This is a genomic window from Rhodococcus sp. KRD162 (genome assembly GCF_017168335.1).
Lineage (GTDB): Bacteria > Actinomycetota > Actinomycetes > Mycobacteriales > Mycobacteriaceae > Rhodococcoides.
In genome coordinates this window covers 402,812-459,455 of sequence record NZ_JABFAU010000005.1, presented here as the reverse complement: position 1 = coordinate 459,455, position 56,644 = coordinate 402,812, and the positions used below count along the sequence as shown (strand labels likewise).

The window sequence follows — 56,644 nt, the reverse complement described above, 5'->3', positions numbered from 1 at the left end:
CCGTACATCTGAGGGACAGTCAGGTCCCCAAGCACGAACAATTGCGCGCAATTCTGTTGCACCGCTGCACCAAGGAGCTCCAACCCGGCGACCTGATGCCGAGTGAGCGCAAATTGATGGAGGATTACGGCGTCAGCCGGATCACCGTCCGGGAAGCCATCGGACAGCTCGTCAACGACGGGCATCTGGTCCGCGTCCGCGGAAAAGGTACCTTCGTCGCCAGCCGTACCGTGCAATCGCGTCTGCATCTGGCGTCGTTCTCGGAGGAGATGCGCGCACAAGGATTGACACCTACGACGGTGGTGCTGTTCGCGCAGCTCGAGAAACCATCGGCGGCGACCAGCCGAGCTCTCGGCCTGGCCGACGGCGAGCAGACCTACCACATCAAGCGTCTGAGGCTGGCGGACGCAGAGCCGGTGAGCGTCGACGACGGTTGGTTTCGTGCGACCCTGCTCCCCGGTCTGATAGACCACGATCTGAGCAGCTCCGTGTACGAGGCAGTGCACACCCATTACGGCTTGACCATCGACCGGGCCGAGCAGACCGTCAAAGCTACTGCGGCCGACAGTGATACCGCGACGTTGCTGGGCACCAAGCGCGGCGCACCGGTGCTCTACTTCGACCGGGTGTCCTTCAGCGGCGACGAGCCGCTCGAGCACACCGAGAGCTGGTATCGATGCGATCGGTACCAGCTCTCGATGGAAGTGCAGGGCGAGCGACGCACCAGTCAGCGCCGCTAGCTCAGGGCAACTCGAACAGTGAATCACCCTGTTCCACAGCGGTTCCGACGGCGTCGGTCGTGATGGAGCCGGGCTTCGAATCCATCAGGACGACGGGTACGACGTCCGAGTACCCGGCCTCGGCTATCGCAGCGGGATCGTAGGTGACCACCGGGTCACCGGGCCGGACGCGATCTCCTTCGCTTGCTACGAGCGTGAAGCCCTCGCCCTTCATCTTCACGGTGTCGATGCCGATGTGTACCAGCACGCCCGCCTTGTCTTCGGTGAGAACGACGAACGCGTGTGGGTGCAGTTTGACAATGGTGCCTGCGATCGGTGAACGAACCTCGACCGATCCTGCACTCGGAGCCGGACGCAGTGCTACCCCGGAGCCGACCATCTGCGCCGAGAACACGGGATCGGGCACGTCGTCGAGCGAGAGTACTTGGCCGGCAACGGGACTGAGGACGACCCGGCTTCCGTTCACAGGATGTCGCCGATGTCTTCTGCCAGCGTGTCCGCCTCGGGACCGACGATGACCTGAACGGCCGTGCCCTTGTGGAACACCCCGTGCGCACCTGCCGCCTTGAGTGCCGACTCGTCGACCAACGAGCCGTCCTTCACTTCGGTGCGAAGCCGAGTGATGCATGCTTCGATCTCGACGATGTTGTCGGCACCGCCGAGGCCCTTCACGATCGCATCCGCCTTGGACATGGATTCTTCCTACTCTCTCTGCTGCCTCGATTGCTGTCGGCTGGGTCACATATCTGGGTTGACATGAGGTCGCCACCTGGTCAAACTACAACTGGTAATGACCGGACAGTACCCCTGATGCCACCCGGTCACAACAACGGAATCCATCCTCGAAGGACCAGAGTCGAAGAGAAGGTCGCCATGACCCCGAAGAAGACGGACTCGGCCGAAGCCGAACCGAAGAAAGAATCCAGATCTCTGGCCGGATTGCAGCGCTTCGGTCGCAGTCTCATGCTGCCGATCGCCGTGCTGCCGGCCGCCGGCATTCTGCTGCGGCTCGGTCAGGACGATCTGCTCGGCCGATTCAGTGCTCTGGGGACCGCCGCCTCGGTCATCTCGGCCGCGGGCCAAGCGGTGTTCACCTGGCTTCCCCTCATCTTCGCAGTCGGAATCGCCATCGGCTGGGCCAAGAAGGCCGACGGTTCGACGGCACTGGCCGCAGTCGTCGGTTACATGGTGATGAACGGTGTTTTCACGGCGATGTCGCCGGTGGTGCTCGAGGGCGAGGTCGACGCCAACGGTGACCCCGCCGTGATCGATTACGGCGTGCTGGCCGGCATCGTGATCGGTCTGCTCTCGGCCATTCTCTGGCAGCGGTTCTATCGGCAGAAGTTGCCCGATTACCTGGGCTTCTTCAGCGGCCGTCGACTCGTTCCGATTCTGACGGCAATCACTGGTCTCGTTGTCGCGGTGCTCATGTCGTTCGTGTACCCGTTGTTCTACAGCGCCCTCAACTGGGTCGGAAACACCGTCGCCGACCACAGTGTGGTCGGTAGCGGCATCTACGGTTTCGCCAACCGCATGCTGATTCCGACGGGGCTGCACCACATTCTGAATTCGGTGGTCTGGTTCCTCGTCGGCGACTACCAGGATGCCGGCGGGCAGCTGGTGCGCGGCGACCTCAACCGGTTCTTCGCAGGCGACCCGTCCGCCGGAGTGTTCATGACCGGATTCTTCCCGATCATGATGTTCGCGCTTCCCGCTGCGGCATTCGCGATCTACCGCAATGCCAAGCCGTCGCAGAAGAAGCTCGTCGGCGGAATCATGTTGTCCACCGGCCTGACTGCGTTCGTCACCGGCATCACCGAGCCGCTCGAATACTCGTTCATGTTCGTCGCCTGGCCGCTCTACATCATCCATGCAGTGCTGACCGGAACCTCGATGGCGCTGTGCAACGCGCTCGGAATCCACGACGGGTTCTTCTTCTCCGCCGGTGGCATCGACTACCTGCTGAACTACGGAATCGCCACCAAGGCATGGTTGCTCATACCGATCGGGCTCGTGTATGCCGTGATCTACTACTTCCTGTTCAGCTTCGTCATCAAGAAGTGGAACCTGCGCACCCCCGGCCGTGAGGACGACGTGGTCGCCGAACCGACTCAGGCATGACCGCGTCGATCACGACGACGTTGCGCGGGCGAGTGGTCACCGACACGGCGGTGATCGAGGACGGCGTCGTCGCGCTGACCGGAGATCGGATCTCGTGGGTCGGCTCTGCCTCCCGATGGGCAGGGGATGCGGTACCGCAGTCCGCGACGACGATCCTTCCGGGTTTGGTCGACGTGCACTGCCACGGCGGGGCGGGGGCGTCGTTTCCCGATTCGGCTTCCGCCGATCTCAGGACGGCGGTGCTGCATCACCGTTCGCGCGGCACCACGACGATGCTCGCCTCTCTGGTGTCGGCACCGCCCGAACGGCTGATCGGCCAGACCGCACTACTGGCAGACCTCTACGAGTCCGGCGACATCGCAGGGGTACACATCGAGGGACCGTTCCTGTCCGCCGCTCGCTGCGGCGCACAGGATCCGGCCTCGCTCCGCAGCGGTGATCCGGGGTTGCTGAAGGACCTGCTCGGCGCTGGCCGCGGCGCAGTCCGGTCGATGACGCTCGCGCCCGAGGTGGACGGGTTCGTCGCCGTCGCAGAGCTGCTGCGGGAGAACGCGGTGCTGCCGAGCATCGGCCACACGGACGCCGATGCGCCGACCACCCGCCGCGCTATCGATTCGCTGGGGATCGGGCCGATCACGGCTACGCACCTGTTCAACGGAATGCCGACCTGGCATCACCGGGCGCCGGGGCCGGTGAGCGAATGTTTGGCGGCTGCGGCACGAGGGGTGATGGTGCTCGAATTGATCGGTGACGGTGTGCATCTCGCCGACGAGACGGTACGTGCGGTCTTCGACCTCGTCGGCGGCGCAAGGATCGCGCTGGTGTCCGACGCGATGGCCGCGGCCGGTATGTCCGACGGGCGATATCGACTCGGGCCACTGGATGTCACCGTGCAGAATTCCGTCGCACGGTTGTCCCGCGATACCGATCCCGAGACGGCACCGATCGCGGGCGGAACCTCGACCGTGCTGGATCTGGTCCGTCGGGCCGTGCAGAACGCAGGGGTGTCGTTGGTCGAGGCGGTGCGGGCCGGGGCGTCGACTCCCGCCACGTCGATCGGGCTCGGTTCCGATATCGGTCGCTTGCAGCAGGGAATGCGGGCCGATGTGCTGGTGGTCGACGAGAAGTTCGAGCCGGTGCAGGTGATCAGAGGTGGAACTGCAATCGAGGAGGACGAGTAGATGGAGATCGTGATCCACGATGGGGTAGCCGATGTGGACCGAACGGCTGCGGACATCGTCGAACGGTCGGTTCGTGATTCGCGGACGGTCCTGGGATTGGCGACCGGATCCACACCGGTGGGCACCTATCGCGAGTTGGCCAGACGGCATCGCGAGGAGTCTCTGTCGTTCGCCCGATGCCGGGCATTTCTGCTCGACGAGTACATCGGGTTGCCGAAAACCGCTGAGCAATCCTATTTTTCGTTCATCCGTGCGGAGTTCGTGGACCACGTCGATCTGGACGATTCCGCAGTGTTCTCGCCGAACGGTGAAGCGGAGGACATCGCAGCCGAGGCGCGGCGGTACGACGCGGCGATCACGGCGGCGGGCGGCATCGACGTTCAGATCCTGGGAATAGGTACCGACGGACACATCGGATTCAACGAGCCGGGCTCCTCGTTGCGGTCCAGGACGCGCGTCAAGACGCTCACCGAACAAACGCGAGCAGACAATGCGCGCTTCTTCGATTCTCCCGAGGACGTGCCACATCATGTACTGACGCAGGGTCTCGGCACTATCGACGAGGCGCGTCACCTCGTGCTGATCGCGACGGGGGAGTCGAAGGCGGTCGCGGTGGCAGCGGCCGTCGAGGGCCCGTTGTCGGCGCACTGCCCGGCGTCGGTGATCCAATGGCATCCCCATGCGAGCGTGCTGTTGGACGAGGCTGCGGCGTCCTCGCTCGCTCATGCGCCCTACTACCGGTACGCGTACGCCAACAAGCCTCGGTGGCAACACCTCTGAGTCGGCTGCGGAAGAACGGTCGTCGTGGCCGCTCGGCCCTGATTCAGCTCACCACACGGGGCGTGGTGTGCCGTCTCGGCCGATCTCTTCGAGTGCACGTACCAACGATGCCATCGTGTCTGCGCCCAGTGTCTTGCTCGCTGCGTTCCATCGGGAGAGGGCCGAATCGGTGGCCGCCTCGGTCACGTCGACGCCCTTGGCGGTCAGTCGTACCAGCTGCGAGCGGCGGTCGTGTGGGTGTGGCTGCTTGTTCACGTACCCGGAGGCCGCCAATTCCTCGATGATCACCGCAGCGGATTGTTTTGTGATGCCCAGGTAGGCGGCGATTTCGCTGACGGTGGCTCCGTTGCCGGCGACTCGTTGAAAGACCAGGCCGTGCGCGGGTCGGAGCGTCGGATGGCCCTTCGCGACGACGGCGGCGTTGATCTGCTCGGCCAAGGCGGATGCGCTGCGCATCAGCAACATCAACAGATCGGCGCGTGGTTCATCCCTTGACATGTCGTCAGTCTACCTGTCCAATAAAGACAGTTTAACTGACGAAAAGGAGCAGACATGCCGATCCGAACAAGCGAGGATCACTACACCCACCGAATGCACGGCGCTCAATTCCATTCCTACGTGGCACCCTCTCGCGGCAGTCGACAGCTGTGCGCCTGGCGCACGGAACTGGAGCCGGGTACCACCGGCGCACCGCACGCGGTCTCGCACGAGGAGATATTTCTCGTGCTCGCTGGCTCACCGTCGATCACCCTGGAAGGCAAGCGGATCCAACTCTCGGCCGGAGATGTCGTGTTGGTTCCGCAGTCGGCGACGGTTCAGCTCGACAACCCGGGTGGCAGCGCCGCCGCACTGTGGGTGACGACGTCGGTGGGCTTGACCGCCACCACTGCCGACGGCGGAACCATAACGCCCCCGTGGACGCGCTGAGCGCGCACGTAGCGCCGATTCCATGGAGTGACGGGGGGAGAACCACGCTTCGGTGGCACATCCGCCGAGTCAGCTGCGGGAGAACCGCGACGCTCGCGCGATCTGCTCCTCGGATGGTCGGACGCCCGTGTAGAGCACAAATTGTTCTGCGGCCTGCAGGGCGATGACCTGGGCTCCGGTGATCACCGGCTTGCCGGCTGCGCGGGCGGCGACGATCAGAGGTGTCTCCGAGGGCATGGCGACGACGTCGAACACCGCGTGCGCCGCACGGATCTGTTCGTCGGTGAACGGGGTGGACGCTTCGTCGGGTCCGCCGGCCATCCCGACCGGTGTGACGTTCACCAGCAGGTCGGCGGACACGGCCCGCTCGGACCAGGCGTAGCCGTAGGTGTCGGCAAGGGCAGGGCCGGTATCTGCATTACGGGCGACCACGGTGCCCCGGGTGAAGCCCGAATCTCGCAGTGCGGCAACCACAGCCTTGGCCATACCGCCGCTTCCGGTGACGGCCACCGAGATGTCGGTCGAAAGCGACTGTGCCGCAAGTAGATTGGCCACGGCCTGGTAGTCGGTGTTGTACGCGTGCAGAACGCCGTCCTCGTTGACGACGGTGTTGACCGATGCGATGGCGCTGGCGGAGCCGTGCATCACGTCCACCATGTCGATGACGTCTTCCTTGAACGGCATGGACAGCGCGCAGCCTCGAATACCCAGCGCGCGAACGCCACCCATAGCGGCAGCCAGGTCGGTGGTGGTGAACGCCTTGTAGACGAAGTTGAGGCCCAACTCGTCGTAGAGGTAGTTGTGGAAGCGGGTGCCGATATTGCTGGGGCGACCGGACAGAGACATACACAGTTGCGTGTCGCGATCGAGAAAGCTGCGCGAGTGTGCCGTTGACATTGCCCTCACCCTACTCTTGGCACGTCGATGCGACCGAGCCGAGAACGCTGCGATCGGCCTCGGTGATCGGCAGCTCGTACTGAGCGGCAACCGAGAGATACTTGCCCGCATAGAAGCAGTGGTACGCCGCATTCGGCGGCATCCACTGCGATGGAGTCTTGTCGCTCTTGCTCTGGTTGTCCCCTCCGTTGACCGCCAACAGATTGAAGGCGACATCGTTGGCGAACCGAATGCGCTTGTCGGGCAACCAGGCGTTCGCTCCCATGTCCCAGGCGGCGGACAGCGGATAGACATGGTCGATCTGAATTTTCCCCGCATCGGACTTGGTGAACTGCAGGAGCTCACCGGAATACGGGTCGGCGAGGCGGCCGGACAGCACGACGCAGTCGTGGGTGCCCGGGCGAAACTCGACCTCCGTCATCGACAGTGCCAGCACATTGTCTCGGGTGCCGCAGCCATCGTGGCCGCCCGGCCCGTCGTAGTCGTCCGTCCACGCAGGGCCGAACACGCAGCCCTGACCGCTCTTGCATCCGCGCTCGTATCCGAGGACATCGGGCCGGGCAGCGACCACGTTCACCTGAGCGAGCAACTGCTCGATCTGTACCCGGGTAGGGCTGCCAGGGGCAGGCGCGGCGGGGGAGATGCCGGGAATGACGGACCGATCGCAGGATCCGAACGCAGCCAGGACCACCGCACCGATCACCAGAGCTACCGCCACCCACAGATTCTTCACACACGCCCCATCGTCGGTCTTCTGCAGTCACCCGTCGTGGTAGCAGTCTGCCGTAGGGCACCGACAGTGACGTCGAGGTCCACGGGGACATCGGGACATCGGGACACCGGGACATCGGGACATCGGATTCAGCGAACCTGGACGACGACCTTGCCGAGCGTGTGGCCGTCCTCGACGAGAGCGAGAGCCTCGCCCGCGCGTTCGAGCGGAAACACGTGGTCTATGCGTGGGCTCAGCACCCCGGTCGCGACCAGCTCTGCCAAATGTGTGAATGCGGCTGTGGTGCGGTCACGATGGGCTCCTGATCCACCCCACTGCGTGGCCTGCACGGGATCGGCGACGCTCACCACCGGTGCGCCGGTCTTCTCGGCGGCCGCGCGCAGCGTCTCGCCGCCGACGAGATCGACGATGCCGTGGACCGGTCGCGAAATCGAATCGATGTACTGCGGTCCCGCGGCGACGAATTCGGCCCCGAGATACTCGACCCATTCCTGCTTGCCGGCGCCGGCGACAGCGAGAACCTCGATGCCAGTCGCGCGCGCCAGCTGCAGCACCGACGAACCCACGCCGCCTCCAGCGCCCAGCACCAGCAGCGTGCTGCCGGAGACCAACGCCAGTCCGCGCAGTACGTCATAGGCAGTGCCGGCCGCGACGGGCAGAGTGGCCGCCGCCGACCACGACACCGAATCGGGTTTGTGGGCGGAGCTCGACGCATTGAGCACGGTGTACTGGGCGTAGCCGCCGTGACCTGACGCCGTCGCCCCGAACACCTCGTCACCCACCGTGAACTCGTCCACCCCGGAGCCGGTTTCGACGACAGTTCCCGACACTTCTCGCCCCAGCACCGCAGGCAACGTGATCGGCACAGTGTCCTTGCGGTTACCTGCCCGCACTTTCCAATCGGCAGGATTGACCCCGGCCACATGCACCGCGACGAGGATCTGACCGGCCCCGGGCTCGGGCATGGGCACGTCGAGAAGGTACTCGGTTTCGGGTCCGCCGTATTCGCTGAAGCCGTACGCGATCATGTGACCACTGTGCCCGATGACTCGCGCGCTCGGTGCCTGATGGCTCGCGCGCTCGGTGCCTGATGGCTCGCGCGCTCGGCGCGCTCCGGCCCGGACCGTTTCCGGACTGCCTCGCCGAGGTGGTGTCGGTGCGTCCTGATTGGATGGACCGATGTTGCACGGTCTGTGGTCCCCCGGTTCGGGACTGATGCTGTGGGACGACGAACTCGCCTCCGGCGACGAACCTGATCTCCCGCCGATTCATGCGCAGACCCTCGCCAAGACTTTCCGGCACCGTGCGTCCGTGTCGTTTCCCTCGGCAGACCATCACACGGGCGCGCAGGACCCCGTCCAGATTCCCGCGATCGCACTCGCACCGAACGATGCAGCGGATCTGCTGCTGCGGACGCCACCCGCGCACGCGCTGATCTCCGGTGATCTGCTCTTTCTGGCGCACGTCGCCCACGGGATCGAACGCTGGGTCCGCGGTGGGCGGGTCGTACCCGCACTGAAGTCGATGGACGGGCAGTGGTGGCCACGGTGGCGTCTGGTCGGCGGTGAGCGACAGCGTGCGTGGCTCAGCGAACTCGCCGTGTCGATGCCGTCCGTCCAGCGTGCCTCGGACCGGCCCAAGAAGATTCTCGACGACATGGTCGAGGAGCTCACCGATCCGATCGTCCGATCACGTCTGGGCAGACCGGACGCGGAGCATCCGCTGCTCTCGGCCCTGGTCCGTGACGATCCGTATGCAGATGGCACACAGCAGGTCTCGACACTGCTGGAGAACTGGCGCGCAAGTCTCACCGTGGACGAGCCCTCGTTGGTGCTCCGCCTGCTCGAACCCGATGACGACGAACCAGTGGCCGACGAACAAGTGGCCGAGGAACCAGGGGTCGAGGAACCGGGGCGCATCCAGGTCGCCGACGAGTCTGCGGAGTCGTTCTGGACCCTCCAGGTGTGTCTGCGGGCGGACGGTGAAGCACCACGTCCAGTGCCGATGAGCCGCAAGGTCGATGCTGCGCTGCTCTCGATCGCGGTGCGCAAGCTCGGCGAGGCGGTCGCGGCGTACCCGAGGCTGCGTGATGTGCCGACTCAGGACGGCACCCTCGACCTTCTGCTGCCGACGTCGGTCGTGATCGATCTCGTGGAACACGGGGCGACGGCTCTGCAGGCCACGGGAACGACCGTGTTGTTGCCGCGGGCCTGGACCAGGTTGGACCCCTCGATGCGCTTGCGTGTCGACTCTCCTGCCGTGACCAAGGCGGCCGCCGACCGCGCGGTCGGCATGGACGAGTTGGTGTCGTACGACTGGCAGCTCCAACTCGGCGACATGGTGCTCACCGAAGCTGAGATGAACAAGCTCGCCGCCACCAAAGGGGACCTCGTTCGCCTTCGGGGTCAGTGGGTATTGGCCGACGGTGGGCAGCTCGCTCGGGCCGCGAAGTACGTCGCGGAGCACCACGGCGACGGGACAGCGCTGAGCACGTTGATGCGCGAGATGACGTTGGCGGATCCTCCGCCGGCACCGATTCAGGACATTCGCGCCACCGGCTGGGCGGCCACGCTGCTCGAGCCCGGTGCGGTGCCGGAGTCGATACCGGTGCCCGACGGCGTGAACGCAGTTCTTCGGCCCTACCAGCAGCGCGGGCTGGACTGGCTCGCGTTCATGAGCCGGCTCGGACTCGGAGCCGTACTCGCCGACGACATGGGTCTCGGCAAGACACTGCAGGTGCTGACGCTGCTTGCTCACGAACAGAGCACGAAGCCGACTCTGCTGGTGGCACCGATGTCGGTGGTGGGCAACTGGCAGCGAGAGGCGGGCAAGTTCACGCCCGCACTGAGAGTGCTCGTGCATCACGGTCCGGCTCGGGCGAAGGGCGACGAGCTCGACCGGGCGATCGCCGAACACGATCTGACCGTCACCACGTATGCGTTGATGGCCAAAGATCGCGTGCAACTGGCGGAGCAGCTCTGGCGACGTGTGGTGCTCGACGAGGCGCAACACATCAAGAATGCGGGCACGGTTCAGGCCAAGGCGGCGCTGGCGATTCCGGCGGAACACAAGTTGGCGCTCACCGGAACTCCGGTGGAGAACCGGCTCGACGAGCTCCGGTCCATTCTCGACTTCGCCAATCCGGGCATGTTGGGGCGCCCGTCCGACTTTCGGAAGCGATTCTCCGTACCGATCGAGCGTGAGAACGACGAGAGCGCAGTGTCGCGGCTGCGTGCCATCACCTCGCCGTTCATTCTGCGCCGAGTCAAGACCGATCCGACGGTCATCTCGGATCTGCCCGACAAGAACGAAATGACGGTGCGCGCCAACCTCACCGCCGAGCAAGCCGCGTTGTACAAGGCCGTTGTCGACGAGATGATGGCGCAGATCGCCGACGCGAAGGGAATGAAGCGCAAGGGTGCGGTGCTCTCTGCTCTCACTCGCCTGAAACAGGTCTGCAATCATCCCGCCCATTTTCTGTCCGACGGCTCGCCGGTGCTCAAGAGGGGCCAGCACCGATCGGGCAAGATCGGGTTGGTGGAGGACATGCTCGATTCGATTCTGGGTGACAACGAGAAGGTGTTGCTGTTCACGCAGTTTCGGGAGTTCGGCGAACTCGTGGCACCGTACTTCGGAGATCGTTTCGGAGCCGAGGTGCCGTTTCTGCACGGCGGTGTGAGCAAGACCAAGCGCGATGCGATGGTGGAGAAGTTCCAGAGCGAGGACGGTCCGCCGATCATGCTGCTCTCGCTCAAGGCCGGCGGTACCGGTTTGAATCTCACCGCTGCCAATCATGTTGTGCATCTGGATCGTTGGTGGAACCCGGCGGTGGAGAATCAAGCGACCGACCGCGCATTTCGGATCGGGCAGCGCAAGAACGTCGAAGTGCGCAAACTGCTGTGTGTCGGCACGGTGGAGGAGCGGATCGACTCGATGCTCGTCTCCAAACAGGACCTGGCGGACCTGGCGGTGGGCACCGGCGAGAGTTGGGTGACCGAAATGGATACCGCGGAACTGCAGGAGCTCTTTCGCCTCAGCGAGGATGCGGTGGGTGAGTGATGGTCGACTTCTCGCAGTACGGCAAGCGGCGCAAAGCCAAGGGCGGCATCGAGTCGAGGAACAAGCGCGGAGCCTTCGGACAGACGTGGTGGGGCAGGCACTTCGTCGCGGCGATGGAAGACCTTGCTGATCCAGGCCGTATCGCACGGGGGCGGACCTATGCCCGTCAGGGGCAGGTGCTCACTCTCGGGGTGGAGCGCGGGCAGATCTACGGCGAGGTGCAGGGCAGTCAGCTCGAGCCGTTCTCGGCCTCGGTCACCGTCGAGCCGCTGACGCAGGGTGAGGTGGCCGCGCTCGTCGATCGGGTGCGATCCAATCCCGGAATGTTGGCCGAGTTGGCCTCCAATGCCATTCCGCAGGCGTTGGCGTCGACGTTGCTTCCGCACGACAAGGGGCAGCTCGATTTCGATTGCACGTGCCCCGACGACGGGTGGCCGTGCAAACATGCGGCGGCGCTGATGTACATCGCCGCGGAACACATCGACTCGTCGGCGGCCACCATCCTGACGCTGCGCGGAGTGGATCTCGATCAGCTGATCGAGGGGGTGGGCGACGGGGATGATCGGTTCGACGCCGATGACTGGTTCGCCGATCGCGCGTCGTTCCCCGATCTTCCTCGGGTGTCGTTCGCTCCGGCGATGGACGATCTGGATCCGTTGATTCTGCGTCGGATATTTCGTGCCGACGGCTCCTCCGAGGGCGAGGTCAGTCGTGCGTGTGCCGATCTGAGGCAGTTCTACGACCGAATGTGACGTGCTGTGGACTTGCATGGACATCCAACTATAGGATGGGCGTACTTCATTTCCCACGTTCGAGGATGGACTTCATGACTCGCGAACTCACGCACTTCATCGGCGGCAAGCACGTCGCAGGCACTTCAGGACAGTTCGGGGACGTCTTCGATCCCAACACCGGCCAGGTGCAGGCCCGGGTGCCGCTGGCCGATGCCGCCGAGGTCGAGGCAGCGATCGCCGACGCCGAGCAGGCGCAACGCGAGTGGGCCACCTGGAACCCTCAGCGGCGGGCCCGCGTGCTGATGAAATTTCTCGCACTGGTCACCCGAGACATGGACGAGCTCGCACGCTTGCTGTCCTCCGAGCACGGCAAGACGATCGCGGACGCGAGGGGCGATGTCCAGCGCGGCGTCGAGGTCGTCGAGTTCGCCGTCGGGGTTCCGCACCTGCTCAAAGGCGAGTACACCGAAGGCGCAGGCGGCGGCATCGACGTCTACTCGATGCGGCAGCCACTCGGTGTCGTCGCCGGAATCACCCCGTTCAACTTCCCGGCGATGATTCCGCTGTGGAAAGCAGGCCCGGCCATCGCCTGCGGCAACGCCTTCGTTCTCAAGCCGTCCGAGCGCGATCCCTCCGTTCCGCTCAAGCTCGCCGAGCTCTTCCTCGAAGCCGGACTGCCGCCGGGTGTGTTCAACGTCGTCAACGGCGGCAAGGACGCCGTCGATGTGTTGCTCACCGACGACCGCGTCAAGGCCATCGGCTTCGTCGGCTCGACCCCCATCGCCCAGTACATCTACGAGACCGCGGCCCAGCACGGTAAGCGCGCACAGTGCTTCGGCGGAGCCAAGAACCACGCTCTGGTGATGCCCGACGCCGATCTCGACGAGGTGGCCGATGCCCTTCTCGGTGCCGCATACGGCTCGGCGGGCGAACGCTGCATGGCGATCTCCGTTGCCGTTCCGGTCGGTGAGGAGACCGCAGACGCGCTCGTCGCCAAGTTGACCGAGCGGGTGGCGAAGCTGAAGATCGGCCGCTCGGACGACGAAACCGCGGACTTCGGTCCGCTCGTGGGCAGCGATGCACTCGAGCGGGTCAACAGCTACACCCAGATCGGGATCGACGAGGGTGCCGAGCTGGTCGTCGACGGTCGCGGCTTCAGCCTGGAAGGCCATGAGGGCGGATTCTTCGCCGGGGCGACATTGTTCGACAAGGTCACCACCGACATGCGGATCTACAAGGAAGAGATCTTCGGACCTGTCCTGATCGTTGTCCGTGCCAAGGACTACGAGGACGCACTTCGTCTGCCCACCGAGCACGAGTACGGCAACGGAGTGTCCATCTTCACCCGCGACGGCGACACCGCCCGCGACTTCTGTTCGCGCGTTCAGGTGGGAATGGTCGGCGTCAACGTGCCGATTCCGGTTCCGATCGCGTACCACACGTTCGGCGGCTGGAAGCGTTCCGGATTCGGCGATCTCAACCAGCACGGACCGGACTCGATCCGCTTCTACACCAAGACCAAGACCGTCACCCAGCGGTGGCCGTCGGGCACCAAGGAATCCCTCTCGCAGAATCACTTCGTCATCCCGAACATGGACTGATCGCGTGATGTTCACACTGAACGAGGACGAGCGAGCGATCAACGACACCGCTCGCGAATTCGCCGACGAATTTCTCGCGCCCAACGCAGTCGAGTGGGATCAGAACAAGCACTTCCCGGTCGACGTTCTGCGCAAGGCGGCTGATCTGGGTATGGGTGGCATCTACATTCGCGAGGATGTGGGTGGATCGGGGTTGACGAGAGTCGACTCGGTACGAATATTCGAGCAACTCGCTACGGGCGATCCGTCCATCGCTGCGTACATATCCATCCACAACATGGTTGCCTGGATGATCGACACCTACGGCACCGACGAGCAGCGCCGGACATGGCTTCCTGGCCTGTGTGCGATGGATCAGCTGGGCAGTTACTGCCTCACCGAGCCGGGCGCTGGATCGGATGCAGCACAGCTGAGCACCAAGGCCGTTCGCGACGGTGACGAGTACGTGTTGGACGGCGTCAAGCAGTTCATTTCCGGTGCAGGGACATCAGCGGTATACGTCGTCATGGCGCGTACCGGGGCTCCGGGGCCGAGCGGTATCTCGGCGTTCATCGTGCCCAAGGGCACCGACGGGCTCTCGTTCGGAGCGAACGAGAAGAAGATGGGTTGGAATGCCCAGCCCACCCGACAGGTCGTGCTCGAAGGAGTTCGTGTTCCGGCCGAGAATCTGCTGGGTAGCGAGGGCGGCGGTTTCCGGATCGCGATGAACGGTCTCAACGGAGGCCGCATCAACATCGCCGCGTGTTCGATCGGCGGCGCGCAGTCGGCTCTGGACACGGCCGTCGCCTACCTCGCCGAGCGCAAGGCATTCGGAGCTCGGCTGCTCGATGCGCAGGCCCTGCAGTTCCGGTTGGCCGATTTCAGAACCGAACTGGAGGCGGCCCGAACTCTGCTGTGGCGCGCTGCGGATGCTCTGCAGCGCAACGCCCCGGACAAGGTCGAAATGTGCGCGATGGCAAAGCGGTTCGGAACCGACACCGGTTTCGACGTTGCCAACGGGTCGCTGCAATTGTTGGGCGGATACGGATATCTGTCCGAGTACGGCATCGAGAAGATTGTTCGCGACCTTCGCGTGCATCAGATTCTGGAAGGGACGAACGAAATCATGCGCGTCGTCGTTGCTCGATCGATCGTGGGTGCGGCATGAGCGATGTGATCGTCGAAGTCTCCGGTGGTATCGGCCGGATCGTGCTCAATCGTCCCAAAGCCATCAACGCGCTCGACCACGCGATGGTGCGCGAGATCGCACCGGCGTTGACGCAGTGGGCAACCGACGACGACATCGATGTAGTACTGCTCACCGGAGCAGGCGAGCGTGGACTGTGCGCAGGCGGCGACATCGTCTCGATCTACCACGACGCCAAGGAGGGTGGCAGTGCGAGCAAGGACTTCTGGCGTGACGAGTACATCCTCAACGCCGCGATAGCCCGATTCCCGAAGCCGTTCGTGGCCGTCATGGACGGCATCGTGATGGGCGGGGGCGTCGGACTCTCGGCCCACGCCAACACCCGAATCGTCACCGAACGCTCGAAGATCGCGATGCCGGAGGTCGGCATCGGTTTCGTCCCCGATGTCGGTGGAACGTATCTGCTCTCCCGTGCTCCCGGTGAGATCGGCACTCATTTCGCGCTCACCACAGCGAGAATGAACGCCGCGGATGCCATCGCGTCCGGTTTTGCCGATCACTACATTCCATCGGACAAGCTCGAAGACTTCTACTCGGCATTGGCAACCGTCAGTGTCGGTGAGGCCGTCTCGACGTTCAGCGAGCCTGCACCGGACTCGACCGTCGACCAGCAGGACTGGATCGACACCTGCTACGCCGGCGACGACGTTCAGGCCATCATCGATGCTCTCGCTGCCAGTTCGGTGCCGCAGGCCCAGCAGGCCGCGCAGGACATTGCATCCAAATCGCCCGTCGCGCTGGCCGTCACGCTGAGATCTCTGCGACGCGCGGCGACACTTCCGACGCTGGAGGCGGTGCTCGACGACGAGTATCGCGTGTCGGTCGCATCGCTGAGCAGCCATGACCTCGTCGAGGGAATTCGGGCGCAGGTAGTGGAGAAAGATCGCAATCCGCAGTGGCAACCGCGTACGTTGGCGGAGGTCACACCCGAGGACGTCGACCGGTACTTCGCGCCTCTCGGGGACGCGGAGCTCGGCCTGTCGAACGCACATACAGAAGGTGAGCAGTGATGAGCGAGAAGACGATCGGTTTCATCGGCCTGGGCCACATGGGTGGACCAATGGCCGCCAATCTGGCTGCGGCGGGCTACACGGTGCAGGGCTTCGATCTGGTGCCCGCCGCTCTCGAACAAGCCGCGAAAGACGGCGTGACCGTCATGGAATCGGCGGCCGCTGCCGTCGCCGGTGCCGACACCGTCATCACCATGCTGCCCAACGGCAAGCTGGTGCTCGGGTTGTATGCAGACCTGCTACCCGAGGCCGCACCCGGAACGCTGTTCATCGACTCCTCGACCATCGATGTCGCCGACGCCCATGCCGCACATCGCCTTGCAGGCGAGGCCGGCCACCGCAGCATCGATGCGCCCGTCTCGGGCGGCGTCGGCGGGGCGACAGCCGGGACGTTGACCTTCATGGTGGGCGGTTCCGAGGAAGACTTCGCCTCTGCTGCAGCAGTTCTCGATGTCATGGGCCGAAAGGTCGTGCACTGCGGGGCCGCAGGAAACGGTCAGGCCGCCAAGATCTGCAACAACATGATTCTCGGCGTCTCGATGATCGCGATCAGCGAGGCGTTCGTCCTGGGGGAGAAGCTCGGACTGAGCAACCAGGCACTGTTCGACGTGGCCTCGACTGCATCCGGTCAATGTTGGGCCCTGACCACCAATTGCCCTGTGCCTGGTCCTGTTCCGACGAGCCCGGCGAACAACGACTACAAGCCCGGATTCGCTGCCGCGTTGATGGACAAGGATTTGAGCCTGGCTGCCAACGCGCTGCGGGACAACGGCGTCGAGGGCGTTCTCGGTTTGCAGGCCGCCGAACTGTACGCGCGATTCAAGGGAACCTCCGGGGGCGGCGCCGATGTCGACTTCTCCGGGATCATCAACGACATCCGCGAACGATCGAATGGAGCCGACCTGTGAGTGATTTCGAGACAATTCTGCTCGAGCGTCGGGGACGCGTCGGCATCATCACACTCAACCGCCCCAAGGCGCTCAACGCGCTCAACTCTCAGTTGATGCGGGAGGTCGTCTCGGTGGTCGAGGAGCTCGACGCCGACTCGGGCATCGGTGCAATTCTGATCACCGGATCCGAGCGGGCGTTCGCCGCTGGTGCCGATATCAAGGAGATGCAGCCGAAGTCGTACATGGATGTCTACCTCGAGGATTTCTTCGCAGCATGGGACAGGTTGGCCTCGGCTCGAACACCGCTGATCGCGGCGGTGTCCGGTTACGCGCTCGGCGGCGGGTGCGAACTGGCGATGCTCTGTGATGTGCTGATCGCCTCCGACACAGCGGTATTCGGGCAACCGGAGATCAAGCTGGGCGTCATTCCGGGAATCGGTGGGTCACAGCGGCTGACCCGCGCGGTAGGAAAGGCAAAGGCCATGGAGATGTGTTTGACCGGCCGCAACATGAAGGTCGACGAGGCCGAGCGAGCCGGCCTCGTCTCGCGCATCGTGCCGGTCGCGGATCTCCTCGACGACGCCATCGCGACGGCGACGACCATTGCCGGGATGTCGCTGCCGGTCACCATGATGGCGAAAGAGGCGGTGAACAGATCGTTCGAGTCGAGCCTGCGCGAGGGCGTGCTGTTCGAGCGCCGGGTGTTTCATTCGATCTTCGCAACCGAGGATCAGAAGGAAGGCATGTCGGCGTTCATCGAGAAGCGGACGCCGGACTTCAAACACCGGTAGTGCCGGTCTTTCGCGGTGCCGCTCTACCTGTCGGGAGACAGCAGGGCGGCGCCGCGGGCCGAGACCAACTCCGGCATCGACGGCACCAGAGTGGTCAAGCCAGTTCGCTTCTCCAGCAACCGAGCTATCGACGTGATGTTCGCACCGCCGCCCACCACGACGATGGACTGCGCTCTGGCTCCGGACAATTGGAGCGTCTGCTCCACCAGCATGCCTGCGTACCGCACCGGCCCGGCAATGAGATCGTCGAAGTCGCGCCGGGTCAACACATGACGCGCCGCGCCTGCGGTGTCCGTCGTGCTGACGACGGAGTCGACGCTGAGTTGCTCCTTGATGGCACGGCTTGCATCGATGTCGACACGCACGCCGTTCGATGAGAGCAGTCGGCGGACCGAATGATCGAGATCGTCTCCGCAGAATGTGGCAGTGCGCCGCGCCATGAGTGTGCGGGAGGACGCGAGATCGATGACGGTGACCGTGGTGCCGGTACTACCGATATCGCACAGCACCGTGACCCCGTGATTGGGAACCAGTCCGATGAAACGCAGGTAGCGCACTTGCGCAGCGGTTTCCGGTACCAGTGACGCAGTGCGGGCAGTGCCGCTGGTGGCGACCGTACCCGGATCGGTCGCCACTCGGTATGCGATGGCGGAGAACTGCACCGGTAGCGACATGGCTCCGGCGATGGAGTGGATGGCGTCGACGCCGGTGGCAATCGTGGTGGCCAACGACTGCCCGGGCGCGCGGCGCACCGTACGAGAGACGATGGGCGTGCGGTGCGGGCTGTCCAGATACGTCAGAATTGCGCGTGCACCGTGCGCACCCGCTCCGACCCCCAACACCAGCACCCGGCCCCGCCCTTCAGCAGATCGACTCCGCCCTGTTCACAAGGACATTCCACCACGAGCGGTACGGGTGTGCCATTAATTTGTGATCAGTCACCACAGAACTCAGAACGATGTGGATATGTCATCACTGTCGAAATCGCCTGCATCGGAACGCAGTTCCGCCAAGATGCGGATGAGCCCGAGCAACTTGTCGCGCGCGAGGCCGGGTTGGGCGAACACCAGCGAGTTCAGACGCTCGGTGGCCTCGAGCGCCAACGTGCGTCCCTGATCGGTGATTTCGACCAGAGTGGTGCGTCGATCGCTCGGATGCGGAATGCGCCGAACGTATCCCACCGATTCGAGACGGTCGACAGCATTGGTCACACTCGTGGGATGCACCTGCAGACGCGCACTGGCCTTCGCCATCGGTAGCGCGCCGTTCTTGGTGAACGTCAGCAACGTCAGCAGCTCGTACCGCGAGAAGGTCAGTCCCGTGGGCTTGAGAGCTTCCTCGACCCGTGCCAGCATGATCTGCTGAGCGCGCATCAACGACGTCACGGCCGCCATACCGTCGGCGGCCTCGGGCCACCCGTGCTCGGTCCACTGTCGGTGGGCCTCTGCAATGGGGTCGAGTGGAAGCGGAGACGGTGCAGGCATACCGACCATCCTCCCACGGTGTCCGGTTCGCGTGCCCGTCGTATGAGTCGAGATTCGATCGCGATCACGCGATCGTTCGAACTCTCATGCCAACAATGCGGCCTTCCGTGCCACCGTGACAGCCCAGTCCGCGTCGGTTCGCCAGGGCCTCAGATCCCACGTCGCGAAACGATGTTCTACATCGAACCCGGTCGCAGCCAGATCCTGGTCGAGCATGTCCACCGTGTACTCCCGATCGGTGGCGAACCCGGTGACGAACACCCCGCCGTCGGTCAGGTGGGCCCAGATACGTTGGAGCGCTGCGCGTTCGGTACCGGGCTTCATGAAGACCAGTACGTTGCCCGCTGCCACGGCTGCATCGAACGTCCGTCCCAGATCCAGCGTCGTCAGATCGGCGACATGCACGTCGAGTTCGGGGTGTGCTCGCGCGGCCTCCGCCAGAACCGGATCGAGATCCACCGCAGTCACCCGGTGTCCGCGGCGAGCGAGTTCGGCACCGAGCCTGCCTGTGCCGCATCCGGCATCGAGGATGTTCGACGCAGGGGAGACCAGCGCATCGACCATCCGGGCCTCACCGTGCAGGTCCACGCCTCGCTCGGCCAGGCGGTCGAATCTTTCGATGTATCGCTTGGAATCGGCTGCAGAGTTCTCGGCCTGCCATCGTGTGGTCACCACGCCAGGGTAGGTCAGGTCAGGGCATCGAGTGCCGACCGGGCTTCGGCGACCCGAGCGCGGGCAGCCTCGTGCACGTCCATCGCCGAACGCACGTCTACCGAGCTTGCCTTCGATGCCTTCCGTGCTTGTCGGGCCCGGGCTTTCGCCGCATCGAGTTCGGACTCGATCCGCGCGACCTCTGCTGCAGCGCTGTGTAGTTCGGCCTCGCATCGTTGGTGCTCGGCCGTGGCTTCCTCGGCGTCGATTCGCGCGGTATCGAGCTCGGCCTCGGCAGAGTCGAGTTCGGCGAGCAGACGGTTCCGTTCTGCTTCGTCGATGGTCGACCGATCGTCCTCGGTCTCCGGTGCGGCGTCCTGCTCTGTGTCGTCGTCCTGCTCTGTGTCGTCGTCCTGCTCTGTGTCGTCATCCGCTGTGTCGTCGTCCTTCGGGGCGTTCGGAACGAGCGAGAGCAGGGCAGGTCCGAAGCCACTGTAGGTTTCGGCCGCCACGGTCCTGCCCGCGCGAACGCGGTCGCGAACGTCGAGGTCGGCCATCGCCGCGTTCAGGGTGTTGCCAATCTCGCGCACAGCGTTGTCACCGACGGTGATGCCAAGATCGTGTCCGAGCGAGACGGCCGTTTCGGTGAGGGCGCGTATCGAAGTGCTTCGAGCAGTGGACAACTCACGTAATCGACGCCCGTCGCCGCGCTGCTGGGCCCGTTCGAGTTGCTCGCCGAGGTCGAACAGTTCGGCCAGGGCCGACTCGTCCTGCCGGGCCAGATTGTTGATCAACCACGCCACGACGGTGGGCTTACGGAGGGCACCGATCCTGGCGGCTCCGGCCTTGTCTCCGGCCTTCTTGAACTCGGTGGCGTACGCGGACCGGCGTGCGACGAAATCGGCGGGCGCAAGTGAGTACAGGGTGTCGACGACCGACTCGATATGGGGGAGATCCTCCGACATGGGAGTCCACCGTCTCGGTCGAGCGGGCACCCGGAGCAGGTGGCCGGCGTGAAAAATGTGTGCCCCCGGCAGGATTCGAACCTGCGGCCTTTCGCTCCGGAGGCGAACGCTCTATCCCCTGAGCTACGGGGGCGCACCGGCGAGGCCGGTGTGCCTGTTGGGCTGTACGAAAGACTAGCGCATACGCGGCCGGAGTCGAAATCACCCCAGTGGCAGTGGCTGCGCACCCTTCGCGGCGAGCATCTGCTTCATCAGCGTCGACTCGCCGGATTGTGTTTCGACCATGGACTTGGCCAAGTTGATCACCGCAGGTGACTGCGCGTGGGTGGTGGCGTACTCCATCATCGCCAGGCCGCCCTCGTGGTGGCGCAGCATGAGCTGCAGAAACAGCACGTCCACGTCCGAGCCCGTGGCCTGTCGAAGCGCTGCGAGTTCGGTCGAGTTGGCCATGCCCGGCATCGCCCTGGTGGGATCGCCAGATCCGGCATCCATCGACATCCCGTTGGCCGCATGTCCGTGTGCGTCGTCCTCGCTCATCCACCCCATGTAACCGTCGGTGGAGATCGGTGCACGATCCCACAGAGCCAACCAGCCCTGCATCTGTCCCACCTGGTTTTGCTGAGATGTGAGTATGTCGAACGCCAAGCTCTTGACTGCCTGATCGGAGGCATTGGTCAACGCCACCGCGGCCATCTCGATCGCCTGCTCGTGGTGCACGGTCATGTCCTGAGCGAAGCCGACATCCACCGAGTCCGCTGCGGGTGAGTTGTCGCCGTCTCGGAACGGGCTCTTGACCAGAAAGCCCAACGCGAACCCGATGGCGAGGACGGCAATCAGAGCAAGCGCCACCAGCGCGACGCGTTGGCTGGGCTTGCCTGCGGAGTCAGGCGTCGGCGCGTTGTCGGTCGTCGTCTCGGTCATCAGTTCGACGGGATCTGCAGGTCGCTCGGCAGCTGCATTCCGCCTGCTCCACCGGTCTCGCTCGTATCGGGAGCAATGCCGCCGCCGTCCATCGGCACCGCGTCGGGGCCGGGTGCGGATGCGTCGAACAGGGGCGGGTTGTCCGGGTCGAAGGCGTTGTCGCCGGTTCCGGGCACCGATGCGCAGCTGGCACCGACCTCGGGGTAGGCGAAACGGTTGAGGCGCAGGGCCGAGATGAACTGGCTGATGCGTGCGTCGTCCACACTGTCCAGCTTGAGTTGGTGGCCCCAGGATTGCAGCGAAACCGGACTGTCGAGGCCGGGGTACGGCGACATCATCATCTGAGTTTCACCGTCGACGCGATCGGCCAGCGTCTGAATCTGGTCCGCGCTCAGATCATCAGGGTTGTACGTGATCCAGACGGCACCGTGCTCGAGCGAATGCACCGCATTTTCGGAGCGAATGGCCTCGGGGTAGACAATGCCGGTGCAGGTGGCCCACACGGCATCGTGCGGTCCACCGAACGGCGGCGACTGGTCGTAGGCGACTCGCTGCGAGCGTGCGACGTGCAGGGCCGCCGGATAGTCCTTCACCACGACCCCGTCGATATCGGTCGACGGATCCTGATTGCTCTCGCTGGGCGAGAACTTCTTCGCCTCGGCACTGTCCTGGTACTTCGGGTACAGGTTGAACCCGAGGCCCGCGACGAGACCGAGGACCACAACGACACCGGCAACGGTCAGCCAGGGGATCTGCCGCCCCTTGGCGGCGGGCACGCCGCTCTTCTTCTTGCCTGCGGACTTCTTGTTGGCCGCGTTGATGGCTTTGTTTGCCTTCGCAGCCGACTTGTTCTGGTTGCCTTTGTCGGGACCCGTTGGCATCGCTGTGGTTGCTCTCTCAGTCGAGGAAAGTGGGTGGTCGGTGGCGCTGTTGATTCGTTTCTGCTGGTGACGGCGGTAACGATGCATCATCTCCGCAGAGCGCCCTTACTGTACGTTCTCTGCCTGAGAGCGTGCTCAGAGCCTGCGGCGTCCGCATCGACCGGGTGAGCGCGGAAGCGGACGGGCAGTGCATGCGAGCACGCCGCGCACCAGCCAATAGGATAGCTACCTGTGACTCCCGCCGATCTTGCCGAACTGCTGCATGCGACCGCCGCGAAGGTGCTCGCCGACCGCGGCCTCGACGCATCCGTTCTACCTGCGAAACTGACCGTCGAGCGTCCCCGCAACCCCGAGCACGGCGACTACGCGACCAACGTGGCGCTGCAGGTGGCGAAGAAGGCCGGAGCCAACCCTCGCGATTTCGCCGGTTGGCTCGCCGAGGCCCTCGCGGCCGATGCCGCGATCTCGAGCGCCGATGTCGCAGGCCCCGGATTCCTGAACATCAGGTTGGCCGCCGCAGCGCAAGGTGAAATCGTTGCCCGAGTGCTGGCCGACGGCCCGGCCTTCGGCAGCGGATCGTCGATGGCGGGCAAGAAGGTCAACCTCGAGTTCGTCTCGGCCAACCCGACGGGCCCGGTGCATCTCGGCGGAACCCGGTGGGCTGCTGTCGGCGACGCACTCGGTCGCATCCTGACCGCTCACGGCGCGGAGGTCACCCGGGAGTACTACTTCAACGATCACGGCGCTCAGATCGACCGTTTCAGTCGCTCACTCATCGCCGCGGCGAAGGGAGAACCCGCACCGGAGAACGGATACGCGGGCGAGTACATCGCCGAGATCGCATCGCAGGTGCTCGCCCGGGAGCCGCAGGCCCTCGAACTGGCTCCGCAGGCACAGGAAGAAACGTTCCGATCGATCGGAACCGAGCTGATGTTCGACCGGATCAAGGCGAACCTGCACGATTTCGGCGTCGATTTCGACGTGTACTTCCACGAGAACTCGCTGTTCGACTCGGGCGCCGTCGACGCATCGGTCGAGTACCTCAAGACGTCGGGCAGTCTGTACGAGGAGGACGGTGCCTGGTGGCTCCGATCCACCGAGTACGGCGACGACAAGGATCGTGTCGTCATCAAGAGCGACGGCAACGCCGCCTACATCGCAGGCGATATCGCCTACTTCCAGAACAAGCGCCAGCGCGGCTTCGACCTGTGCATCTACATGCTCGGGGCCGACCACCACGGATACATCGGACGACTCAAGGCCGCTGCGGCAGCCTTCGGCGACGATCCGGGCACCGTGGAGGTGCTCATCGGGCAGATGGTCAACCTCGTGCGCGACGGCGTCGCGGTGAAGATGAGCAAGCGCGCCGGAACCGTCATCACCCTCGACGGCCTGGTCGACGCCATCGGCGTCGACGCCTCTCGATACGTCATGATCAGATCGTCCGTCGACTCGAGCATCGACATCGACCTCGCTCTCTGGGCGAGTGCGAGCAACGAGAATCCCGTCTACTACGTCCAGTACGCGCACGCCCGCTTGGCCTCGCTCGCACGCAATGCCGCCGAACTGGGGATCTCGGCCGACAATCCCGATCTGAGCCTGCTGACGCACGAGCAGGAGGGCGAGTTGATCAGGACGATCGGCGAGTACCCGCGTGTGGTGGCCAGTGCTGCCGAACTACGTGAACCCCACCGAATTGCCCGCTATCTCGAGGAGTTGGCGGGTGCCTACCACCGTTTCTACGGTGCGTGTCGAGTACTTCCACAAGGAGACGAGGAGCCCGGAGCTGTGAACACCGCACGACTGGCGTTGGGGAACGCGACCCGGCAGGTTCTGGCCAACGGCCTCGAACTGCTCGGGGTCACCGCACCGGAGCGCATGTGAGCGCACATCCGGCGGGACCCAAGCATGCCGGTGGTCCCGCCGAACAGACGACGCCCGAGCGCCCGGCGGTGGCGTCGGAGATGACGACGCTGCCCGAGCAGGTGTGGCCCCGCAACGCCGAGCGCGGCGGCGATGGAACCGTCCGGCTCGGCGGAGTCTCGGTGACCGATCTCGCGGAGCAGTACGGCACGCCGTTGTTCGTCGTCGACGAGGACGACTTCCGTTCGCGCTGTCGCGACATGGCTGCTGCCTTCGGGGCAACCGAGCGGGTGCACTACGCATCCAAGGCATTTCTCTGCGGCGAGATCGCTCGCTGGGTTGCCGACGAAGGACTGTCCCTGGACATCTGCTCCGGCGGCGAGCTGGCCATCGCGTTGGCAGCCGGATTCCCCGCCGACCGAATTGCCATGCACGGCAACAACAAATCGGTTGCCGAACTCGAGGCGGGGGTGCGCGCCGGCGTCGAGCATGTGGTTCTCGACTCGACCATCGAGATCGACCGTCTCGACGCGGTCGCCGGTGCCGCGGGAGTGGTTCAGGACGTCCTCGTTCGCATCACCGTCGGAGTCGAGGCGCACACGCACGAGTTCATCGCGACCGCGCACGAGGACCAGAAGTTCGGCTTCTCGCTCGCTGACGGCTCGGCGCTCGAGGCGGTGCGCCGGGTGTTCGCGGCCGACAATCTGCGCCTCGTCGGTTTGCACAGTCACATCGGCTCGCAGATTTTCGAGGTCGACGGTTTCGAACTGGCAGCGCACAAGGTGATCGGCCTGCTTCGAGACATCGTCTCGGAGTTCGGTGTCGACAAGACCGCGCAGATATCGACACTCGATCTCGGTGGCGGCATGGGCATCTCGTATCTGCCCAGTGACGATCCGCCGCCGGTGGAGCAGTTGGCCGCGAAGCTGACCGAGATCGTGCGGACGGAATCGGCCGCAGTGGGTCTGCCGGTGCCGACCATTGCCGTCGAACCGGGTCGCGCGATCGCCGGACCGGGAACGGTGACGCTGTACGAGGTCGGGACCATCAAGGATGTCACCGTCGACAAGGCGACCCGCCGTCGCTACATCAGCGTCGACGGGGGAATGAGCGACAACATCCGGACCTCGCTGTACCAGGCCGAATACGATTGCCGATTGGTCTCGCGCACGAGCGAGGCCGAGGCAGTCATGGCCCGCGTGGTCGGAAAGCACTGCGAGAGTGGCGACATCGTCATCAAGAACACATGGATGCCGGCCGATGTCGGCCCCGGTGACCTGCTGGCTGTCGCGGCCACCGGTGCCTACTGCTACTCCATGTCCAGTCGCTACAACCTGCTGACGCGGCCCGCGGTGGTCGCAGTCCGGGACGGGCAGTCGCGCCTGATCCTGCGGCGGGAAACCATCGAAGATCTGCTCAGCTTGGAGGTTCAGTCATGACATCGAAGCCGATAGGCGTCGCGGTACTCGGGCTCGGAAACGTCGGCAGCGAGGTCGTCCGGATCATCACCGAGAACGCAGCGGATTTCGAGGCGAGAATCGGTGCGCCACTTGAAATTCGAGGTATCGCGGTGCGCCGGGTGGACGGCGATCGCGGTGTTCCTGCCGAACTGCTCACCGACGACCCGGCCGAGTTGGTCGGTCGCGAGGACGTCGACATCGTCGTCGAGGTGCTCGGCGGCATCGACATTCCCCGCACCCTCGTGCTCTCTGCCCTCGAGAAGGGCAAGTCCGTCATCACGGCGAACAAGGCACTGTTGGCCGAGTACACCGGAGAGCTGGCAGACGCGGCCGAGAAGTCGCGCGCAGACCTGTATTTCGAGGCCGCCGTGGCCGGAGCCATTCCGGTCGTTCGCCCCCTGATGCAGTCCCTCGCGGGTGACCGTGTGAACAAGGTCGCCGGAATCGTCAACGGCACCACCAACTTCATTCTCTCGGCCATGGACGAGACCGGAGCGGACTACGCTGAAACGCTTGCCGAGGCCGGGCGTCTGGGTTACGCCGAAGCCGACCCCACCGCGGACGTCGAAGGTTACGACGCGGCGTCCAAGGCTGCCATTCTGGCGTCCATCGCGTTCCATACCCGGGTGACCGCTGGCGATGTCTACCGCGAGGGCATCAGCAAGATCACCTCGGACGATCTCGAAACCGCGAAGTCCTTGGACTGCACCATCAAGCTGTTGGCCATCTGCGAACGCATCGTGACGCCCAAGGGCAAGGAGCGGATCTCCGCTCGGGTCTACCCGGCGCTCGTGCCTCTGAATCACCCTTTGGCCTCGGTGAACGGCGCGTTCAACGCCGTGGTCGTCGAAGCCGAGGCAGCCGGACGGTTGATGTTCTACGGTCAGGGCGCGGGCGGTTCGCCGACCGCGTCCGCGGTGCTCGGCGACCTGGTGATGGCTGCGCGCAACAAGTTCTACGGCGGACGAGGCCCGCTCGAGTCCAAGTACGCCAAGCTCAAGGTGGCCCCCATGGGTGACATTCTCACTCGCTACTACGTCAGCATGCAGGTTGCCGACAGGCCCGGTGTGCTGGCCACCGTAGCGGCCGAGTTCTCCAAGCGAGACGTCAGCATTTCGACCGTGCGGCAGCACGGGGCGGGTGACGGGGCCAGGCTCGTGGTGGTCACCCACCTCGCGGCCGACTCGGCCCTGTCCGAAACCGTTGCATCTCTCGAGCAGCTCGACGTGGTCGTGCACGTCGCCAGCGTCCTCAGATTGGAAGGCACCACCGTATGAGCGTCCACACCCCCTGGCCCGGCCTGATCGAGGCCTACCGTCCGCGTCTGGCCATCGGCCCGGATTGGAAGACCGTCACGTTGCGTGAGGGCGGGACGCCGCTGCTACCGGCCGGACATCTGTCGGAACTGACCGGCTGCACGGTGCATCTGAAGGTCGAAGGGCTCAACCCCACCGGTTCCTTCAAGGACCGTGGAATGACCATGGCCGTCACCGACGCGCTCGCACGTGGGCAGGAAGCCGTGCTGTGCGCCTCCACCGGCAACACCTCCGCCTCCGCCGCTGCCTACGCGGCCAAGGCCGGAATGACCTGTGCGGTGCTGGTTCCGCAGGGCAAGATCGCGATGGGCAAGCTCGCCCAGGCAGTGATGCACGGAGCCAAGATCATTCAGGTGCAGGGCAATTTCGACGATTGCCTCGAACTGGCACGTAAGACCACCGCGGAGTTCCCGACGATCGGTCTCGTCAACTCGGTCAACCCCGTCCGGATCGAGGGTCAGAAGACGGCGGCGTTCGAGATCTGCGATGCACTCGGCGACGCGCCGGACATCCATGCTCTTCCGGTCGGGAACGCAGGCAATATCACCGCGTACTGGCGCGGCTACTCGGAGTACTTCCGTGACGGCCTCACCACCCGCAAGCCGCGCATGCTCGGAGTCCAGGCGGCAGGTGCTGCACCGCTGGTTCATGGTGCTCCCGTGCAGGATCCGGAGACCATCGCCACCGCCATCCGCATCGGCTCGCCCGCGTCCTGGAACGGTGCCGTCAACGCGAAGGAAGAATCGGACGGTGCATTCCGCGCAGCGACCGACGAGGAGATTCTCGAGGCGTACCGACTGATCGCGAAGACCGAGGGAGTGTTCGTCGAGCCCGCGTCCGCGGCCAGCGTCGCCGGATTGCTCGCGGCGCGAAAGGAAGGCTGGCTCGAACCGGGCCTGACCGTCGTGTGCACCGTGACCGGAAACGGTCTCAAAGATCCTGACACGGCCTTGTCGGGAATGCCTGTCGTCGAACCGATTTCGGTCGATCCCGTCGCTGTCGCGGCTGCGCTCGAGCTGGCCTGAGTTGACGGAATCTCCGGCTATGACGACGACACTCCCCATCGGACTCACGGTCACCGCGCGCGTCCCGGCGTCCAGTGCCAACATCGGACCCGGATTCGACAGTCTCGGAATTGCTTTGGGACTCTACGACGAGATCGAGGTCACGACCACCGCGTCGGGATTGCGGATCCACGTCGACGGCGAGGGCTCGGCGGATGTGCCGTGGGGTCCGACGCATCTCGTCGTGCGCGCCATCGAGCGGGGGCTCGAGGCGGCAGGAGTGTGGGCGGATGGCCTGGATATTCAGTGCCGCAACGTGATTCCCCATTCCAGAGGGCTCGGTTCATCGGCGTCGGCTGTGGTCGGAGGTCTGGCCGCCGCCAATGCGTTGGCGGCGAAGGTGGATCCGGAATCGACGTTGTCGCAGGCTCAGCTCGTTCAGCTCTCGTCGGAGTTCGAGGGTCATCCGGACAATGCGTCGGCAAGTTGTCTCGGCGGAGCGGTCGTGTCGTGGAGCGAGCCGCCCAATGCCAGTGTGACGGCGCGCAAGTACGCAGCTGTGCGTCTCGAGGTGCACCCGAGTATCACGGTCGTCGTGCTCGTTCCGACCGAGCGCTCGTCCACCTCCCACACCCGGGGATTGTTGCCGGAGTTGGTGCCTCACCGCGACGCGGCCTTCAACGTCAGTCGAAGTGCTCTCGCGGTGGTGGCTCTCACCGACCGGCCGGACCTGCTGATGTCCGCGACCGAGGATCTGTTGCACCAAGGTCAACGGGCACAGGCGCTGCCCGACACCACCCGTTGGATCGCCCGCCTTCGGGCCCGATCCATCGCAGCCGTGGTCTCCGGTGCCGGACCGACCGTGATGGCGCTGTGTACGGAGCCGTTTCCGTCCGATCTGCGCGAGGCCGCAGCCGCCGAGGGGTGGCGGGTGCTCGACCTCGATGTCGCCGATGGGGTCACGATCAGGTGACAACCGGCGAGTAGGGTTCTTGCCGACTGGGGACAACGGCGCTATGGTGAACCCTGTCCGTACATCGTGCGCTTCAGACGCCGGTTTCGTCAGGGCATTCAGGTCGCTGTATTCGGGGGATTTCAGAACGTCCGAGTGATGTGACGCTCCTGACTCGATCCTCCCGTGGATATCTGCGGTCCCGGATCGACGGTGTCGTCGGCGGAGTGCGTCGAACATGAACGGCAATATCCGAGTTCGGCAGAATGTCGAGCTGCGGAACGAACCCTCGGCTGCGCATCGAGCGAGCGAGGGAAGGAAAGGACCTCCGTGACCGATACGGAACTCATCTCTGCGCCCGAGACGTCTCCCCGACGTGCAGGCTTGTCCGGAATGGTTCTCACCGAGCTGCGCAGCCTTGCCGGCGAACTCGGAATCAAGAGCATCTCCGGTATGCGCAAGGGCGATCTGATCGCAGCCATATCCGAGCGTCAGGCGGGTGCTGCGTCGACCAAGTCCAGTGCAGCCAAGTCCGATGCACCCAAGTCCGACGCGCCCAAGTCGCGTCGGGCTGCCGCGTCGACGCCTCCCGTCGAAGACAAACCTGCAGCCGAGGCTGCGCCGACCCCCGAGACCCCGTCTGCGGGCGGTTCCGAGGCGAACTCGGCCGATGCTTCCGACGCGGCCCCCGAGACCGGGCGTCGTGCACGTGGCCGCCGAGCTGCCGGCCGCCGGTCAGGTGCGCCCGATCAGCTTCCGCTCGACGGCAGTGGCGACTCGGCTGGAGCCGAGGCCGCCGCATCCGAGCGACCAGCGTCGGATACTTCCGCTCCGTCCGAGAAGCCCGACGAGGCCGGCGACAACGCGGGCACCGAACGTCCACGGCGCAGCCGCGGCGAGCGGAACCGGCAGGACGGTTCCGACCGCGAACAGCGCGAGCCCGACGCCAACCGGGACAACTCGAACCGCGACAACTCGAACCGCGACAACTCGAACCGTGAAAACGGCCGTAACCAGGGCGACCGGGACAATTCCGGCCGTAACCAGGGCGACCGGGACAACTCGAATCGCGACAACTCGAATCGCGACAACTCGAATCGTGACAACTCCGGCCGCGACAACTCGAACCGTGACAACGGCGGTCGAAACGGCCGCAACCGCAATCAGGGTGACGGACGAAACGAGGATCGCAACAACGGTCCCCGCGACAACCGCGACAACAATCAGGACGACGAGGGCGAGGGCCGGGGTCGGCGGGGCCGTCGGTTCCGTGAACGGCGTCGTGGTCGCGACCGCGGCGAAGGCAACGACGGCGGCGGACGCGAGCGCGATACCGAAATCCGCGAGGACGACGTCCTCCAGCCCGTCGCGGGCATCCTGGACGTTCTGGACAACTACGCGTTCGTCCGTACCTCGGGCTACCTGGCCGGCCCCAACGATGTCTACGTGTCGATGAACCTCGTTCGCAAGAACGGTCTTCGGCGCGGTGATGCGGTCACCGGCGCAGTTCGAGTGGCCCGCGAGGGGGAGCAGTCCAACCAGCGGCAGAAGTTCAACCCGCTCGTGCGCTTGGACACCGTCAACGGGCGCGAGGTCGAGGCCGCGCGTAAGCGTCCGGAGTTCGGCAAACTCACGCCGTTGTACCCCAACCAGCGGCTGCGCCTCGAGACGCAGCAGAACATCCTCACCACGCGCATCATCGACTTGGTGATGCCGATCGGTAAGGGTCAGCGTGCGCTGATCGTCAGCCCGCCGAAGGCCGGTAAGACCAGCGTTCTGCAGGCCATCGCCAATGCGATCGCCATCAACAACCCCGAGTGCTATCTGATGGTCATCCTCGTCGACGAGCGTCCAGAAGAAGTGACGGACATGCAGCGCAGCGTCAAGGGCGAGGTCATTGCGTCCACGTTCGACCGTCCGCCGGGCGATCACACCGCGGTGGCGGAACTGGCGATCGAGCGCGCGAAGCGTCTGGTCGAGGCCGGCCAGGACGTGGTGGTTCTGCTCGACTCGATCACCCGTCTTGGACGCGCGTACAACAACAGCTCGCCTGCCTCCGGCCGGATCCTGTCCGGTGGTGTCGACTCGACAGCGCTCTACCCGCCGAAGCGCTTCCTCGGTGCCGCTCGAAACATCGAGCACGGTGGATCGTTGACCATCATCGCCACGGCCATGGTCGAAACCGGATCGACCGGCGACACCGTGATTTTCGAGGAGTTCAAGGGCACCGGCAACGCCGAGCTCAAGCTCGACCGCAAGATCGCCGAGCGGCGAGTGTTCCCGGCCGTCGACATCAATCCGTCGAGCACTCGACACGACGAATTGCTCCTTGCTCCCGACGAGGCGGCCGTGGTGCACAAGCTGCGGCGCGTGTTGTCCGGACTCGACTCACATCAAGCCATCGACCTGCTGGTCGACCGCTTGAAGAAGAGCAAGAACAACCTCGAGTTCCTGATGGAAGTATCGAAGACGGCTCCGGGCGGCATCAACGACTGACCGGCTTGTTCCCCGGCCGTTGCGTCCGGGGAACAACCTGGCCGGTGCCTGCGTTGTATGGATCTGTCGGCACGGAAGTACCGGCGATTAGCAGGTCAGATGCACGCTCTGGCATACTGAGCGGCCGAGTCCGGTTCCGGTTCACGTCTTCGATCGGCGAAGGCGACCCGGCGACCATTACAAAGAACGGTTAGGACACCATGAAGGCTGGAATTCACCCCGACTACACACTGACGACAGTCGTCTGTGGTTGCGGAAATACTTTCGAGACCCGAAGCACCACCGACAAAGAGCGCATCAGCGTCGAGGTCTGCTCGCAGTGCCACCCCTTCTACACCGGCAAGCAGAAGATCCTCGACACCGGCGGTCGCGTCGCACGCTTCGAGGCTCGCTACGGCAAGCGCGCCGGCAAGAAGGCCGACGCAGACAGCTAGCTGTTTCGCCGACGCCCGCCCTGTGAACACACAGGGCGGGCGTCGGCTTTTTTGTGTCCATTCCCAGTTGCACCGGCGTTCGAGAGTGAGTCATCAACATGGCGAGAACAATCAAGCCTTCGGCAATCGACGACATCCTCGCCGAACACTCCGGCCTCGAACAGCAACTCGCAGACCCCGCTCTGCACAACGACCCCGCCGCGGCACGCCGAGCAGGCAAGAGATTTGCCGAGCTCGCCCCGATCATGTCCGCGCACGCGAAGTTGACCTCCGCGCAGGACGACCTCGACGCTGCACGTGAGTTGGCCGCCGACGATTCGTCGTTCGCGGCCGAGATTCCCGACCTGGAGGCGACGGTGGTGCAGCTGGAGCAGACTCTGACCGATCTGTTGGCACCGCGCGATCCGCACGACGGCGACGACATCGTGATGGAGGTCAAATCGGGTGAGGGCGGTGAGGAATCGGCGCTGTTCGCAGCCGATCTCGCGCGGATGTACGTGCGCTACGCAGAACGCCGTGGCTGGCGCGTCGAAGTGCTCGACGCGAACGTATCCGACCTGGGTGGATACAAGGATGCAACGCTGTCGATCAAGGCCAAGGACCCGCTCGACGGCGTCTGGGCACGACTGAAGTTCGAGGGCGGCGTGCACCGCGTGCAGCGGGTGCCGGTCACCGAATCGCAGGGACGTGTGCACACCTCGGCAGCGGGCATTCTGGTGTACCCCGAGCCCGACGAAGTGGAAGAAGTCCAGATCGACGAAGCCGATCTGCGTATCGACGTCTACCGGTCGTCCGGCAAGGGCGGTCAGGGCGTCAACACAACCGACTCCGCCGTCCGGCTCACCCACTTGCCCACCGGTATCGTGGTGACCTGTCAGAACGAGCGCTCGCAGTTGCAGAACAAGGCGCGCGCGATGCAGGTGCTCGCCGCCCGGCTGCAGGCAGCTGCGGAAGAGGCAGCGGACGAAGAGGCCGCAGCAGGCCGAGCGAGTCAGGTGCGCACCGTGGACCGCTCGGAGCGGATCAGAACCTACAACTACCCCGAGAACCGCATCACCGACCACCGGATCGGCTTCAAAGCGCACAATCTCGATGCGGTCCTCGACGGTGAGATCGATGCATTGCTCGACGCGCTCGCCAAAGCAGACCGTGACGCCAGGATGCAGGCAGAGTAGCTGCGGCACAAGGCTTTACGGATTTCACCGGGTCGGTCCGCAGCTCGGTGCGATACCCTGGCGGCCAGGTTCGACCCCAGTACGAGCGCCCGAGAGGCACACCAGAAATGAACCAGGCCCTTACCCCCGCAGGCGAGAATGCCGTGTCCGAGCTGTCCTCGCGCTACGGCGTCTCGACCGATGCGGTCCGCACCATGCTCGATGCCGTCAACAACGGCCGCGGCACCATGGCGCAGTTCAACATTCCCGAGCTCGGTGGTAGCGGCCAATGGATGCGCGGCGGGATGACCATGGTCGGCAACATGTTCGACCACGGCCTCAAGGCTCGGGTCGACGGCCTGTGCCGTGATCTGTCCGAGGTGCTGTCGCAACATCAGGTGTACCCACCGAGGGACACCAGCGGCGGTTCGTTCGGCGGCAACTCGTTCGGCTCCGGTTCGTGGTGGCCGTCGGAGCTCGGTTCGCCGAGCTCGAGCGGTGGTCAGAACGGCTCGCAGTACGCGGTGTTCCCCTCGAGCAGGCGCCTCGCCGTGCTCTCGGGCGGCGAGTTGGCGGTGTACGACACGCTCGATCACTCCATCGGAGGAGCTCAGCAACAGCAGGGCGGCGGGCCGGGATCGCTGGAATTCACCAGCCAGTACGGCACGTTCAGTGCTGGAAGCTTGCCTCGGGTCGATCAGCACTCGACGGAAACCGGCCAGCAGAACCAGCCTGGGCCGCAGGTGTCCTCCCCGCCTCGGTCTTCGGCCCAGCAGTCTCCGGCCCCGCAGTCCTCGGCCCCGCAGTCTCCGAATCAGCCTGGCTCGAACCCGTCCGGGTCCGGTGACAACAACGCCGGAGCGAACATCTCCGATATCACTGCTGCGATCGAGGCTCTCGCCGGTCTGCATGCGAAGGGCTTTCTGACCGACGACGAATTCTTCTCGAAGAAAGCCGAGCTGCTCGGGCGGGTGTGAGTGGGCCTTCGGTAGCTCGTGGCAGTCTGTACAGGTGAGCCGAAAGCCGTTACGCCTAGCCATCCTCGAAGCAACGTCTGTGCTCGAGGAGGCAGGTGTGCCGAGTGCCAGGGTCGATGCGGAGCTACTTGCTGCGCACCTCGTCGGCGTCGAACGTGGCCGTCTCGGCCTGGTGCCCCTCGTCGAACCCGAGCTCGTCGAAGCGTATTTCCGTACCGTTGCTCAGCGCGCGAAACGCATTCCGCTGCAATACATCACCGGTAGAACCTCGCTGGGGAACATCGACGTGGAAGTCGGACCCGGCGTGTTCGTTCCGCGACCGGAAACCGAGTTGTTGTTGGCTTGGGCGTTGGCATTTCTCGAAAATGTCGATCATCATCCGCCGGTGATTCTCGATCTGTGCACGGGCTCAGGAGCGCTCGCCCTCGCCATCGCCAACGCTCGGCCCGACGCCGTCGTTCATGCCGTCGAACTCGATCCATCGGCGTTGGCATGGGCGCGGCGCAACGCCGATCTGCGCAGCGGCGAAGGCGATACTCCGATCACGCTGCACCACGGCGACGTCACAGCACGCGATGTGCTCACCGAACTCGACGGTGCAGTCGACATGATCGTCGCGAACCCGCCCTACATTCCCGAAGGAACCGATCTCGACCCAGAGGTGATCGATCACGATCCGCACATGGCGCTTTTCGGTGGTGCGGACGGACTGTCGGTCATCGAGCCGATGGTGCGCAATATTGCTCGCTGGCTACGGGTCGGCGGCGGAGTCGCGATCGAGCACGACGACACCAACGGGAGCGCCGTGGAAGCGCTGCTCTCGGCGCGGCGTGTGTTCACCGAGGTCACTGCCCATCCGGATCTGGCGGGCAGGCCCAGGTTCGTCGTCGCAACGAGGGCCCAACCGCCTTCGGCCTGATGGCGGGAGCGGCAGGCGGGCGGCACCTGACATCACTTCGTTACCGGAGGTGGAAGGATGGTGGCCGTGAGTACCGTTTACGACTGCCGTGAAGCCGATGCGCGCGCTGCCGGGTTGACCGCAGCCCGCGGTGCACTCAAGTCCGGCCGACTCATCGTGATGCCCACCGACACCCTCTACGGAATTGCGGCCGATGCCTTCGACGGCAGTGCCGTCACCGATTTGCTGCGTGCCAAGGGCCGCGGGCGCGATATGCCGGTCCCCGTACTCGTCGGCTCCTGGAGCACCATCGACGGACTGGTCGCCGGCGTTCGGCCCAGAACCCGAGATCTGATACGCGCGTTCTGGCCCGGCGCATTGAGCATCGTCGTGCAACAGGCGCCGTCCTTGGCCTGGGATCTGGGCGACGCGCAGGGCACGGTGATGTTGCGTATGCCATTGCATCCGGTGGCTCTGGAGCTCCTGCGTGAGGTCGGACCGCTCGCTGTCTCGAGCGCCAACATCTCGGGCAGCCCGCCTGCCACCACTGTGGCCGAGGCTCGAGAGCAACTCGGTGGTTCTGCTGCGGTGTATTTGGACGGTGGAGCGGCCGAGCACGCGGTCGCGTCGACGATTGTCGATCTCACGAGTGATCGCGCCCGAATTCTTCGGGTCGGCGCCATTCCCACCGAAAAGATTGCCGAGGTTCTCGGTGTCACCGCCGAAAGCCTGGTCCCGGGGGCTTCCTGACATGACCGACCGTCCCGCATGAGCGGCGAGGTGCTTGCTCAGTCGAACTTGGGCGCAGGTGTTCCCATTCGTGAGCTGCTGCTGGTTTTCCTCACGGCTGCCGTGGTCACGTTCTTCGCCACCGGGGGAGTGAGAGTGGCGGCGATCAAGTTCGGGGCCGTGGCCGTTCCTCGTGATCGCGACGTCCACGTGCAGGCCACCCCCAGGCTCGGGGGAGTAGGAATCTACGCGGGCATGCTCGCCGCACTGCTGTTCGCGTCACAGTTGCCGGCGTTGGCACGCGGCTTCGACGTCGCATACAACCGCGACATTCCGGCGGCACTCGTCGCGGGCTTCGTGATCGTATTGGTCGGCGTCATCGACGACAGGTGGGGTCTGGATGCCCTGACCAAGTTCGTCGGCCAGGTGACCGCCGCCGGTGTTCTGGTCATCATGGGCGTGAGCTGGGTGGTGCTGTACCAGCCGTGGGGCGGTGAGCCGGGGCAGCCGGGTACCACGCTCGTACTGGACCAGCTGCAAGCCGGCTTGGTGACGGTGCTGATCACCGTCGTGATCGTCAACGCCATGAATTTCGTAGACGGTCTCGACGGGTTGGCGGCCGGGCTGGGGCTCATCTCCTCTGTGGCGATCTGCATCTTCTCGGTGGGACTGCTGCAGGAACAGGGCGGCGATGTCGGCGTCTACCCTCCCGCGTTGATCGCGGCAGCCCTGGCCGGTGCGTGCCTGGGGTTCCTGCCGCACAATTTTCAGCCCGCGCGCATTTTCATGGGTGATTCGGGCTCGATGCTCATCGGGCTGACGCTGGCCACGATCTCGACGAGCGCGTCGGGTCGGATTCCGCTGACGGCATACGGTCCGCGAGATCTGCTCGGCCTCTTGTCGCCGATTCTGCTGGTCGGTGCCGTGATGCTCATCCCGATCCTCGACCTGTTGCTGGCGGTCATTCGTCGCACTCGGGCGGGTCGGAGCCCGTTCAGCCCGGACAAAATGCATCTGCACCACCGATTGCTACAGATCGGCCACTCGCACCGTCGGGTGGTGTTGGTGATCTACCTGTGGGTGGGAGTTCTCGCCTTCGGTGCGGTCGGTTCATCGCTGCTCGACCGGCGCATCGTCGTGCTGCTGGTCGCGGCGGGTCTCGTGTTCGCCCTGGTCGTCACCGCTGTGCCGACCTTGCGGGTGGATCGATCGCGCGGATTCGATCGTCCCAGCACTCGACGGCGCTGATTCGCTCGGCGATTCTCGGTCACGTCCAGGGTTCGTCAGGTCACTGGGTACTCTCGACAACTGTGACCTTCACCCCGCAGCCCATGCCCGACCAATTCGCGCCGCTCCGTGCCGCGGTCCGCTACGGCCTCATCGGCCTGGTGGTGTTGACGGTGGTGAGCCTCGGGATATCGGTTGCTGCAGCGGGAACACCGGGGTTGTGGGGTTCTCTCATCGGTCTGGCGATCGGGGGAGGATTCGTCATCACAACTGCATTGTCGGTGGCTCTGACCACGCGTTTTCCGGCCTCGGCAGTCGGAGCGCTGCTGCTCGGTGGATGGTTGGTCAAGATGGTCATCGCGTTGATCGTGCTCGTTGCACTCAAGGACGCAGACTTCTACAACAAGTACTCACTGGGGCTGACCATCTTGGGTGCTCTGGTGGCGGTCCTCGGTGCCGAAGTGTTCGGCGTCGTCAAGACCAAGGTCGCCTACGTCGACAGCGTTCCCGGTGACGGCACCACCGACAACACGTAGTACGACAAGGCGTCGTAATCGGTTAAGCTGAGGCCCGCCTACACAACGTCGTAGTTCTGTTGATAAAGTTTGCATCAAGCGGTGGGCAAGACCGGGACGAAAGAGACTTTTTCCCCGGACTCGACCCCCGCAGGTAGCAGTCAGCGTGAGCTTCCTTACAGTAGGCCCGGAGTCACCGACTTCGGCAACGTAAGGTTCTGCCCTGAGAGTTGCCGAGTCGACGTGAGTCGCCGACACCCGACAGACGCTTGGCCGATGAAGACCGGGCCTCAGCCTCTGACGATTGCGAGCCGATTTTCGTCGACTTGATAGATCGTCATTGTCCGATCGAACCGCAGTCGTCACCGGCTGCGGCCCGAACACGGGAGAGACCGCTGAGCGTCACCAACCTGGCTGCGGAGTTCCATCCGCCGTCACTATCCGATTTCTTTCCTCCCGCGGTGCTGTTCGAGGGAACCCCGTTCGAGCTCGACCGACTGATGCTCATTCGCATCCTGATGTCGGCGCTGCTGATCGTCTTCATGCTGATCGCCTTGCGCAGCCCCAAGATCGTTCCTCGTGGAGTCCAGAACGTCGCCGAGATCGCTCTCGACTTCGTCCGGATCCACGTCGCGGAGGACGTGCTCGGTAAGGAACAGGGACGTCGATTCCTGCCCGTCATCATGACGATCTTCTTCACGGTGTTCGCGTTGAATCTCAGTGCGATCATTCCGTTCCTGAACATCTCGTCCAACGCCCGAATCGGGCTGCCGATCGTGCTGGCCGCGGTCGCATACGTCGCCTTCGTGTACGCCGGTGTCAAGAAGTTCGGCCTCGGCAAGTTCGTCAAGGGCACGATCGTCATCCCCGGCATCCCGCCGGCCATGCACGTGCTGCTGATCCCGCTCGAGTTCATCTCGAACTTCGTCCTTCGCCCGTTCACGCTGACGGTGCGTCTGCTGGCCAACATGCTCGCCGGCCACATCATGCTCGTGCTGTTCTTCAGTGCCACGCAGTTCTTCCTCTTCGAGGCCTCCGCAGGCCTGAAGATCTTCGCTGCACCCTCGTTGATCATGGGCTTCCTGTTCACCATGTTCGAGATGCTGGTGATCTTCCTACAGGCGTACATCTTCGCGCTGCTCACGGCGATCTACATCGATCTGTCGCTGCACGCCGACTCGCACTGACCGACCAACCGACCGAACCAGCTACACCGCCACCTCCGACACCCGGATGTGGACCGAAGAAAGGGAACGGAAAACCCAATGAGCCTTGAAGTTCTGGCCCAGGCGCAGGAAATCAACGCCACCGGATACGGCGCCATCGGCTACGGCCTCGCAGCGATCGGCGGCGGTATCGGCCTCGGCCTCGTCGTCGCCAAGAACATGGAAGCCACCGCTCGCCAGCCCGAGCTGGCCGGTCAGCTCCGTACGACCATGTTCCTCGGCATCGCATTCACCGAGTCCCTCGCCCTGATCGGCCTCGTTGCCGGCTTCATTCTCTGAGAGCGCGATGACAAACGCGATTGAGCTGCTGGCAGCGGAGGGTGAGGGAGACTACAACCCGCTGCTGCCCGCAACATACGACATCGTTTGGTCGCTCGTCTGTGTCGCCGTCATCGGTTTCCTCTTCTGGAAGTACGTGGTTCCGCGTTTTCAGACGGTCCTCTCCGAGCGTTCGGAGCTGATCGAGGGTGGAATCAAGAAGGCCGAGCAGGCACAGGCCGAGGCCAAGGCTGCTCTCGAGCAGTACCACGCTCAGCTGGCCGACGCTCGCTCCGAGGCCGCGCAGATCCGTGAGGAAGCGCGTACCCAGGGGCAGGCGATTCTCGCCGAGATGAAGGAAAAGGCGCAGGAAGAAAGCGACCGGATCGTGGCCGCCGGTCACAGTCAGCTCGTTGCCCAGCGTCAGCAGATCGTCACCGAGCTTCGTGGAGATCTGGGACGCACGGCCGTCGAACTCGCAGAGAAGGTCATCGGAGAGCAGCTGTCCGACGACGCGAAGCGATCCAGTTCGATCGATCGCTTCCTCAATGAGCTGGATTCCGTCACCGCGGACTCCGCAGCCGGAAAGTGAGTCGGACCATGTACGCAACCTCTCGTGAGGCGCTCGCCCGCACGCGGTCGGCTGCCGACGAAGCTCTGGGATCCGCGTCGGGAGGCGAGGCGACAGCCGTCGCTGCGCAGACCGGTACCGAGTTGTTCGCCGTCGTCGAGACACTCGACGCGCAGCGCACGTTGCGTACCGCCCTGTCCGATTCGTCGGTCGAGGGCGCTCGGCGAAGCGATCTGGCCGGAGAGGTCTTCTCCGGCCAGGTGTCCGATGTGACGGCGACGATCGTCAAAGCTGCGGCCGGTGAAAACTGGTCCACGGCTCGCGACCTGCTGAACTCTCTCGTCGAGCTGGGGCGTGAGGCTCTGCTGCGCGCCGCAGCAGATCAGGATCAGTTGGACACGGTCGAGGACGAGTTGTTCCGGCTCGGACGCATCGTGGCGGCCAACCCGCAGCTCGAACAGGCACTGTCGGATCGCTCGAAGCCGTCACAGGCCAAGCGTGAACTGCTCGGTCGCCTGCTCTACGGCAAGGTCACCGCGGTCACGGAGGCGTTGGCAGTTCAGGCTGTGACGCGTCCGCGCAAGACGGCTCCGGCCGACGTGCTGAACGAACTCGCCGATCTGGCTGCGCAGCAGCGCGACCGGGCAGTCGCTCACGTACGTAGCGCAGCCCCGCTGAACGAGAGCCAGCTCGAGAAGCTGACCGCAACCTTGACCCGTACCTACGGCAAGCAGATCACGGTGCACGTAGAGGTCGATACCGAACTGCTCAGCGGACTTGTCGTTCGTATCGGCGACGAGGTCATCGACGGTAGCGGGGCAGGTCGCCTCGCTGCATTGCGAAAGACGCTCAAATAGTCCGACACGGACACAGTAACGAGAAGAAGCGTCTCGACTTTCGAGACATTTCACCCCGCGATCATTTGAAGGAAGAGCAGGAAACACTATGGCGGAGCTGACGATCTCCTCCGACGAGATCCGTAGCGCGATCGATAACTTCACCGCGAGCTACTCACCGGAGTCTTCCCGCGAGGAGGTCGGCACGGTTACGGACACGAGCGACGGAATCGCTCACGTGTCCGGATTGCCGTCGGCGATGTCCAACGAACTCCTGGAATTTCCCGGGGGAGTCCTCGGTGTCGCGCTGAACCTGGATGCCACCGAGATCGGTGCCGTTGTCCTCGGTGACTACGAGCACATCGAAGAGGGCCAGGAAGTCAAGCGCACCGGAGACGTGCTGTCGGTCCCCGTGGGCGACGGCTACCTCGGTCGCGTCGTGGACCCCCTCGGCAAGCCCATCGACGGACTCGGCGATATCGAGTCCTCCGAGACCCGCGCCCTCGAACTGCAGGCAGCGTCGGTACTCGAGCGCCAGCCCGTCGAGGAGCCGCTGCAGACCGGCATCAAGGCCATCGACGCCATGACCCCGATCGGACGCGGCCAGCGCCAGCTCATCATCGGCGACCGCAAGACCGGCAAGACCGCGGTCTGCGTCGATGCGATCTTGAACCAGAAGGCCAACTGGGAGAGCGGCGACGAGAAGAAGCAGGTTCGCTGCATCTACGTCGCCATCGGCCAGAAGGGCTCCACGATTGCAGGCGTCAAGGCTGCACTGGAAGAGCGCGGCGCACTCGAATACACCACGATCGTTGCCGCTCCCGCCTCGGACTCCGCCGGCTTCAAGTGGCTCGCCCCGTACACCGGCTCGGCCATCGGCCAGCACTGGATGTACCAGGGCAAGCACGTCCTGATCGTGTTCGACGACCTGACCAAGCAGGCCGAGGCCTACCGTGCCATCTCGCTGCTGCTGCGTCGCCCGCCGGGCCGCGAGGCATACCCCGGTGACGTCTTCTACCTGCACTCCCGTCTGCTGGAGCGTTCGGCGAAGCTCTCCGACGAGCTCGGTGGCGGATCGTTGACGGCACTGCCGATCATCGAGACCAAGGCCAACGACGTCTCGGCATACATCCCGACCAACGTCATCTCCATCACCGACGGCCAGGTCTTCCTCGAATCGGACCTGTTCAACAAGGGCGTTCGACCGGCCATCAACGTCGGTATCTCGGTGTCCCGAGTCGGTGGCGCTGCGCAGACCAAGGGCATGAAGAAGGTCTCCGGATCCCTCCGTCTCGAGCTCGCTCAGTTCCGCGAGCTGGAAGCCTTCTCGGCGTTCGCATCCGATCTCGACGCGGCCTCCAAGGCGCAGCTCGAGCGCGGCGCACGCCTGGTGGAGCTGCTCAAGCAGGATCAGTACTCGCCGGTTGCCGTCGAGGACCAGATCGTGTCGATCTGGCTCGCGGGCCAGGGCACCTTCGACTCGGTGCCGGTTGGTGACGTCCGCCGTTTCGAGACCGAACTGCTCGAGGACCTGCACCGCAACGCAAGCGGCGTGTACGACAGCATCGCCGGTGGCAAGGCGCTCGACGAGGACAACCAGAAGGCGCTCGTCGAGGCGACCGACAAGTTCAAGGCCGGATTCGTCGACTCGGAGGGTAACCGTGTCGTCAACGAGGCGGAGGCGGACACCCTCGACGCCGACGAGGTCAGCCAGGAGCAGGTCAACGTCACCCGCAAGACAGTCAGCAAGTAGGCCGGCGATGACAGGTGACACCACGAGCACAGAAGGGAGCGTGAACAGCTAGATGGCAAGCATTCTCGAGCTTCGCTCCCGCATCAAGTCGGTCAACTCGACCAAGAAGATCACCAAGGCCCAAGAGCTGATCGCCACGTCGCGGATCACCAAAGCCCAGGCCCGTGTGGCTGCGTCCAAGCCGTACGCGGAAGAAATCACCAAGGTGCTCTCCGCGTTGGCAAGCGCATCGAGTGCGCTCGACCACCCACTGCTCAACGAGCGGGCCGAGCCCAAGCGGGCTGCGGTTCTGGTCGTGACCAGTGACCGCGGCATGTGCGGCGGCTACAACTCCAACGTCCTCAAGGAGTCCGAGGAGCTGTTCCAGCTGCTTCGCTCCGAGGGCAAGGATCCGGTCATCTACGTGTTGGGTGCCAAAGGTCTCGGCTACTACACGTTCCGTGAGCGCGATGTGAAAGGCTCCTGGACCGGCTTTTCCCAGGAGCCCGGCTACGCCGACGCGGCCAAGGCCAGCAAGCATCTGGTCGAGCTGTTCATGGCCGGTTCGGGTACCGAGGTCGACGCCCCCAACGGTGAAGGCACCGTCGAGGGCGTGGACGAGCTGCATATCGTCTACACCCGGTTCGTGTCGATGCTGACGCAGAAGCCGGAAGTTCGCCGGATGGCTCCGTTGGAGATCTCGTACACCGACGAGGAGATCAAAAAGGGACCGGACGGGCTGACGGATGCACCCGATGCGGACATCCAGGCACAGTACGAGTTCGAGCCGGAAGCGGGAACGTTGCTCTCGGCCCTGCTCCCGAAGTACATCAGCACCCGGATCTATGCATCGTTGCTCGATGCTGCAGCGTCGGAGTCCGCGGCGCGTCGTACCGCCATGAAGGCAGCGACGGACAACGCGAACGAATTGGTCGAGACCTTGAGCCGTCAGGCCAACCAGGCTCGGCAGGCCCAGATCACCCAGGAAATCAGCGAAATCGTCGGTGGCGCCAACGCGTTGGCCGACAGCGCAGGAAGTGACTAAGCAATGACCGCAGCAGTAGCCCAAGAGAACGCGAGCGGAGCGGACACACAGTCCGGCCGTGTCGTTCGGGTCATCGGCCCCGTTGTGGACGTCGAGTTCCCGCGCGGCTCGATTCCCGCACTGTTCAATGCCCTCAACGCAGAGATCACTCTGCCGACCGTGGCCAAGACCCTGACGCTCGAGGTCGCACAGCACCTCGGCGACAACTTGGTTCGCACCATCTCGATGCAGCCCACCGACGGCCTCGTCCGCGGCACGGCTGTCATCGACTCCGGCAAGCCGATCTCGGTTCCCGTCGGCGATGTCGTCAAGGGCCACGTGTTCAATGCCCTCGGTGACTGCCTGGACACCCCAGGACTCGGCCGCGACGGCGAGCAGTGGGGCATCCACCGGAAGCCACCAGCCTTCGATCAGCTCGAAGGCAAGACCGAGATCCTCGAGACCGGCATCAAGGTCATCGACCTGCTGACGCCGTACGTCAAGGGCGGAAAGATCGGTCTGTTCGGCGGTGCAGGCGTCGGCAAGACCGTGCTGATTCAGGAAATGATCACGCGTATCGCACGCGAGTTCTCGGGCACCTCGGTGTTCGCAGGAGTCGGCGAGCGTACTCGTGAGGGCACCGACCTTCACCTCGAGATGGAAGAGATGGGCGTTCTCCAGGACACCGCCCTCGTCTTCGGTCAGATGGACGAGCCGCCCGGCACCCGTATGCGCGTGGCGTTGTCGGCACTGACCATGGCGGAGTACTTCCGCGATGTTCAGGGACAGGACGTTCTGCTGTTCATCGACAACATCTTCCGCTTCACCCAGGCCGGTTCGGAGGTGTCGACCCTTCTCGGTCGTATGCCGTCTGCCGTCGGTTACCAGCCCACCCTGGCGGACGAGATGGGTGAGCTCCAGGAGCGCATCACCTCGACCCGTGGCCGCTCGATCACCTCGCTGCAGGCGATCTACGTCCCCGCCGACGACTACACCGACCCGGCTCCGGCCACGACGTTCGCGCACCTCGATGCGACGACCGAGCTGTCGCGTCCGATCTCGCAGATGGGTATCTACCCCGCTGTGGACCCGCTGAGCTCGACCTCGCGCATCCTCGAGCCCGGCATCGTCGGTGCCGAGCACTTCCGCGTGGCCAACGAGGTCAAGCGCATCCTGCAGAAGTACAAGGAGCTGCAGGACATCATCGCCATCCTCGGCATGGACGAGCTTCAGGAAGAGGACAAGGTTCTGGTCGGCCGCGCACGCCGTCTCCAGAAGTTCCTCGGCCAGAACTTCATCGTTGCCGAGAAGTTCACCGGCGAGGCCGGTTCGGTCGTGTCCCTCTCGGACACCATCGAGGCGTTCGACAAGGTCACCAAGGGTGAGTACGACCACCTTCCCGAGCAGGCCTTCAACAGCTGCGGTGGTCTCGACGACGTCGAGGCGGCCGCGAAGAAGATGGCCGGAAAGTAGACCGACGTGACTTCTTCCGAGAAGAGCGGCATGGAGGTCTCTCTGGTCGCTGTGGAGCAAAAGCTGTGGTCCGGTACCGCGACCATCGTCAGCGCTCAGACCACCGAAGGTGAGATCGGCATCATGGTCGGCCACGAGCCCGTCCTCGGGCAGTTGATCGAGGGCGGCACGGTGTCGATCACGACCACGGACGGCGAGAAGCTCATTGCGGCCGTCCACGGTGGATTCCTGTCGGTGACGGGCAAGACGGTCACCGTGCTGGCAGAATCGGCCGATTTCGCCGACGACATCGATGTCGAGGCGGCACGGGCCGTAGTGGCAGAGAACGGTGACGACCTCGAGGCCATCGCTGTGGCCAAGGGTCGTATCCGCGCTGTCGAGCGGTCCTAGGTTCACGAGAAGCCGCGACGAGACCTGCGATGCACATCGGATTGATTGTTCTGATCATTCTGGTTGTGCTGCTCGCGGGGCTCGTCGCGGCTTTTGCGTACCGCCTGATGGTTCTGCGACGTGGGGGCACCGCAGCGATCATGCGGGTGTTGCCTTCCGAGGGTGGCACCGGCTGGCGGCACGGCATCATTCGCTACGGCGACAACACACTCGTGTTCTTCAAACTGTCGAGTTTGCGTCCGGGCCCGGATCATCGGCTGGGTCGCCAGGATATTCACGTAGGGGATAGACGGTCCCCACGGGATACCGAATTCGACATCATGACAGCCGACATCGCTGTATTGGAACTGTCCGGCAGCGAAAAGCAGTACGAGATCGCGCTGGACAGAAGTGCACTGACCGCGTTCCTGTCCTGGGTCGAGTCTCGGCCCTCCGGACGCTCGCGACGCCCCCGTCCGGCGGTCTGATCAGGAGTTCTCGGTGGGCCCGCTGGATGTACGGCTCGATCCGGGAACCCACTGAACATCGCCGTCCGGATTGGCGTATCGGCTCAGAATGAACAGCAGGTCGGACAGACGGTTGAGGTATTTCGCCGGCAACTCGCTCGTCGTCTCCGGACTCGCGTGCACCGCAGCCCAGGCCGACCGTTCTGCGCGTCTGGCCACCGTTCGAGACACGTGCAGCAGCGCACCCAATGGCGTTCCCCCCGGCAGGATGAACGATGTCAGCGCGGTGAGGTCTTCGTTGAATTCGTCGCACCAGCCTTCGATGCGGTCGATGTAGCTCTGGTCGATCCGCAGCGGTGGGTACTGCGGATTCTCGACTACCGGGGTCGACAGATCGGCCCCCGCGTCGAACAGATCGCTCTGGATCGTCCGGATCACGGACTGCACCGATTCTGGCGGATTGCCCAGTGCCAGTACGACTCCGAGACTCGCATTGGTCTCGTCGCAATCTGCGTAGGCAACCAGTCGTTGGTCGTTCTTGGACACCCGCGAGAAGTCGCTGAGGCCGGTCGTTCCGTCGTCGCCGGTTCTCGTGTAGATGCGAGTGAGATGAACTCTCATGGCCGCTACGGTACCGCGCGGGTGTCGGCCGGTCCCGCTGGCTACTCTGTCGAAGTGAGTGAACGCTTTTTGGTCAACGGTGGTAACCGCCTCGTCGGTGAGGTGTCGGTCGGTGGTGCGAAAAACAGCGTCCTCAAATTGATGGCCGCGGCGCTGCTCGCCGAAGGAACCAGCACAATCACCAATTGCCCCGACATCCTGGATGTGCCGCTCATGGCCGAGGTGTTGCGCGGGCTCGGCTGCGAGGTCGTGCTGGAAGGTTCGGTCGTTCACATAACAACGCCTGCCATGCCCAAATATCACGCCGATTTTGCGGCCGTTCGGCAGTTCCGGGCGTCGGTATGCGTTCTGGGTCCGCTGGTCGCGCGCTGCAAGAGAGCCGTCGTAGCTCTACCCGGCGGCGATGCGATCGGCTCGCGCCCACTCGACATGCACCAGTCCGGACTGCAATTGCTGGGAGCGCGCAGCGAAATTCAGCACGGGTGTGTCGTGGCAGAAGCAGACGAACTACGTGGTGCGAACATCAGGCTGGCGTTTCCGTCCGTCGGAGCCACCGAGAACATTCTGATGGCCGCAGTACTCGCCACGGGCGAGACGGTCATCGACAACGCCGCCCGCGAACCGGACATCGTCGACGTGTGCAACATGCTCAACGAGATGGGTGCCGATGTTCGCGGCGCGGGTACCTCGACCCTGACCATCCGTGGTGTCAGCGCGCTGAAGCCGACGACTCATCGGGTGATCGGTGATCGAATCGTGGCCGCTACGTGGGGCATCGCGGCCGCTATGACGCGGGGTAACGTGCGTGTGCGCGGGGTGAACCCGAAGCATCTGTCGCTGGTACTGGACAAGTTGCGATCTGCTGGCGCCGAGGTGAGCAGCGAACCGGACGGTTTCCGCGTCGTTCAGCACGAGCGTCCACGGGCAGTGAACTTTGCGACCCTCCCGTATCCGGGTTTCCCCACCGATCTTCAGCCGATGGCGATCGGGCTCGCGACCGTCGCAGACGGGACGTCGATGATCACCGAGAACGTGTTCGAGGCCCGGTTCCGGTTCGTCGAGGAAATGATCCGACTGGGCGCCGACGCTCGTACCGATGGCCACCATGCCGTGGTGCGGGGTGTGCCGCAGCTTTCCAGCGCGCCGGTGTGGTCCTCCGACATTCGGGCCGGGGCCGGTCTGGTGCTTGCGGGGCTCGTCGCGGACGGTACGACCGAGGTGCACGATGTGTTCCACATCGACAGGGGTTATCCACGATTCGTGGAGAATCTGACTGCTCTCGGTGGGAGCATCGAACGGGTCAGCTGACCGATCTGTCGTGGAGAGCGTCGACCAACACTTGTAGTGCGCGCTCGAATTGATCCTCCGCCAGAGCCCCGTAGCCGACGACGATTCCGCCGTCCGAAGTCGGCGAGCGGGTCGAGTGCGCGAGAGTGGGCAGGTCGACCCCGTTGTCGGCGCATACGGTCGCAATCTCGCGTGCGACGGCGGGATCGAGTACGAGGACTGTGTGCAGACCGGCACCGACGCCCCGAAGTTCGCCGAATCGTGAGAGCGCGGCGGCAACAACGCGGTCACGCGCTCGATAGATCCGACGTGCACTGCGTACGGATCGGTCCCATTCGCCGTCGCGTAGAAGGGCGGTCATGGCGTGCTGAATGGGGACCGATGGGTGGTCGCCGATCGCGCGTCGCGTTTCGGTGATGCGATCGACCAATGCCGGGGGAGCGACCATCCATCCCAACCGCACACCGGCACCCAAGGTCTTCGAAACGGTGCCCAGGTAGACGGCACGGTCCGGAACGAGTTCAGTCACTGTGGGTAAAGGTGCTATGCCGTAACGGAATTCGGAATCGTAATCGTCCTCGATGATGGTCGATCCGGTCTGTCGTGCCCAGTCTGCCAATGCACGCCGGCGACCGATGGGCATGAGTCCGCCGGTCGGGTACTGATGCGACGGGGTGACGTAGATGGCGGGTGCGCCGGGAGGCACCGATCGGAGGCTTTCGATGACGAGGCCCTCGCGATCGACAGGGACATCGTGAACGGCCCAACCACGATGCGCCGCGAGAGCGGCGGCCGCTCGATATCCCGGATTCTCCAGTGCCAGAACGTGTTCGACGCAATCAGTCGTCGACAGGGCGCCGAGCGCCAGATCGAGACCGTGGATGCTGCCGGTGGTGACGACGATCGAATCCGCGTCGGTGTGCAGTCCACGTGTACGTCCCAGCAGATCCGCGATGCGACGTCTCAGTTCGAGCGAGCCTGCCGGATCGGGATAGGCACCCGGCGGCGGCGAAGTGCCGACATCGCGCCAGGCCCGCCTCCACGCCTCGGACGCTCGGGGTGGAGTCCACGGTATTCCCGGGCGCAGCGAAATTCGCTCCGAAGGGAGAGGGGGTTGCGGGGTTCGGCGTGAAGTGCGGCGTGACCGAACTGCATGCGGAATGTCTCGAACGTAGGTTCCTGATCCGCGGCGTGCGTCGAGCCATCCCTCGGCGATCAACTGTTCGTATGCTTTCTCCGCTACCGCTCGAGCCAAGCCCAGTTCGTCGGAAAGTGCTCTGGTACTGGGTAATCGGGCACCCGGCACGAGGGCTCCGCGATCGATGGCCGCACGGATTCCATCGGCTACCTGAACAGGCAGCGTGCGCCGGTCGGACCGATCGACCGCTATGGACAGTGAGTTCGGTGGCATGCCCATCGAACGATCCCCGTTCCGGCCCGGTAAGTGGCCTACCTATGTTCTTCAATAATGGACCATGACAGTAAGCCACATGCGAGGCATCGTAAGAGCATGACCGATGACGAGGTGCTGCTGTCCCCGACGCCCAGAACCACAGTGATCCGGGGTCGGCATCGCGCACAACAGGAGCGGGCGGCGCTGCTCGATGTTCTTCGCTCTGCGCGCCTCTGCCATATCGGTGTGGTGGTCGATCGTCTTCCGCGCGTGCTTCCGACGGTGTTCGGCGTGGATCCGGAGGGTCCGGACCGGGCCGGCACCCTGTATCTCCATGGTTCGGTGGCCTCGCGAAGCCTGGTGGAGGCTCCGACGCAGGACATCTGTGTGACGGTGACGGTCGTCGACGGCCTGGTCCTGGCGCGTTCGGCGTTTCATCACTCGATGAACTATCGAAGTGCCGTTGTCGTGGGTCGGCCACGTCGAGTCGCGGACGAGGACGAGCGCATACGCGCGTTGGACGCGATCGTCGATCAGGTCGTTCCTGGGAGGAGTGCGCACCTGCGGGCGCATTCCAGAAAGGAACTTGCGGCGACCAGCGTGCTGGCGCTTCCGCTGTACGAAGCATCGGTGAAGGCACGTGCCGGCGGACCGATCGACGATGACTCCGACGTTGCCGCCGGGGGAGTGTGGGCCGGAGTAGTTCCGATCGGTGAAAGCCTCGGGCGGGCAGAACGTGCCGATGATGTGGAACCGCACCTGGTAGAGCCGGATCATGTCGCCGCGTTGGCGCGCGCCTGAAACCCGATTCTCCGGCGTTTCGCGAAATATGGCTGGCGTCACACGGCAGGATTTGTTCGCGTGGCGGAGCAGGCGTGCACACATACGCGCTCGGACCTGCGCATATGCCGTCGACAGCCGGATTCACCAGCCGATTTGCGCGGGTGGGGTCGGTCGCGTAACTTTTGTCGAGTCAGAGCGACGAACACCGACCCGGTCTTGGTTGATTGGGTGAACGAGGTTGGACGTGTGGCTTGGCAGGTTGTATCCCCCAAGAGTCGGGCCTTGTGTCCGAGACCAAGCTGGGATAGACTGGAACAGTTGCCCTCGAGGCCTGCGGATTGTGTTCGTGGGGTTTGGGTGTGTGCGTGTTCTTTGAGAACTCAACAGTGTGTCGATGAATGTCAGTGCCGAATTTTTGTTTGGTGGTATGCATTCGATGTATCAGCTATCCGCTTGTGGTGGTTGTTGTCGGGTGTTGTTTTGAAATGCTAGTTGAGTTTTTTTGCTAGTGATTTGACTCTTTCATGTTTATGACTGATTCACGGTTTTCGGATCGTTGTTTCGAGAGTCTTTTACGGAGAGTTTGATCCTGGCTCAGGACGAACGCTGGCGGCGTGCTTAACACATGCAAGTCGAGCGGTAAGGCCTTTCGGGGTACACGAGCGGCGAACGGGTGAGTAACACGTGGGGGGACCGACGCTCCCGAGACCCGCAGTTCCCGCCGTTGCCCGTCGATCATCGCGTGATCGGGCAGCTTCTCGATGATGGACGACGCGATGGTCGACGCGAAGCCGTCATCGCTGACCACGCCCACCGACAGTGGCGCGCTGTCGGTCTCGGCGGTCTCGGCGGTCTCGGCGGTCTCGGCGGTGGTGTCCTGGTCCGGGGAGTGGGGTCGATCGGATTGCATCCCGAACAAGTACCCGTTGACGCGCGATGTACACGCGGTCGCCTCGGGGCACACGTTTCACCGTTGTGCAGACCGGGTAGCGCTTCTGCAGATCCGAGAAGCACCAGCGAGAGGGAGTCTCGATGCCTGCACAGAGCGACAACACCGGCGATCAGCCGCAGTTGAAGGACCAGGGCTTGTACGAGAAGCTTCGCGAGGAAGGCAACTCGAAGGAGAAGTCCGCGCGAATCTCCAATGCTGCGGCGAACCAGGGCAGGGAACAGGTAGGCAAGAAGGGTGGTGAGTCGGGATCCTACGAGGATTGGACCGTCGACGAATTGACCGACAGGGCAAAGGAACTGGGCCTGGAGGGCTACTCGAAGCTGAACAAAGAGGACCTCATCGCCGCGCTCCGCAAGCACTGACTCACTGCGGGTGAAGCGATGAGTAGTACTCCTGCTGTGCCGGGTAGTAGTCGCCGAAGCTCGGCAGAGGCGCGTTGGTCCTCGATGCGATGAGCATGTCCAGGTAGTACTCCCACCCTGGTCCGATTTCGCCCAGACCCTCGGTGGTTGCGCAGCGGTGGACGAGCACGAGGTCCGTCACATCGCCCCTCTCGGACAGGCGGACGTCGAGCGGCCAGATGCCCTCGTCGGTGGTCCGTACGGCGAGGTGGTGCGGCGGTTCGCACGCGTCGACGGACATGGTCGAGGCCGGTTCGCCTTCCTCGAAGGTCATCGTGACGCGAATGACGCTGTCCGAGATCCGCTCCCACGGACCGAACCACAGCGCCGTTCGAGACGATTGCGTCAAGCTCGCCCAGACGTCCTCGCGTGGTCCGTCGATGGTTCTGATCAGTTCGAGGGCGAAGCCGGTGTCCAACTTCCGCAGGGTTCCGGTGGGTGTCGGTGCCATCGACTGACTATGCGGCACTCCTACCGCAGAGCAGCACGCATACCGGCGGTTTCGCTCGGATCAGTCAGGATGTGCGCCGCGCCCAACGCTTCGAAGACCATGCGTGCCGGTCGCGTCGGCGCGAGGATCTCGAGTCGCCCGGCACCGCGAGCGGCGGTGTCGATGACAACGCTGGCTGCGCCCGAGTACATGAACGTCACCGCCGACAAGTCGAGCAACACAACCGTGTCAGCGCTTTCGGCCTCTTCGAGGACACGCGCCAGATCGGCACGGGCGCTCAAGTCCAGATCTCCGGTTGCGCGCACGACGGTCAGGCGAGGGGAGTAGGACTCGGTCTCGATCGAGTAGTGGGCGTTGTCAGCACGTGCGGGCGCGAAAGACGAATAAGGGTGTTCGGTGACAGTCACAATGCGAACCTCTCAGTCCGGATGGCCGAAAAACCGACATGCGCTGGGTGGAACCCGAGGGCTACAGGTTCCGCTGCATGTCGTATTTCGATCCTGGCAGTGCAACATCACCGAATCGAAGCCTCATGATCACGGAGCGATCGCTAATGAGTAACGGAAGGGTAACGCCAGCTGTGATGCGGCTGAGCGGGGCTCAGGCCGTCGATAACAAGGCAAGCAGGCCGTCGAAACAGGGAAAGCTCTGCGGGACGTTTGTGCAAAGGCGCTGACAACACTGCCTGACACCTGCCAGTGTTGTGCTCGGCACCGCAACCACTATCGGAGGTGAACCATGCGTTGGACCCCACATATCCACCGGTCGCGCGGCACCTCGACGGCTCGATGACGGATCGGTGACCAGATGAGCAAACCGAGACTGTCCCGGTCGGCCCTCGCCGGTTCGGAACTACTTCCCGCCCGTCCGGAAGGAACCGGAATCGTGCACCTGGGTCTGGGGAACTTCCATCGTGCGCACCAGGCCGTATACACCGCCGCGGCTCTGGCCCAGGACGGTGGTTCGTGGGGAATCCTGGGCGTGGCGAACCGATCTCGCGCTGTGGCCGATGCCATGCTTGCACAGGATCGGCTCTACGGCGTCGTGGAGATCTCACCATCGGGCTCGCGGGTGAGCGTGCCGGGAGCGCACACCGGAGTACTGGTAGCGGCGCAGGATCCGGCCGCGGTAACGGCGGCCATCGCGGACCCGAACGTCAGAATCGTGACGGTCACAGTGACCGAGCACGGATACACCTTCTCGCCGAAGACCGGCGATCTGGACCTGGAATCCGGTGCGGTGCAGAAGGATTTGCACCAGAGCGAGGCACCGACCACCACCGTGGGCCAACTGGCCGGAGCTCTGACGATTCGGGCGCGAACCCATCGAGCGCCCATTACGGTGGCCAGCTGCGACAACCTGCTGGGCAACGGGCGTCGCACGGCTGCGCTCGTACGTCAGTTCCTCGAGCACACGGGCGCGGACGACGTGATCGATTGGTCGGCTGATTCGGTGACGTTCCCCAACTCCATGGTCGATCGCATCGTTCCGTCCAGTAGCGACTTGTACGACGCCCAGTCGACCGCTCGACTGGGCGCGGCGGACGGCATCGCCGTACCGGCGGAACCGTTCAGCATGTGGGTGATGGAAGACAGCTTCTGTGCAGGTCGCCCCCGCTGGGAAGCCGGCGGTGCGGTGTTCGCTGCGGACGTCGAACCGTACGAATCGATGAAGGTGAGGCTACTGAACGGAACACACTCTCTCATCGCGTATCTGGGCGCTCTCGATGGACGGCAGACGATACCGGAATCGATCGGTCGACCGTTCGTGGAGGCGGCGGCCCGGGCGGTGCTGGTCGACGACTATCTGCCGACCGTGCCAGTTCCCGACGGGGTGGACATCGAGGACTACATCGCCCAGTTGTTCGTGCGCTGGTCCAACTCCGCGCTCGGACACAAAACCGCACAGGTCGGTTCCGACGGATCCGCGAAGCTGTCCCAGAGAATTCCGATACCCGCCCTGTATCACCTGAAGAGAGGCGTCGTTCCGCACTGTCTGTCCTTGACGCTGGCCGCGTATCTGTGTTGCGTGTGCCCGCCCGAGGGGTTCGATCCGGGCCCGCACGCAGGGTCGATGACCGACCCGGCACGTCAACGATTGGCCGGGCTCGCCGCCTCGGCCGCGTCCGGTGAGCACTTCGTTCGCTCGGTAGTCAAAAACGGCGACATCCTGCCTGTCGAGCTGGCTCGCTTTCCCGAATTCATCACGCGTACCGCCGAATTGGTCGATATCATCGTCCGTCATGGCCCGATGGCGGCAGCTGTCGAGGCGGCGAATTCGACGCTCAGTACGGGTGCAGACGGATCGCGGACCACACACGACTGACCCATTCGCCGTCCACCGGTCGGCCAGGGCCGAGTACGGAATCCGATCAGGAAGTGCTCACGCTGTCACCGGACCGTCGCCGTTACTCGAATTCGGAACGGATAGATTGCGTGGTGAGCTGCAACATCAGAACGAAACCGGTGAGCGTCACCACGATCGGGGCCCACAGCACCACCGCGACGAAAGTGTCCACCCCCCGCTCCAAGACGATGTAGACCGCCACGATGGAGGTCCCGAGAAGACACAGCAGAATGTGTACGGCCAGCCGCCATTTGTCGAAGAAGAAGCCGGCGAGCATCCCCATCGGGATGAGGAAGGTGCATTTGCCGAGAGTGACTTCGGGTTCGAAGTCGGCGGTAATGGTGGCACCGAAGATGGCCACGTCTGCGATGACGACGAAGGCAAAGGCCTGGTGCAGTGTCGGCCACGGACCGAACCACCAGAACGCACCCATGATGTACGCAGCGATCATGCAGGTCCATTGCACCACTGACGGGATCGTCGTGGTGGCACCGTAGCCGAACACGATTTCCAGGGTGACCACGACTGCCATGGACAGAGCGGCGACGGAGACGATGCGTCTGACGAGGGTTGTGACAGCGAGGGACGCCATCACGCCCGTACCCCACTGGTAATGCTCGTTCGATCTCGTCAAAGTGCGAGTCATGTCGGGCCCCAATCTTTCCACTCTGGACTCGATTGAAACACAGCGTCCACGCTGTCGTTCGACATTGCACTACTTTGGACCGGCGGTATATCGCTGGTCAGACGCTGACGTACCGAGCTCGATGATCGATCGCTCTTTCTCCACCGGCAATGGGCTATTGTCTGCCCATGAAATCGCAACCGGGGGGTGCGAGCCCTGATCGCCTCGACGTCACATTCGACTCACACGGGGATGTCTGCGCGGCGTGGCTCTATCTTCCGAGCGGCACCGACCCTGCACCGATCATCGTCATGGCTCATGGTCTCGGCGGCACACGGGAAATGCGGCTCGACGCCTACGCAGAGCGCTTCCGAGCCGCAGGTTATGCCTGCCTGGTCTTCGATTACCGCTACTTCGGAGCCAGCGGCGGCGAACCGCGGCAGTTGCTCGACATCGAATCGCAACTGCAGGACTGGGCGTCGGCGATCGCTCATGCCCGTTCGCGAACCGATGTGGACCACTCTCGAATCGTGCTCTGGGGTTCCTCGTTCGGTGGCGGGCACGTCATCGTGGCTGCCGCCCGAGACCAGCAGGTGGAAGCAGTGGTGGCCCAGTGCCCGTTCACCGACGGAATAGCCTCGGGACTGGCCTCGAACACCTGGACGTCGATGAAGCTGTCCGGCCGAGCCTTGGGCGATCTGGCGGGATCGGCGATCGGCAGGCCACCGGTGATGGTGGCCACGGCTGGGCGACCCGGAACGACTGCCCTGATGACCTCGCCCGATAGTTACGACGGTTACCTGGCTCTCGCACCGGACACCGACGAGTCATTCCACAATCGGGTGGCGGCGAGAGTTGCGCTGCAGATCGTGCGACACCGGCCCGGGCGTCGAGCACAGGATGTTCGCTGCCCCATACTCTTCGTCGTCTGCGAGACGGACTCGGTCGCGCCCGCGAAGGCCACCCTGCGCTACGCGAGGACGGCACCGCTCGGGGAGGTCAAGACCTACGCCGCAGGCCACTTCGAGATCTATCTCGGGGAGGCATTCGAGCGCGTAGTGGCAGATCAGATCGAGTTTCTGACCCGCACCGTTCCGCTGAAGTCTCAGTAGACGTCGCGTACGTAGCGTTTTTCAGCAGCCAGCGCCTTGACGTAGGACTCGGCGCTGGCCGGTGCGAGCTTGCCGTGCTGAGCAACCACGCCCTTCAGCGCAGCATCGACATCCTTGGCCATGCGGGAGGCATCACCGCAGACGTAGAAGTGAGCGCCGCGGCGAATCCAGCTCCACAGATCCTCGCCGCGTTCGCGCATCCGATCCTGGACGTACACCTTCTCTGCCTGGTCGCGTGAGAAGGCCACGTCCAGGCGGTTCAACGAACCGTCGCTCAGCATCGCGGTCAGTTCGTCACGGTAGTAGAAATCGGTGTCCGCATGCTGCTCACCGAAGAACAGCCAATTGGGGCCGGTGTGTCCGAGTGCTCGACGCTCGTGCAGGAAGGCGCGGAACGGGGCGACGCCAGTCCCAGGGCCGACCATGATCATCGGGGTGGCGGGGTCCTCCGGCGGCTTGAAGTGCGAGGACCTCTGCAGAAAGATTCCCACGTCGTTGCTCGCGTGGTCGGCCAGATAGGTCGAGCAGACGCCCCGCCGGGCAACTCCGTGCACGTTGTACCGCACCGCGGACACCGTCACCTGCACTTCGTTGGGGTTCTCCTTCGGGCTCGACGAGATCGAATACAGACGCGGCTGCAGCGGTTTGAGTACGCCCAACCACTCCTCGACGGAGGCCCGTACCGGATGTGCGAGCAGAACATCGATCGACTGACGACCCCACATCCAATCGAACAGCGCGTGCTTGTTGTCGGGATGCAGCATCGACTCGAGATCGTCGTCCTCGGTTCGCCGGTGCACGAACCGCAGAAGGTCGGGTGTCGCACGGGCAATTTCCAGATGTCGGCTCAGCGCCGTGTGCAGTTCCATCGAGCCGCGCCCGGCCAGGTCGACGCTCGTGGTGCCGTCCAGACCGGTCGCACCGAGCCACTCGTCGACGAAGCTGTCGCTGTTGCGTGGCCAGACTCCGAGGGCGTCGCCGGCCTCGTAGTCGAGAGTGGCGTCGGGCAGATGGAAGCCGAGTTGACGGACATCCTTGAGCGATCCGCGCTCGGTCAGTACTCGATTGCGTACGAGGTGCGTCAGCAGCGGCGAGTTCTTGCTGTAGCGAGGTGCAGTGTCCTGTGTCCACTGGTCGACG

At 64.2% G+C, this 56,644-nt stretch carries 58 protein-coding genes and 1 tRNA gene (2 of these 59 cut by a window edge); 39 read left to right on the top strand and 20 right to left on the bottom strand.

What is annotated here, in order from left to right:
• Positions 1-740, top strand: partial view of a GntR family transcriptional regulator gene (locus J1M87_RS10605; RefSeq protein WP_206489653.1) — the 3' portion only. It extends 7 nt beyond the left edge of the window; only the last 740 of its 747 coding nucleotides appear in the window; the start codon falls outside the window, past its left edge; its stop codon occupies positions 738-740.
• A 1-nt stretch (position 741) separates the two neighbouring features.
• Here the strand turns inward: J1M87_RS10605 and J1M87_RS10600 are convergent, their stop codons facing one another.
• Both J1M87_RS10600 and J1M87_RS10595 read right to left on the bottom strand, forming a co-directional pair.
• Positions 742-1,206: a PTS glucose transporter subunit IIA gene (locus tag J1M87_RS10600; RefSeq protein ID WP_206489483.1), complete on the bottom strand. Its 465-nt coding sequence runs from the start codon at positions 1,204-1,206 to the stop codon at positions 742-744.
• The gene (locus J1M87_RS10595; protein ID WP_206489482.1) at positions 1,203-1,433 is read right to left on the bottom strand and encodes a glucose PTS transporter subunit EIIB; all 231 of its coding nucleotides are present in this window, start codon (positions 1,431-1,433) and stop codon (positions 1,203-1,205) included. Before J1M87_RS10595 ends, J1M87_RS10600 begins: the two co-directional genes overlap by 4 nt.
• Positions 1,434-1,613: 180 nt before the next feature.
• Here J1M87_RS10595 and J1M87_RS10590 point away from each other — a divergent pair, with 180 nt between their 5' ends.
• The 3 genes from J1M87_RS10590 to nagB are packed head-to-tail and all read left to right on the top strand — an operon-like array spanning position 1,614 to position 4,822.
• Positions 1,614-2,861 carry a PTS transporter subunit EIIC gene (locus J1M87_RS10590; RefSeq protein WP_206489481.1) on the top strand — a complete coding sequence of 416 codons (1,248 nt, stop codon included), beginning with the start codon at positions 1,614-1,616 and terminating at the stop codon, positions 2,859-2,861.
• Positions 2,858-4,042, top strand: a complete 1,185-nt coding sequence (locus J1M87_RS10585) for an N-acetylglucosamine-6-phosphate deacetylase (protein ID WP_241256637.1) — start codon at positions 2,858-2,860, stop codon at positions 4,040-4,042. The genes J1M87_RS10590 and J1M87_RS10585 overlap by 4 nt, the downstream gene beginning before the upstream one ends.
• Positions 4,043-4,822: a glucosamine-6-phosphate deaminase gene (nagB, locus tag J1M87_RS10580; RefSeq protein ID WP_206489480.1), complete on the top strand. Its 780-nt coding sequence runs from the start codon at positions 4,043-4,045 to the stop codon at positions 4,820-4,822.
• Between the two features lie 48 nt (positions 4,823-4,870).
• Here the strand turns inward: nagB and J1M87_RS10575 are convergent, their stop codons facing one another.
• On the bottom strand, positions 4,871-5,320 hold the full coding sequence (locus J1M87_RS10575) for a MarR family winged helix-turn-helix transcriptional regulator (protein WP_206489479.1): 450 nt from the start codon (positions 5,318-5,320) through the stop codon (positions 4,871-4,873).
• A gap of 54 nt (positions 5,321-5,374) precedes the next feature.
• Between J1M87_RS10575 and J1M87_RS10570 the strand changes: the two genes are divergently transcribed.
• The gene (locus J1M87_RS10570; RefSeq protein ID WP_206489478.1) at positions 5,375-5,749 is read left to right on the top strand and encodes a cupin domain-containing protein; all 375 of its coding nucleotides are present in this window, start codon (positions 5,375-5,377) and stop codon (positions 5,747-5,749) included.
• A 69-nt stretch (positions 5,750-5,818) separates the two neighbouring features.
• Here the strand turns inward: J1M87_RS10570 and J1M87_RS10565 are convergent, their stop codons facing one another.
• The 3 genes from J1M87_RS10565 to J1M87_RS10555 all read right to left on the bottom strand — a co-directional run bounded on the left by J1M87_RS10565 (position 5,819) and on the right by J1M87_RS10555 (position 8,407).
• Entirely contained in the window at positions 5,819-6,646 is an 828-nt protein-coding gene (locus J1M87_RS10565) for a shikimate 5-dehydrogenase (protein ID WP_206489477.1), read from the bottom strand.
• Positions 6,647-6,656: 10 nt separating this feature from the next.
• Positions 6,657-7,379 (bottom strand): HNH endonuclease family protein, encoded by a 723-nt coding sequence (locus J1M87_RS10560; RefSeq protein WP_206489476.1) that lies wholly within the window; start codon positions 7,377-7,379, stop codon positions 6,657-6,659.
• A 128-nt stretch (positions 7,380-7,507) separates the two neighbouring features.
• Positions 7,508-8,407 (bottom strand): NADP-dependent oxidoreductase, encoded by a 900-nt coding sequence (locus J1M87_RS10555; protein ID WP_206489475.1) that lies wholly within the window; start codon positions 8,405-8,407, stop codon positions 7,508-7,510.
• 151 nt (positions 8,408-8,558) lie between these two features.
• On the opposite strand from J1M87_RS10555, the gene J1M87_RS10550 reads away from it, so the two are divergent.
• The 7 genes from J1M87_RS10550 (at position 8,559) to J1M87_RS10520 (ending at position 17,650) form a co-directional block, all read left to right on the top strand.
• On the top strand, positions 8,559-11,438 hold the full coding sequence (locus J1M87_RS10550) for a DEAD/DEAH box helicase (RefSeq protein ID WP_206489474.1): 2,880 nt from the start codon (positions 8,559-8,561) through the stop codon (positions 11,436-11,438).
• Positions 11,438-12,190, top strand: coding sequence for an SWIM zinc finger family protein (locus J1M87_RS10545; protein ID WP_206489651.1), 753 nt, complete (start codon positions 11,438-11,440; stop codon positions 12,188-12,190). The genes J1M87_RS10550 and J1M87_RS10545 overlap by 1 nt, the downstream gene beginning before the upstream one ends.
• 74 nt (positions 12,191-12,264) lie before the next feature.
• On the top strand, positions 12,265-13,773 hold the full coding sequence (locus J1M87_RS10540) for a CoA-acylating methylmalonate-semialdehyde dehydrogenase (protein ID WP_206489473.1): 1,509 nt from the start codon (positions 12,265-12,267) through the stop codon (positions 13,771-13,773).
• A 7-nt stretch (positions 13,774-13,780) separates the two neighbouring features.
• Positions 13,781-14,920, top strand: coding sequence for an isobutyryl-CoA dehydrogenase (locus tag J1M87_RS10535; RefSeq protein WP_206489650.1), 1,140 nt, complete (start codon positions 13,781-13,783; stop codon positions 14,918-14,920).
• Entirely contained in the window at positions 14,917-15,969 is a 1,053-nt protein-coding gene (locus tag J1M87_RS10530; RefSeq protein WP_206489472.1) for an enoyl-CoA hydratase/isomerase family protein, read from the top strand. The genes J1M87_RS10535 and J1M87_RS10530 overlap by 4 nt, the downstream gene beginning before the upstream one ends.
• Positions 15,969-16,877, top strand: a complete 909-nt coding sequence (mmsB, locus tag J1M87_RS10525) for a 3-hydroxyisobutyrate dehydrogenase (protein WP_206489471.1) — start codon at positions 15,969-15,971, stop codon at positions 16,875-16,877. Before J1M87_RS10530 ends, mmsB begins: the two co-directional genes overlap by 1 nt.
• Positions 16,874-17,650, top strand: a complete 777-nt coding sequence (locus tag J1M87_RS10520) for an enoyl-CoA hydratase (RefSeq protein ID WP_206489470.1) — start codon at positions 16,874-16,876, stop codon at positions 17,648-17,650. The genes mmsB and J1M87_RS10520 overlap by 4 nt, the downstream gene beginning before the upstream one ends.
• Before the next feature lie 23 nt (positions 17,651-17,673).
• On the opposite strand, the gene J1M87_RS10515 is transcribed toward J1M87_RS10520, so the two are convergent.
• From J1M87_RS10515 to J1M87_RS10490, 7 genes are all read right to left on the bottom strand, one after another.
• Entirely contained in the window at positions 17,674-18,498 is an 825-nt protein-coding gene (locus tag J1M87_RS10515; protein ID WP_206489469.1) for a rod shape-determining protein, read from the bottom strand.
• A 102-nt stretch (positions 18,499-18,600) separates the two neighbouring features.
• Complete coding sequence (locus J1M87_RS10510) at positions 18,601-19,134, bottom strand: MarR family winged helix-turn-helix transcriptional regulator (RefSeq protein WP_206489468.1); 534 nt, start codon at positions 19,132-19,134, stop codon at positions 18,601-18,603.
• A gap of 84 nt (positions 19,135-19,218) precedes the next feature.
• Positions 19,219-19,809, bottom strand: a complete 591-nt coding sequence (locus J1M87_RS10505) for a class I SAM-dependent methyltransferase (protein WP_307830775.1) — start codon at positions 19,807-19,809, stop codon at positions 19,219-19,221.
• A gap of 11 nt (positions 19,810-19,820) precedes the next feature.
• Complete coding sequence (locus J1M87_RS28570; protein ID WP_241256636.1) at positions 19,821-20,750, bottom strand: hypothetical protein; 930 nt, start codon at positions 20,748-20,750, stop codon at positions 19,821-19,823.
• 60 nt (positions 20,751-20,810) lie between these two features.
• Positions 20,811-20,883: transfer RNA gene (locus J1M87_RS10500), tRNA-Arg, on the bottom strand.
• 68 nt (positions 20,884-20,951) lie between these two features.
• Entirely contained in the window at positions 20,952-21,671 is a 720-nt protein-coding gene (locus J1M87_RS10495; protein ID WP_206489466.1) for a DUF305 domain-containing protein, read from the bottom strand.
• Positions 21,671-22,552 (bottom strand): DUF3105 domain-containing protein, encoded by an 882-nt coding sequence (locus J1M87_RS10490; protein ID WP_206489465.1) that lies wholly within the window; start codon positions 22,550-22,552, stop codon positions 21,671-21,673. Before J1M87_RS10490 ends, J1M87_RS10495 begins: the two co-directional genes overlap by 1 nt.
• Positions 22,553-22,783: 231 nt before the next feature.
• Here J1M87_RS10490 and argS point away from each other — a divergent pair, with 231 nt between their 5' ends.
• The 22 genes from argS to J1M87_RS10380 all read left to right on the top strand — a co-directional run bounded on the left by argS (position 22,784) and on the right by J1M87_RS10380 (position 45,554).
• On the top strand, positions 22,784-24,436 hold the full coding sequence (gene argS / locus J1M87_RS10485) for an arginine--tRNA ligase (protein ID WP_206489464.1): 1,653 nt from the start codon (positions 22,784-22,786) through the stop codon (positions 24,434-24,436).
• Positions 24,433-25,854 carry a diaminopimelate decarboxylase gene (lysA, locus tag J1M87_RS10480; protein ID WP_206489463.1) on the top strand — a complete coding sequence of 474 codons (1,422 nt, stop codon included), beginning with the start codon at positions 24,433-24,435 and terminating at the stop codon, positions 25,852-25,854. The genes argS and lysA overlap by 4 nt, the downstream gene beginning before the upstream one ends.
• Complete coding sequence (locus J1M87_RS10475) at positions 25,851-27,152, top strand: homoserine dehydrogenase (protein WP_206489462.1); 1,302 nt, start codon at positions 25,851-25,853, stop codon at positions 27,150-27,152. The genes lysA and J1M87_RS10475 overlap by 4 nt, the downstream gene beginning before the upstream one ends.
• A complete protein-coding gene (gene thrC / locus J1M87_RS10470) occupies positions 27,149-28,216 on the top strand; it encodes a threonine synthase (protein ID WP_206489461.1) in 1,068 nt (355 codons plus the stop codon). Before J1M87_RS10475 ends, thrC begins: the two co-directional genes overlap by 4 nt.
• Before the next feature lie 19 nt (positions 28,217-28,235).
• Positions 28,236-29,168 (top strand): homoserine kinase, encoded by a 933-nt coding sequence (thrB, locus tag J1M87_RS10465; protein WP_206489460.1) that lies wholly within the window; start codon positions 28,236-28,238, stop codon positions 29,166-29,168.
• 309 nt (positions 29,169-29,477) lie between these two features.
• Complete coding sequence (rho, locus tag J1M87_RS10460; RefSeq protein WP_206489459.1) at positions 29,478-31,643, top strand: transcription termination factor Rho; 2,166 nt, start codon at positions 29,478-29,480, stop codon at positions 31,641-31,643.
• A gap of 200 nt (positions 31,644-31,843) precedes the next feature.
• The gene (gene rpmE, locus J1M87_RS10455; RefSeq protein WP_008715081.1) at positions 31,844-32,077 is read left to right on the top strand and encodes a 50S ribosomal protein L31; all 234 of its coding nucleotides are present in this window, start codon (positions 31,844-31,846) and stop codon (positions 32,075-32,077) included.
• Positions 32,078-32,175: 98 nt separating this feature from the next.
• Positions 32,176-33,252: a peptide chain release factor 1 gene (prfA, locus tag J1M87_RS10450; RefSeq protein WP_206489458.1), complete on the top strand. Its 1,077-nt coding sequence runs from the start codon at positions 32,176-32,178 to the stop codon at positions 33,250-33,252.
• Between the two features lie 107 nt (positions 33,253-33,359).
• Positions 33,360-34,208 carry an SHOCT domain-containing protein gene (locus J1M87_RS10445; RefSeq protein ID WP_206489457.1) on the top strand — a complete coding sequence of 283 codons (849 nt, stop codon included), beginning with the start codon at positions 33,360-33,362 and terminating at the stop codon, positions 34,206-34,208.
• Between the two features lie 34 nt (positions 34,209-34,242).
• Positions 34,243-35,127, top strand: a complete 885-nt coding sequence (prmC, locus tag J1M87_RS10440; protein ID WP_206489456.1) for a peptide chain release factor N(5)-glutamine methyltransferase — start codon at positions 34,243-34,245, stop codon at positions 35,125-35,127.
• Positions 35,128-35,193: 66 nt separating this feature from the next.
• Positions 35,194-35,856, top strand: a complete 663-nt coding sequence (locus J1M87_RS10435) for an L-threonylcarbamoyladenylate synthase (RefSeq protein WP_206489455.1) — start codon at positions 35,194-35,196, stop codon at positions 35,854-35,856.
• Positions 35,857-35,874: 18 nt separating this feature from the next.
• Entirely contained in the window at positions 35,875-37,083 is a 1,209-nt protein-coding gene (locus tag J1M87_RS10430) for a glycosyltransferase family 4 protein (protein WP_206489454.1), read from the top strand.
• An 83-nt stretch (positions 37,084-37,166) separates the two neighbouring features.
• Positions 37,167-37,598, top strand: coding sequence for a hypothetical protein (locus J1M87_RS10425; protein WP_206489649.1), 432 nt, complete (start codon positions 37,167-37,169; stop codon positions 37,596-37,598).
• 440 nt (positions 37,599-38,038) lie between these two features.
• Positions 38,039-38,764, top strand: a complete 726-nt coding sequence (atpB, locus tag J1M87_RS10420) for a F0F1 ATP synthase subunit A (protein WP_374222375.1) — start codon at positions 38,039-38,041, stop codon at positions 38,762-38,764.
• 78 nt (positions 38,765-38,842) lie between these two features.
• The gene (locus J1M87_RS10415) at positions 38,843-39,082 is read left to right on the top strand and encodes an ATP synthase F0 subunit C (RefSeq protein ID WP_128645511.1); all 240 of its coding nucleotides are present in this window, start codon (positions 38,843-38,845) and stop codon (positions 39,080-39,082) included.
• A 7-nt stretch (positions 39,083-39,089) separates the two neighbouring features.
• Positions 39,090-39,653, top strand: coding sequence for a F0F1 ATP synthase subunit B (locus J1M87_RS10410; protein ID WP_206489453.1), 564 nt, complete (start codon positions 39,090-39,092; stop codon positions 39,651-39,653).
• Positions 39,654-39,661: 8 nt separating this feature from the next.
• Positions 39,662-40,489, top strand: a complete 828-nt coding sequence (locus tag J1M87_RS10405; RefSeq protein WP_206489452.1) for a F0F1 ATP synthase subunit delta — start codon at positions 39,662-39,664, stop codon at positions 40,487-40,489.
• A gap of 88 nt (positions 40,490-40,577) precedes the next feature.
• The gene (atpA, locus tag J1M87_RS10400; RefSeq protein ID WP_206489451.1) at positions 40,578-42,221 is read left to right on the top strand and encodes a F0F1 ATP synthase subunit alpha; all 1,644 of its coding nucleotides are present in this window, start codon (positions 40,578-40,580) and stop codon (positions 42,219-42,221) included.
• Positions 42,222-42,273: 52 nt separating this feature from the next.
• The gene (locus J1M87_RS10395; protein ID WP_206489450.1) at positions 42,274-43,245 is read left to right on the top strand and encodes a F0F1 ATP synthase subunit gamma; all 972 of its coding nucleotides are present in this window, start codon (positions 42,274-42,276) and stop codon (positions 43,243-43,245) included.
• 3 nt (positions 43,246-43,248) lie between these two features.
• Positions 43,249-44,697, top strand: a complete 1,449-nt coding sequence (atpD, locus tag J1M87_RS10390; RefSeq protein WP_094638681.1) for a F0F1 ATP synthase subunit beta — start codon at positions 43,249-43,251, stop codon at positions 44,695-44,697.
• Positions 44,698-44,727: 30 nt separating this feature from the next.
• A complete protein-coding gene (locus J1M87_RS10385; RefSeq protein WP_206489647.1) occupies positions 44,728-45,087 on the top strand; it encodes a F0F1 ATP synthase subunit epsilon in 360 nt (119 codons plus the stop codon).
• A gap of 29 nt (positions 45,088-45,116) precedes the next feature.
• Positions 45,117-45,554 (top strand): DUF2550 domain-containing protein, encoded by a 438-nt coding sequence (locus J1M87_RS10380; protein ID WP_206489449.1) that lies wholly within the window; start codon positions 45,117-45,119, stop codon positions 45,552-45,554.
• On the opposite strand, the gene J1M87_RS10375 is transcribed toward J1M87_RS10380, so the two are convergent.
• Positions 45,555-46,154: a cob(I)yrinic acid a,c-diamide adenosyltransferase gene (locus J1M87_RS10375; protein ID WP_206489448.1), complete on the bottom strand. Its 600-nt coding sequence runs from the start codon at positions 46,152-46,154 to the stop codon at positions 45,555-45,557. It abuts the gene before it with no gap.
• A gap of 54 nt (positions 46,155-46,208) precedes the next feature.
• Here J1M87_RS10375 and murA point away from each other — a divergent pair, with 54 nt between their 5' ends.
• Positions 46,209-47,462, top strand: coding sequence for a UDP-N-acetylglucosamine 1-carboxyvinyltransferase (gene murA / locus J1M87_RS10370; RefSeq protein ID WP_206489447.1), 1,254 nt, complete (start codon positions 46,209-46,211; stop codon positions 47,460-47,462).
• Here murA and J1M87_RS10365 read toward each other — a convergent pair.
• Positions 47,455-48,858 (bottom strand): PLP-dependent aminotransferase family protein, encoded by a 1,404-nt coding sequence (locus J1M87_RS10365; protein ID WP_241256635.1) that lies wholly within the window; start codon positions 48,856-48,858, stop codon positions 47,455-47,457. The two genes, murA and J1M87_RS10365, sit on opposite strands and share 8 nt — an antisense overlap.
• Before the next feature lie 93 nt (positions 48,859-48,951).
• Here J1M87_RS10365 and J1M87_RS10360 point away from each other — a divergent pair, with 93 nt between their 5' ends.
• Positions 48,952-49,635, top strand: a complete 684-nt coding sequence (locus tag J1M87_RS10360; protein WP_206489446.1) for a pyridoxamine 5'-phosphate oxidase family protein — start codon at positions 48,952-48,954, stop codon at positions 49,633-49,635.
• 487 nt (positions 49,636-50,122) lie between these two features.
• Here the strand turns inward: J1M87_RS10360 and J1M87_RS10355 are convergent, their stop codons facing one another.
• Positions 50,123-50,527 carry a hypothetical protein gene (locus J1M87_RS10355; protein ID WP_206489445.1) on the bottom strand — a complete coding sequence of 135 codons (405 nt, stop codon included), beginning with the start codon at positions 50,525-50,527 and terminating at the stop codon, positions 50,123-50,125.
• Between the two features lie 122 nt (positions 50,528-50,649).
• Here J1M87_RS10355 and J1M87_RS10350 point away from each other — a divergent pair, with 122 nt between their 5' ends.
• Positions 50,650-50,931: a Rho termination factor N-terminal domain-containing protein gene (locus J1M87_RS10350; protein WP_206489444.1), complete on the top strand. Its 282-nt coding sequence runs from the start codon at positions 50,650-50,652 to the stop codon at positions 50,929-50,931.
• Position 50,932: 1 nt separating this feature from the next.
• Here J1M87_RS10350 and J1M87_RS10345 read toward each other — a convergent pair whose 3' ends face one another.
• Positions 50,933-51,421 carry an SRPBCC domain-containing protein gene (locus J1M87_RS10345; RefSeq protein ID WP_206489443.1) on the bottom strand — a complete coding sequence of 163 codons (489 nt, stop codon included), beginning with the start codon at positions 51,419-51,421 and terminating at the stop codon, positions 50,933-50,935.
• Positions 51,422-51,441: 20 nt separating this feature from the next.
• A complete protein-coding gene (locus tag J1M87_RS10340; RefSeq protein WP_206489442.1) occupies positions 51,442-51,828 on the bottom strand; it encodes an STAS domain-containing protein in 387 nt (128 codons plus the stop codon).
• A gap of 400 nt (positions 51,829-52,228) precedes the next feature.
• Between J1M87_RS10340 and J1M87_RS10335 the strand changes: the two genes are divergently transcribed.
• Positions 52,229-53,746 carry a mannitol dehydrogenase family protein gene (locus J1M87_RS10335; RefSeq protein WP_206489441.1) on the top strand — a complete coding sequence of 506 codons (1,518 nt, stop codon included), beginning with the start codon at positions 52,229-52,231 and terminating at the stop codon, positions 53,744-53,746.
• Between the two features lie 82 nt (positions 53,747-53,828).
• On the opposite strand, the gene J1M87_RS10330 is transcribed toward J1M87_RS10335, so the two are convergent.
• A complete protein-coding gene (locus J1M87_RS10330; protein WP_206489440.1) occupies positions 53,829-54,413 on the bottom strand; it encodes a giguanylate cyclase in 585 nt (194 codons plus the stop codon).
• 167 nt (positions 54,414-54,580) lie between these two features.
• Here J1M87_RS10330 and J1M87_RS10325 point away from each other — a divergent pair, with 167 nt between their 5' ends.
• On the top strand, positions 54,581-55,504 hold the full coding sequence (locus J1M87_RS10325; protein WP_206489439.1) for an alpha/beta hydrolase: 924 nt from the start codon (positions 54,581-54,583) through the stop codon (positions 55,502-55,504).
• Here the strand turns inward: J1M87_RS10325 and J1M87_RS10320 are convergent.
• On the bottom strand, positions 55,498-56,644 hold the end of the coding sequence (locus tag J1M87_RS10320) for a bifunctional nitrate reductase/sulfite reductase flavoprotein subunit alpha (RefSeq protein ID WP_206489438.1). Its footprint extends 2,984 nt past the window's final position; 1,147 of the gene's 4,131 nt are visible here — the last part of the coding sequence; its start codon lies beyond the right edge, outside the window — the gene reads right to left on this strand; its stop codon occupies positions 55,498-55,500. The genes J1M87_RS10325 and J1M87_RS10320 overlap by 7 nt on opposite strands.

Bases quoted from the DNA above. Each gene is read 5' to 3' on its own strand.
- J1M87_RS10595 (WP_206489482.1), bottom strand. From the start codon at position 1,433: ATGTCCAAGGCGGATGCGATCGTGAAGGGCCTCGGCGGTGCCGACAAC.
- J1M87_RS10590 (WP_206489481.1), top strand. From the start codon at position 1,614: ATGACCCCGAAGAAGACGGACTCGGCCGAAGCCGAACCGAAGAAAGAA.
- J1M87_RS10585 (WP_241256637.1), top strand. From the start codon at position 2,858: ATGACCGCGTCGATCACGACGACGTTGCGCGGGCGAGTGGTCACCGAC.
- nagB (WP_206489480.1), top strand. From the start codon at position 4,043: ATGGAGATCGTGATCCACGATGGGGTAGCCGATGTGGACCGAACGGCT.
- J1M87_RS10575 (WP_206489479.1), bottom strand. From the start codon at position 5,320: ATGTCAAGGGATGAACCACGCGCCGATCTGTTGATGTTGCTGATGCGC.
- J1M87_RS10570 (WP_206489478.1), top strand. From the start codon at position 5,375: ATGCCGATCCGAACAAGCGAGGATCACTACACCCACCGAATGCACGGC.
- J1M87_RS10565 (WP_206489477.1), bottom strand. From the start codon at position 6,646: ATGTCAACGGCACACTCGCGCAGCTTTCTCGATCGCGACACGCAACTG.
- J1M87_RS10555 (WP_206489475.1), bottom strand. From the start codon at position 8,407: ATGATCGCGTACGGCTTCAGCGAATACGGCGGACCCGAAACCGAGTAC.
- J1M87_RS10550 (WP_206489474.1), top strand. From the start codon at position 8,559: ATGTTGCACGGTCTGTGGTCCCCCGGTTCGGGACTGATGCTGTGGGAC.
- J1M87_RS10545 (WP_206489651.1), top strand. From the start codon at position 11,438: ATGGTCGACTTCTCGCAGTACGGCAAGCGGCGCAAAGCCAAGGGCGGC.
- J1M87_RS10540 (WP_206489473.1), top strand. From the start codon at position 12,265: ATGACTCGCGAACTCACGCACTTCATCGGCGGCAAGCACGTCGCAGGC.
- J1M87_RS10535 (WP_206489650.1), top strand. From the start codon at position 13,781: ATGTTCACACTGAACGAGGACGAGCGAGCGATCAACGACACCGCTCGC.
- J1M87_RS10530 (WP_206489472.1), top strand. From the start codon at position 14,917: ATGAGCGATGTGATCGTCGAAGTCTCCGGTGGTATCGGCCGGATCGTG.
- mmsB (WP_206489471.1), top strand. From the start codon at position 15,969: ATGAGCGAGAAGACGATCGGTTTCATCGGCCTGGGCCACATGGGTGGA.
- J1M87_RS10510 (WP_206489468.1), bottom strand. From the start codon at position 19,134: ATGCCTGCACCGTCTCCGCTTCCACTCGACCCCATTGCAGAGGCCCAC.
- J1M87_RS28570 (WP_241256636.1), bottom strand. From the start codon at position 20,750: ATGTCGGAGGATCTCCCCCATATCGAGTCGGTCGTCGACACCCTGTAC.
- J1M87_RS10495 (WP_206489466.1), bottom strand. From the start codon at position 21,671: ATGACCGAGACGACGACCGACAACGCGCCGACGCCTGACTCCGCAGGC.
- J1M87_RS10490 (WP_206489465.1), bottom strand. From the start codon at position 22,552: ATGCCAACGGGTCCCGACAAAGGCAACCAGAACAAGTCGGCTGCGAAG.
- J1M87_RS10475 (WP_206489462.1), top strand. From the start codon at position 25,851: ATGACATCGAAGCCGATAGGCGTCGCGGTACTCGGGCTCGGAAACGTC.
- thrC (WP_206489461.1), top strand. From the start codon at position 27,149: ATGAGCGTCCACACCCCCTGGCCCGGCCTGATCGAGGCCTACCGTCCG.
- thrB (WP_206489460.1), top strand. From the start codon at position 28,236: ATGACGACGACACTCCCCATCGGACTCACGGTCACCGCGCGCGTCCCG.
- rpmE (WP_008715081.1), top strand. From the start codon at position 31,844: ATGAAGGCTGGAATTCACCCCGACTACACACTGACGACAGTCGTCTGT.
- prfA (WP_206489458.1), top strand. From the start codon at position 32,176: ATGGCGAGAACAATCAAGCCTTCGGCAATCGACGACATCCTCGCCGAA.
- J1M87_RS10445 (WP_206489457.1), top strand. From the start codon at position 33,360: ATGAACCAGGCCCTTACCCCCGCAGGCGAGAATGCCGTGTCCGAGCTG.
- J1M87_RS10430 (WP_206489454.1), top strand. From the start codon at position 35,875: ATGAGCGGCGAGGTGCTTGCTCAGTCGAACTTGGGCGCAGGTGTTCCC.
- J1M87_RS10425 (WP_206489649.1), top strand. From the start codon at position 37,167: ATGCCCGACCAATTCGCGCCGCTCCGTGCCGCGGTCCGCTACGGCCTC.
- J1M87_RS10415 (WP_128645511.1), top strand. From the start codon at position 38,843: ATGAGCCTTGAAGTTCTGGCCCAGGCGCAGGAAATCAACGCCACCGGA.
- J1M87_RS10410 (WP_206489453.1), top strand. From the start codon at position 39,090: ATGACAAACGCGATTGAGCTGCTGGCAGCGGAGGGTGAGGGAGACTAC.
- J1M87_RS10405 (WP_206489452.1), top strand. From the start codon at position 39,662: ATGTACGCAACCTCTCGTGAGGCGCTCGCCCGCACGCGGTCGGCTGCC.
- atpA (WP_206489451.1), top strand. From the start codon at position 40,578: ATGGCGGAGCTGACGATCTCCTCCGACGAGATCCGTAGCGCGATCGAT.
- J1M87_RS10395 (WP_206489450.1), top strand. From the start codon at position 42,274: ATGGCAAGCATTCTCGAGCTTCGCTCCCGCATCAAGTCGGTCAACTCG.
- atpD (WP_094638681.1), top strand. From the start codon at position 43,249: ATGACCGCAGCAGTAGCCCAAGAGAACGCGAGCGGAGCGGACACACAG.
- J1M87_RS10385 (WP_206489647.1), top strand. From the start codon at position 44,728: ATGGAGGTCTCTCTGGTCGCTGTGGAGCAAAAGCTGTGGTCCGGTACC.
- J1M87_RS10380 (WP_206489449.1), top strand. From the start codon at position 45,117: ATGCACATCGGATTGATTGTTCTGATCATTCTGGTTGTGCTGCTCGCG.
- J1M87_RS10375 (WP_206489448.1), bottom strand. From the start codon at position 46,154: ATGAGAGTTCATCTCACTCGCATCTACACGAGAACCGGCGACGACGGA.
- J1M87_RS10365 (WP_241256635.1), bottom strand. From the start codon at position 48,858: ATGGGCATGCCACCGAACTCACTGTCCATAGCGGTCGATCGGTCCGAC.
- J1M87_RS10360 (WP_206489446.1), top strand. From the start codon at position 48,952: ATGACCGATGACGAGGTGCTGCTGTCCCCGACGCCCAGAACCACAGTG.
- J1M87_RS10355 (WP_206489445.1), bottom strand. From the start codon at position 50,527: ATGCAATCCGATCGACCCCACTCCCCGGACCAGGACACCACCGCCGAG.
- J1M87_RS10350 (WP_206489444.1), top strand. From the start codon at position 50,650: ATGCCTGCACAGAGCGACAACACCGGCGATCAGCCGCAGTTGAAGGAC.
- J1M87_RS10345 (WP_206489443.1), bottom strand. From the start codon at position 51,421: ATGGCACCGACACCCACCGGAACCCTGCGGAAGTTGGACACCGGCTTC.
- J1M87_RS10335 (WP_206489441.1), top strand. From the start codon at position 52,229: ATGAGCAAACCGAGACTGTCCCGGTCGGCCCTCGCCGGTTCGGAACTA.
- J1M87_RS10330 (WP_206489440.1), bottom strand. From the start codon at position 54,413: ATGACTCGCACTTTGACGAGATCGAACGAGCATTACCAGTGGGGTACG.
- J1M87_RS10325 (WP_206489439.1), top strand. From the start codon at position 54,581: ATGAAATCGCAACCGGGGGGTGCGAGCCCTGATCGCCTCGACGTCACA.